The sequence below is a fragment of the Bacteroidota bacterium genome, assembly GCA_005882315.1.
In the GTDB taxonomy this organism is placed as follows: domain Bacteria; phylum Bacteroidota; class Bacteroidia; order Chitinophagales; family Chitinophagaceae; genus VBAR01.
Genome location: VBAR01000003.1, coordinates 57,672 through 115,342 on the forward strand (window position 1 = coordinate 57,672; position 57,671 = coordinate 115,342).

Genomic DNA, 57,671 nt, shown 5'->3' on the forward strand with positions numbered 1-57,671 from the left:
CCGGAATGCTGAGTGCTTTTCCAGCCTAACCCCCATATTTTCGACAAATAAAATAATACTACTTACGTGGTATTGGTAGCCAATGTTTAAATGTTTAATTTTTAGGCAGGAAAAGGCCCATGCCTCGCACCATTTATATATCATCAGTTTTCTCTGAGTTTAAAGAGATACGTAAAGTCATTCGCCAAAAACTGAATGAGAATAGGAAGCTTTACACGTTTATAGGCATGGAAGATTATGGAAGTGAAGACCGTGGAGCCCTTGATAAATGTGTGGAAGATGTAATGAGTGCTGACTTTTACATCCTTATCCTGGGTACATCTTACGGCAGTAAAGCCGAGATTGATGATGCAATGAAAGAGAGACTTCAGAAAGTACTTAGAGAAGATCTTAACCAGGAGTTGAAGGAACTGCGCTCATATACACATTGGGAGCATATTACCGCTATAAAAAGAAAGAAAACCGATAAACGGCTGGAGCGAAAAATTTATATAAAACAGCCAGAAGGTTGTGATGAATTTTGTGATGAAGTTAAACAGTGGCGGAATGATGCACTGGTAGATAAAATACTTTGTAAGTTCTTTAGTAAAGACGAAGAACTCCCCCAGTTATTGCTTGACGATCTGAATGAATACATTGATAGAAAATCCCGTGACACAAAAGACTTCGATCTGCGGTATAAATGTGATTGGGTGGAACCAGAAGATTTTTTTCTAAACAATCTATTGCCTCAACCAGTTCAATGTTTCCTTTTGCATAGCCATAACCGGAATATGCCCGCAAATTTTATTAAAAGAAAAAAACTGGATTTTGAAGCGAAGCAGAATCATGTTATGTTACTGGAGTTGCAATTGCCCCGTACTTTATCTGACGCCAAAGATGTAGAGTCCCTGGAAAAAAAATTTAAAACAGCCATTTTTAAAAAACTGGATGACGGACATAAGTTCATGAAGCCGGATGATATTACAATACCCGGTTTGCTGGGATTACTTGAACAAAAAAAGATGAAGTACCTTATTATTACCTGGGAAGTAGAACGAAACTTCTGGACAAAGGAGTTATTAAAACCCCTGATTGAGTCCTTTCATAAAAAATGCGTTTTATATAACGAACAGTTCAACTCAGATAAGCAGATCATTTTTTTTGCTATGGCAAAATATATTGATGATCCTACTATTGCCGAACAACTTTTCGATGAAAAAGTAAAAGGATTATCCTTTGGTTATGTAATGCCCAAACTCCCAAAAATAACCAAATACGATGTACTTGACTGGTTGGAGGATTTTAATATTGAACCTAATCCTGATAAAGCTGAAAAAATGATAGCCCAATTAATTGAGGGAGGTGATCAACCGGAATTTGAAAAATTTATGTCTGAACTGGATGGCCCTTTGAAAGAGATGATTGATAAATCTGAAAATTTAAAATAACATACTATGTATGAGTTAAAAAATATCCGGACAACAGAAGATAACAATCCGGCTGATTATGTAATTGCCGATGACGGTCTCTCCGAAGCTGTTAAGATGGCGATATGGTTACAGAAGCCTTTGTTATTAACCGGGGCACCCGGAACCGGTAAAACACAACTGGCCAGGAGGATTGCATTCGACTTATTTAACCTGGATGCAAAAGAGCTCGGCGGAGCCGCACCTTTTTCAAAAGAACCTTTGCAGTTTGATACAAAAACGACTTCAGCATCCTCTGATCTGTATTATACTTATGATGCAATAGGGCATTTTCAAAAACGACATGCAGGTGATGATGGAGGAAATCTTTCACCACATCCTTACATTAAACTGAATGCACTGGGCGAAGCCATTTTACAAACACATGGCAAAAAAGCCATACTTGCAAATGACAAGCTCAGCGATCTCCGGGGTTTACAAGGCTTTAATGACCTTGCCGATGAGCCGCAAAGCAGTGTTGTACTGATTGATGAAATTGATAAAGCTCCCCGTGATTTTCCTAATGATCTGCTTGCACAGATCGAGCATATGTTTTTTAGCATTCCTGAGTTAGGTAAAAAAATAAACCGTGCAGCTGATAAAGATTCGTCTGCCCGCATTGTTGTTTTTATGACAAGCAATTTTGAAAAAAATCTTCCGGATGCATTCTTACGTCGCTGTTTATTTTATCATATTGCCTCACCGGATGAAACACAACTATTACGGATCGTTTGTAGCAGGATGGCGCCATGGCTGGATAAAAGAAAGAATGGGAATAATGATCAAAATGGATTGAGTGATACACTTAAGGAAAAATTCAAAACAGTGATCAAAAAATTTGAGGAATATAAATTACAGATGGTTGATAAAAAGGCGGCCACTTCGGAGTTGCTGGAATGGATAAAAGTGCTGGAGGTGGAAGGCTTTTTTAAGAATGATCTTGACTTTACTAAGCTTTCTGATGATCAGAAAACGATTCTTAAATACTCTTTTCCCATCCTTGCAAAAAGTAAAGATGATTTACAAATGCTCGTCAATGATAAAATATTGTCTGCTATATAAACATTAAACTGTGCCGGTAACAAATGGTATACAGGTGCCTCTGAATGGGTTGATTTCAAAATTAAAAACCGAGGGGTTTGAGATCAGCACACGTACTGTTCTGGACATACAGAAAGTATTAACCGGTTTTAATGATGTTACAAATCCTGATACTGCCAGCCTCAAACTGGTATTGGGGCCACTGATCTGCCGCAACAAAGAAGAACAAGAAAAATTTTACAGGCTATTTGATGATTATGAAGCTTTATTAAAACCCCAGGTAGAACAATTGATGGAAGAGTATTCTGAGAAAAAAAATGACGATGAACAAAAAGCAAAGGAAGAGGAAGAAAAAAGTACGATAGAGGAAAAAAAAAGAAAGAGAAAGAAGAAAATTGTAAAATGGGGAATCGTCAGTTTATCTGGTTTACTGTTAATAGCTTTAAGCTATTACCTCATAGTAATTCGCTGTTTATTTTGTTCTGACCCTCCACCAGAAGTAAGAACAGCAACCTTGACTATTCTATATAATGGACAGGCTAAAAATTTTGTAGAAACCGACGAGACTGGAGTCGATATAGTAAAAGATAGTTTAGTTGAAATTTCAGCGGTCTTGTCAGATACTATTCCTGAAAAAAAATACAAGATAGTTTTTGTAATAGGAGATAGCTCATATTACCAGCGATCAGTAAATAAGCGTATCATACAAGCCGAGGAACTTAAAGTCGGAGCTTCGTTAATGGAAGGCGATTCCGTTATTTTTACTAATTCGGAAACAAGCGAAATATTTTGTGAGCCCAAACCTGTTTTGATCATTGAGAAGGATAGTTCATTATACAAATCAGCAAAAGCAGTTATATACAACGTAAGAAATAATCTCGACAGTAAGCATAATAAGTATACATACAAGTGGACACTGACTGGTAAGTCGGATACTCTTCCACCTTACACAAGTACAGATACTAGTTTTAAAATAAAACCTCCGGCATTGGCGGCATATAGTGTCACAGTGGAGGCAACAGGATCTGTTAATAAAAAATGCGAAAAAAAATCTTACACAAAGTCAATTGAAGAAAAGCCTCAACTGGTTTTGCAATTAACCGGAGTTAAAAAACTGGATCCTGGCACTGAATTTAATTTTATGTTTATCGTGATATTGTTAGTTGGTTCAGGGTTCATTCTTGGCCAGCTTAATTCAAGGTATTACGGAAAAAAATTAAAGGCCTTACGTAAGACATATTTTCCGGTTTATGAAACTGAGGTTCAGTTACCTGCAACAACAGATGAACTTACGGGGCCTTATAGTATAGACTTTAAACCACAGGAAAATAAGATCCCTGCTGAAACTTCCATCAATCAGTTAGCTGAGGTTATGAGAAAGCGGCATACAGGAGATAGCTATAGTCTCAATATTAATAAAACGATACGCAGCACAATTAAAAAAGCAGGTTTCCCGGTTTTTGAATTTACCGCATTATCCCAGCCAACCGATTTCCTGGTTTTTGTTGATAAAGAATATACTGACAGTCATCTTGTAAAACTGTATAACCACCTTATTGCAACACTCAGGAAAGAACAGGTACATCTCACTGCTTATAGTTATAATCAATATCCTTTATTACTAACAAACCCGGCATTAAATCATTTTTTTATTCCTATTGAAAAATTAGGGGGACTCTATCCCGGAACGATATTGTTTTTATTTGCTGATACTTCATCTTTTTTTAAGCCCTATGGTAATAATCTGCATGATTGGGCAATTGATAAGTTCAAGGACTGGAAAACAAAGATCATTTTTACATCAGTAGCTGTTAAGGACTGGGGTGAGCGGGAAACTATATTATACAGTGCAGGCTTTACGGTGATACCGGCTGACACCAATGCCAGCCAGGTAATAGAAGATGAGGTAAATAACCTGATAGATAAACAAAAGCTGAAAAAGACAATACCTTCTACCTATTCAACAAAACTCATCAATTTTAATGAGTGGGAAGAAGTTAAAAACTATCTCCGCGAGGTTAGCAAAGAAGGCAAAAAAACTTCCGACCCTGAATCATTGTATTTGTTGTTAAAAGAATGGCTGGCATCAACCGCAGTTTATCCTTATGTGAATTGGGAAGTAACGATCGCCATTGGTAAAGCATTTGAAGAAAAATATAATGTTCCGGGTAAACTATTAAACTACACTAATCTTCTTGCATTGAGTCGCATTCAATGGTTGAAAGATGGACAAATGCCCGATAACCTGCGGATAGCAATGCTAAAGGACCTGGATTACAAAAATGAAATAAATGCAAGGGAGGCACTCAAAGTATTATTAGATGAACTGAAGGATGATATTAAACCAGGTTCAGCTATGTATGAAGAATACAGGTTGCAAACAGTCACGAATGATTTTCTTCTTAAAAAATTTAATAAAGGAGATATTGCCCCGGGTGATAAGGACTTTATTGCGATGGATAAGTATATGCAGGAAGGAGAACTGGACTGGCATCTCGATGTCTTCTACAATTTAAAGGACGCTGATTCATCTATCCGCGATAAAAGCGGTGAGAAAAGCATACCTATCAATGATTTTTTAGTCCAACGTAAAGAGGAGCAGAGAATAATTGATGAGAAAAATAATAAAGAATTCCAGGTAAAGAAGAGAAATCTTAATACACGATTTGGATTTATGTCCGCGGCTGCTGTGCTTTTAGTGCTGGCCATCCAGTTATTGGGATTTAAGCAAATGCCATTTGAGCCTCCACGTACTACAGATCGTATTATCAAATTTGACAGTTTGATTACCCCGGCGGATAATATTTCTATCCTGGTAAATGACAAGACATATAAAACCGAACTATCAGGTGATACTGCTTTAATCGTTAAGGATTTACCAACTGACACCACGCAAAATGCGTTAGTGCAACTTTCTACTAATAACCCCACAGTGGGAAGACAGGATCTTAATGCATTAATGACTCCAGGTTTTGAAGAATATGTTATCAATATTACTCAGCCATTAGATAAACCAGATCTGAACATTTATTATAATGATGATTCGGCTTACGGGGTTATAGCAGATAAGCTAAATGCAATATTTAAAGATTTTAATATTTCGGTTTCATTATATGATGATGAAGTAACTAAGACAGGATTTTATCTCAGTTATTATGACAAAGCATTAGAAGGGAAAGTAAATACAATTGTAAGAATGTTTAAGCAGGAGTTTGATTCGCTGCTCACTACAACTTATAGCGATCTGTCTTATTATACCAATAGTCTTTATTTGTATTTTCCGGAGAAACCAAAACCAGGCATCTGCAATGAAACAAGTCTGCCTCCCGGTTTAACTGAGATATGGAAAGGAGGCACAAGTAACCGGCTTATTAATATTGATGTAGAAAAACAAACTATTTATTACTCAACTGGTGATAAAAAGACTTATGGAAGATACAGGATTGAGGAGGTTTGTAAATCTGAAGACGAGGATACATATCGTGTTATAACCCGTGCCGGCAATCAGTATAAGGTATTTTTTATAAAAGATATAAATCGTTCTTCAGGTTTCAGTTTGTCGGTTTGTCAAAATCCGTATAATACAGTTATTGAAGCCCGGAATGTATTGGAGGCGAATTGCGACCGGTTCAATAATATGCGATTGTATTATGAAAATGATCCGGGCAAAATCTTTTTACCTGCAGGTCTGAATATACTGGAAAGACAGAACCAACAAAAACTTAACAGTATCCAGGATAGTATGAACTCTTATAGGGCTCGCAAGCTTAATCCTCAACTTAGTGGTGATTTATATAAAAATTCAACATTTGATTGGGAAGTACCGGATAACCTGCCTTTTCAAAATATAAAAACTACACCGTTATTAAATGAAACACCTTTTGACAGGTCATATATGGTTTATAGAATTAAAAGAGATGAAGAACCAGGTGTATTTACCCCTCCTAATCCTTGTGATAAAATTTATACTTCGATGAAGGAAGCATTAAGCATGGATGCAAAATTGGTGTGCAGGCTAAATCTGAAAAGCCAGGGCTTAAGATCATTACCTTCAGGCTTAAGCACCTTAGTTTACCTGAAATATCTTGACATCAGCGATAATTATCTTAATTCTAAGGATAGTATTGAGTTGCATACTATGTTGCGGGGTGTACAAATTATATTTTACAGGCAAAAATCAACAGAGCCGCCTCCCGTTGCACAATGGAAGCTTTTGAAGCGGTTAAATACTGATTCGAAATATTATCCGGATAGTGAAGCAAGAACTTACCTGAAACAGCTATTGGATGCGATGTTGAAGAATCCTTCTGCAAAACTTCAGTTCACTTTTTATTCAGATGAGGTTAAGACAAGTATTGTAAATTTTCTCCAATCCAACAACTGGCGTACAATCATATCTTCCGGAAGATTGGAGACCTATATAACTGCTTCAGTAGGGGGCCGGGCCCCAACAACTCGATCAGGGTCAAAATTTATAATAAGTAAACGTACAGGCTATTATTTTGATGTCTCCGGAATTGGCATTGAACCCTTGCTCGAAGTTTATGATCCCCCAACAAAAAATTAGCCTGGTGGTTTTTGCAAATCTTTCATACAATTGCTGAAAATTAAAGTAAATGATGAAGCCTGATTTAAAATTTATAGTTGCAATATTTTGCTTCTTTGTTCTGCAATCTTTTTCAGATATAAATTTATTCTTTCGTAAAAAGCCCATTGTTGTCTGGCAGCCTTCTCATCAAACCGATACCGGCAAAGATTTTAGTGAAGCAGCTGTATGCAATGCTATAGCCGAAGCGGCGATGAATGAGAAGCCACACCTGAAAGAATATAAAGTATGGAGTTTAGGCAAAACGGAATATCATCATGCTGACTCCGGCAGTAATACCAAAATACTACACACGACTGATCTGATCGATGGGAAAATTTCCGGTTATGCTTATGAGTTACAGGAATCAAATAAATTAAAACCACAGGTATTTATAGCTGTGCATAATAACGGTGGTACAAAACGAAATGCAGTTTGGGGTTATATCCATTACGGCGATAAATATGAAAATGATAACCGTGAACTGGCAGCACAAATTATAAAAGCCATTAGCGAAGTAAGTGGCTTGGAAAACCGCGGTGTATTATTGGACAGCACCACAGGCCGGAATGATTACCGTTGCAAGGCAAGCGGCAAGCTGAGTTTTTATAGCCTTGATGAAAATATAAATACGGCACCTTACCGTGTATTACTGGAAATTGGTGATAATGCTGTAAGTCGTGAACTCCTGCTTAACCCTGATAGCCAGAAAAAAATCGGAGTTGCAATTAAGAAAGCATTGGTTGAATGGAGTAGGGGGAGGAAGTGGTGAGGCTTATACCAAGCTCATGTTAAGCACAGCTACCTGAGATATAGGTCATTGCTCCAAATAAAGTCTTGCGCTAACAACTTATCGTTGAGAATTTCATAGAAGTCTTTTTTAGAGTTCCAAGGATGCTCAATTAGCATAAAACCAAGTTTGAAAGATGTAGTTGTACTGTTCTTCCTGTGTAATTGAAGAATTACGTCCATTGAGGCTGAGCTGGCTAGTTTGTATACATGAGGAAAATTCCTCGTACACGTTTCCAGGCATAATGATTGGCTCACTTCTGAACTCACAAAACTATATGATCTTGAACAGTTCGTCATAGAAAACGAAAGCGTATCATGAGTGCAATTTGTAAGCTGGACTTTCAACAATACGGTAGTTGAAGAATCATAGCACTCGGTGAGAATATTAAGCTTGCTAGTGTCTTGTAAAATGGATACATGTACACTCATTTTTTTACCATCTTGGGCAGTAGACCGAATAAAAATAAATGAATAGAATAAAATAAGTATGAAACGGTGAAGTGCCATTTTTAAATGTTGTGCGTAACGTCCAGGGTTTTCTGCTGTGCTGATATTCTGTGTTTCGTCAGTCCGAACCGCTGTTGAGTAAAGTTAATACAGTTGATGTTAATATTCTGTTTCTCGATTTTATTCGTTTGTGTCTCGCATGGGTATTCGCAAGACAAGACTTCGATAAATAAAAAAATAGCTGCGAAACCTCAGCGTATGCGAGTTTGATTTTGCTACCTATCACGGGATCTGCCACAAATATATTCAGAATTGAAAATTTTTTCAGGCAAGACCCTGTGAGGAACGGTGTAAGCTCACATTAATGTGGAAGAATGCTACTTATTTTTCTAAAAGAAATAGCTCCAGTATAGTCGTCACGCCCCATTATTAGTTGAATTGCAAAAAGGTGAAAGGCAATCGTTTGGATCTGAGTATGGGAAATGGATTTGTCATGTTTTAGTTCGTACTCGTCTTTATTCCCAATTAGAAATTTATTAATAATTTCATTCACCCCTTTCGATCGAACAATGGCTGTTATTGAATCGTCTAATTTGAACGTGTTAAAAAAGAACGCATCATTAACATTCGTCGTATTCATAATTTTGATCTTTTGATTAATCGTTTGATAAAGGAAATCAGCAAATGTTTTGTATTGTTTTTTATATACTACATCATAGAGGATTGCCAGTCTTGCAAAACTTGTTTCAGCCACGCTGTCAATTCGGACCAACACAAATACTGGAGAATTAATTACGGGTGGCGGTGGTTCGATAGACCTTAAGCGATCAACTTCTTTCACAATAGTATGGTCAAAGTAGTTTCGTTTGTGTGAACAAGAAGCGAACACAAAGAACAGGGTCATTATGGCTAGACCAACACTTATAATTACTAAGTTTAGATATCTCATACCAAACATATTTAGAATTGAAATTTTTTACAGGACAAGACTCCGTGAGGACACAGTGCTGTATAATTTAGGCACTGGCTAATTATCAATTAATATAAAGTAATTGGCAATTCATATTGACGACTTCCATCCTTAGGACTGGATTCAAATAAAATAAGCGTTAATGTTGAATTCTTACGCTTTTTTTGAACATTAATTGTAAATTCAAATTTGCCCCATTCAGGTGCTCCAGCATCAGTCATCTGAAAACCTTTCTTTAGTTCTTCGTGCCCGTCTTCAACGATCCAATTAAAATTTGCTTCGAAGATCTGCCCCTTCCCACGTACTAAAAATGTGTCTTGACCGATTCTTTGCACGGTTACATCCTTAAAGCGTTTATTAGAATAAGTTTTGGGTAAAAGGGTTTCTGGCTCTGCCTCTTTTGTTACCAGAAGTGTTTCAGGAATATTTTTTAAGGTATCAACCTTTTCTGTCGTCTTTATGTGTTCGTTATTATTACATGCAACTAATATTATTAACAATAACAAAATTGTACATCTCATGTCTGAATTATTTTTTTTAAATCTTGTGTCCCAACGGGTTCTTCGCAAGATAAGACTTCGATAAATAAAAAAAAATAGCTGCGAAACCCCAGCGAATGAGAGTTTGATTTGCTTCCTATTAAGAGGTCTGCCACAAACATATTTAGAATTGCAATTTTTTTCAGGGCAAGACCCCCTGAGGACATAACTAAGCTAAAAGAATTATATCAATTATTTCTGGATTCTGGTAAAGTTCATCACTATCATACACCGTTATTGCATAATTCTGATGGTCTTGATCTGTGAAAGTAACAATATGCAAGTATTCTCCAAATCCCTTTTTGGGTAGTTGCTCAATACCCCTGACAGCTTTCAAATCATTCGCCTTAATTAAATTGAGAATATTAGCATAGGACTCTTTTTCGAAATAAAGGTTCTTAATAGTTGTAAAATTTCGAATTTGTGTAATACCTAAATTATTTGATGGTATCAATTGTTTAATAACAATAACATCCCAGTTTGTTATCTCTTCCATGATTTTTTGTAGTTATAAGCTCTTTAATTCGGGTTGCCGCTAACTCAAAAATATGCGAAAGTTTTCGGCCTTTCAATAGAAAACAATTTTTTAAATCTTTCGCAAATACAACTAATGTGTTGTTCAATTCATCGAAACTTCCATCTCTCCATAATCCTTCACCACATTATAAAGCGTATCCCTTTCCACCGGCTGGCGTTTTACCTGTTTTATCAATGCTACCAGTTCTTCAGTAGTCATTGAAGGGGTTTGTTCTTCAGAACCGGCCATGCTGTAAATTTTTGTAGTGTCATCTATTGTGCCGTCTATATCATCTACCCCAAAAGATAAACTCAGTTGTGCATTCTGCCGGCCCAGCATCGGCCAGTAAGCTTTCAGGTGAGGGAAATTATCCATATAGATACGGGCAATGGCATAGAGTTTCATATCCGTTGATACACTGCACTCGGCTATATTGCTCATATCATTATCCTTATTGCGGAACTTAAGCGGAATAAAAGTGTTGAAGCCTCCTGTTCTATCCTGCAACTCTCTTAATCTTCTCATATGATCAACAAGGTGTACCGGTTTTTCAATATGACCATATAACATTGTTGCATTGCTATGCATGCCGAGCCTATGTGCAGCTTCATGTATGGCCAGCCATCCATCGGCATTTACTTTATCTGCACATATCTTTTCACGTATGGCTGCATCAAAGATCTCTGCGCCACCACCGGGTATAGAATCAAGCCCGGCATCTTTTAAATACTGCATGCCTTGCTCATTACTCATCTTTGCCTTGCGGAACATATAATCAAGCTCTACAGCCGTAAAACCTTTTATATGTAATTCAGGACGATGTTCTTTTATTTTGCGTAGCAACTCAGCAAAGAATTCCAAATTCATTTTCGGATGTACACCACCAACAATATGTACTTCAGTTACCGGCTGGCCATCATATTTTTTTACCATCTCCAGCATTTGTTGCTGGCTCAGTTCCCAACCTTCATCACGATGGGCATAGAGGCGGCTATAACTACAAAAATTGCAGGTGAATACACATACATTGGTTGGCTCAATATGAAAATTGCGGTTGAAGAAAGTTTTATCGCCATGGAATCGTTCTCTTACGCTATTAGCAAGACTGCCGACAAAACCAAGGCTTGCTTTTTCAAATAACAATAAACAATCCTCATCTGTTATTCTTTCGCTGCGAGATACTTTTTCTGCTATTTGTTTAAGGTCGGCATTGAGTGTTTCATTTTGAAGTACAGCATTTGTGAGATTGGACATGATCAATGATTAAGATAAACGATACTGCAAATTTAGTGCATATCGAATATGTATTGAAGATAAAAATCACTGCTTCAAAGAACTCTGCAAATGAATTTTGAACCACATAGACACATAGGACACAATAGAAAGGCAGCACATAGGAAATCTATGTGAAAACCTATGTTTCTATGTGGTTCAAAAAGCTCAAAAAAAACCCCGGCAAATGTGTCGGGGTTTTGAATTTTTATTTTTTTATTGTATCAGGTTTTAAAGTGTCCGGCTTACTGCCCGGATTAATATCGATGGTTTTAGAACCTTCTGTTGTATTATCCTTTTTCAGGTTGGGTGCATAGCGTTGTTCTATTGCTTCCAACACTTCCAGGTAAGCACTATTGATGAGGTTCTCTATTTCTAATAAACTCATACCTTCTGGTTTTGAGTCACGCATATAATCATAATAGGTCTTTTGCTGCTCCAGGTCTTTGCGCAATGCCTTTCTTACCTTCTCTGCTACTTCTGTTTTACCAGCTTTATAACATGCTTCAAGGTATTGCAAACCGGATTGGTTATGATTTCCAAAGCGACTAACCATACCATAAGGAAGATTTTGTTCATTGATTCCCTTCTCAACTTTATCGATCAGTTGTTGAGCCTGTTCTTTTTTGCCTGCATCAGCAAGATTACCTGCTGCTTCCGCATAGATCTCACGAATGTTCAATAAATGCCTGCGGTTCTCTTCGTCAAAATAAACACCGGCTTTACCTGCATTACCAAAACCATATTTGTCAAGTAATGTTTTACCGATCGAATCAAGATTATTATCTCTTATTTGTGTACCCAATCCTACGCGGTATTTATTACTTACTTCACGCATTTTAGATTCAGCCACCCAATTCTGCTGCGGATATTTATTCTGTACAGGTACAAGACGATAGGCAAGTCCATCTTTTCTCAGGTATTGGCCGAAACCAAGTTCACCAATCGGCGAGGTAAAATAGATCGGTCTTTTCCACTGGTTAGCGGCAATAATGTTTAGAATGATCAGGTCATTTCTCATTAATCCGCCTCTTGCCTTGTTCTCTGTTATTTCAAAAAAGATATCGCTCAGTACACTGTCACTTGCATTTACTGTTCCATTGCTTCTTACAAAATTAACATCTACAGGCACTTTAAATTTCCTTACAGGGAATGATTTGCGACCAACATCACGACCTGTTTTGGGATCAACATTTACCTGGCCAAGGAAATTCTTCATTGCATCATACAGATCAAAGTAAGCATCCTGTGGAACTTTTACTGAGTTAGGATCATAAAACATGTATTCCCTGTTATGACCTTCTATTTGTTCGGGTGTCCATATCACATCCACTGAATCAGCTTTGTTAACCTTATAACGAAGCTGGTTGATATACCAATCGATACCTAATAAACTATTATTGATAAGACGGATGTCCTTACGTACACCTTCCACTTCCTGTGCATACCAGAGAGGATAAGTATCATTATCACCAAATGAAAACAGGATAGCATTTGGTGCACAGCTTTCTAAATAATCTTTTGCCAGGTCCGGCGCAAGAACTTTTTCACTGCGGTCATGATCATCCCATTCCTGCTGTGCCATCAGTAATGGAGCAACAGCACAAATAGCAAGGGATGCAATATTTACTAGTTTATTATTCTGACCTCCGGATGAAACAGCCCTGAGTAAATAACTGATCGCAAAAACAGCGGCTGCAAAAATTACTGCGGCAATGATAGCTGTAATAAATGCTTCACCCATACCAGATGGCGGACAACTCATCAGCGTAATGAGGAATGTAAGCCCCGAACCAAATGCAAGTGTGTTTTGGAAAAGCTGTTTATTATCTTTTTCTTTTACCAGTTTTAAAAATCCGATCACAGCCAATCCTATCCATACCGCAAATGCATAGTAGGAACTTACATAAGCATAATCCCTTTCACGGGGTTGGTTACCGGGTTGATTCAAATAAATTACAACGCCGACACCTGTTATAATAAAGAGGAGGAAGTTTACAACCCAATCTTTGCGGTTGCTGAGGAAATGAACTACACATCCCAACACACCGAGTATAAATGGAATTAAGAAAAGTTTGTTGTTGGCTTTATTATTCTGTAGACTATCAGGGAGTTTACTTTGATCGCCAAGCCGGCTATTATCTAAAAGTGAAATACCACTTATCCAGTTACCGTCACGTTTATTTCCCATGCCTTGTACATCATTTTGCTTGCCGGCAAAATTCCACATGAAGTAACGCCAGTACATAAATCCATTCTGCCATTCAAAGAACCAGCGGACATTATCACCATAGCTTGGTGGTTGATAAGGCTGATCCTGGCTGTAATTTTTTTCGAGTCCCAACCAGTTGGCATAAAATTCTGCATGGTCCTGGTCATTACTGCCATCCCATATCCGGGGAAAGAGTTGCTTATCACTGCTTTCATATTTAGCTTCCCTGTTTCTTCCAATCGGGATATATTTATTTTTCCCTTTTACAAACTGCATTTCTTTTTCTTCCAGGTCTACATATCCGTCGCCGTCTTTGTCTTCACGTACCTGGCGGGCAGAATAATGCGGTCCATATAATAGTGGAGCTGAACCATATTGCTCACGGCCGAGATAATAAACAAGGTTAATTGGATTGTCAACATTGTTCATGTCGATTGCCGGGTTGGCCGAAGAACGGATCATAGCTGTGAAATACAGAAAATAGGCGACCATCATAAACGCATAGCACCACAAACTGAGTTTTACAATTTTCAATGCAGATGGTTTAATAAAATAACCAATTACCACACCGGCACCGATCAATAAGATCAATTTTGCAACCTGGCCTCCATCACTTCCAACACCGATTGCAAATGGCAAAAATGATAATGCGATAAACAAACCAAACCAGATCATTAATTTAGTCTGGTTAATATTTTTTTCTTTGAACTGGATTGCAATGTAAATAAGGGCAGCTATTGCAATAAAATAAAAAGCAAAACCTGAAAAGAAAGGCATGCCTGCAGTGTTCACGAAGAACACATCAAAAATACCTGCGGCTTTCATGGAGTATTGAATAACTCCAACCAGCACGATACCTGTTATAAGACAACCTATTACAAATGCAATGAAAGCACCTTTAGTAGTGACCTGGTAACGGCGGTAATAATAGATCATTACGATGGCAGGAATGGTCAGCAAGTTCAACAAGTGTACACCGATTGATAAGCCCATCATGAAAAATATAAATACGATCCAGCGGTCGGCATAAGCCCTTGCCTGTGCATCGTCACCGGCTTTTTCATCTGCATGTTCCCATTTCAACATAGCCCAAAACACTAATGCAGTGAAGAATGATGATAAGGCGTATACCTCACCTTCTACAGCGCTGAACCAGAAAGAATCGCTGAATGTATAAGCTAATGCGCCAACAATACCGGCAGCCATTACTGAAAAAAGTTGGTCACCATTCAGTTGTTCACCCACTTTTACAAACATCTTACGGGCAAAATGCGTAATGGTCCAGAACAGGAAGAGAATGGTGAATGCACTGGCCAATGCACTCATGAAGTTCACAGCGTTGGCAGCCGTTTGTCCATCATCTCCAAATAAAATGATAAAGAAACGACCGAGCAGCACAAACATAGGTGCTCCGGGTGGGTGGGGGAGCTGTACTTTAAAAGCACAGGCAACAAACTCACCGCAGTCCCACAAACTGCCTCTTGCTTCACGGGTGAGAAAATAAGTTAAGAAGGCAATGGCAAACACGGCCCAGCCGGTAATGTTATTAATTCTTTTAAAGCTCATAAAAGGTTGATTTGTCCCTGTTAAAATTGGGATTGGCAAAAATAGGGTTTCAGATGCAGATTGGCTATGCCGTCTATTGAGTTTTAATATAGTTTTTAGAGAGTTAGACCCGGGTGGATTGTTCTGAATCAAAGAAGCAAGCTGGCAATTTCCTGCCATGAGTTTACCCTTGTATGCCGGCCCGGATCTGTTAGCTTGTTATGTGGTTGAGTAAAAAGATAAGTAACTCCGTGGAAGTGATCAAGGTTTTTGAAATGGTCATCGATCATAATATCGGCGGCGATAATTGTTTTGGAGCCACAAAAAACCATTTGTTGCCATTTAATAAAGCTGAAATGTTCATTCAACCATTCCTGTTTTTCACCCAGGCTATTGGGAAATTCCATGGCAGCAGAAACAATGAAGAGTTCATAAACTTCGTTCAAACGGGCCAGTATTTCCTGGCTATCTTTTATGATGGGAGCGTTGCGGAAAAAACCTTTGGTAAAAACATACTCCCTCGTTTTAGGGAACGCTTCTTCTTCACTCAATCCTGCTATTTCTTCCAATGTTTTTCGTTGGCCAAAATCCCGTTCGTGGTTAATGATGAATTGTTGAAACACATCGGCCAGCACACCATCCATATCAACTGTAAGTCTTTTTTTCATATTTACTTCGGGAAAAATTTATTTAGTCTTCAAAGAATACACGTACAGTTTGATAGTATAATTGATTTTGAATAATGCCGCTTATCTGTTGTTTTTCAGAAAAACCTTTGAGCCCGAAAAGCCCGGCAGCATTTCCTTTATTGATGGCGATCTCGAGATAACCTGCACTATTGAACAAAGCCAGTTTTTCGCCTTCATGAACATCAGCATAAGTTTCACTTATTTTATCGATCTGTTCATCCCGCTTAAAAATGATCTTAAAATTCCGGCCATTGCGCTGTTCTTCAAAATAGCTGCGGGTGATGTTTACAATAACGTTTTCGAAATTGTCGATAAAGATGATCTGCCCCTCAATACCATTATCGATAGGAAATGGTTTTAATGGATTCTTTTCAATATAGCTTACATCTGGAGTGCCGATCTGCTGAATGGAAATTCCGCCGACCAGTTTGTTTATTGTTTCTCCAAAAACTCTTGCGAGATAGAGGGTTGATTTTTCTTCATTATCATCTAACGGGATTCCCATTACCATTTCTGGTTTTTCTTCTAATATCATTGGAAGTAATCCATTATCTGCACAGAGGTAATATTGGTTATTATGAAAAGCCAACAGTAATTGCTTTGGTTTTTTCTCAAACAGGTTTACCAAAATGAGATGATAACAATAATCAGGAAAATGTTTTACTGCACTGCGGCAAACATAAGCTGCCTGCGGGTAATTGAATGGGGGTACCTGGTGTGAAATATCGATAATGCGGAAGTCTTCGTTTATTTTAAATAACTCTGCCTTGATTGCACTCACCAGGTAATCCCGGCTACCGATATCAGATGTAAGAGTTAATAAAGGCATTAGTTAAATGTAGAATAGAAAATGTAAAATGATAAATTTAAAATTACAATTTAGAAGCAATTTATTTTTTCATTTTACTAACTCACCGTTTTTAAAAAAGAAATTATGTGTAAGCTTATCCGCCAGCTTTGGGAAAAATTTATTGAGAAAAACGGTTTGTTTACCCTGGAAAGTAAGTACTAATGTCCGCTTTCTTCTTTCAATTGCTTTTAAAATATGTGTAGCACATTCCTCAGCTGTCATCAGTTTAGCTTCATCAAGCGGTGTGTCACCATGACTTTTTGCATCTTTATTTAGCGCAGCATTACGGATATTAGATGCCGTAAAGCCCGGGCAAACCCACATTACATTCACCCCATCATCCATCAATTCGGTACGCAAAGCTTCCAGCCAGCCCTGCAAGGCAAATTTGCTGGCACTATAACCGCTACGGCCGGGCAAACCACGATAGCCTGCAATAGATGAAACTCCGACAATTGTTCCCTTTCTTTCAATGATCGAATCAAGTGCATATTTAGTACAATACACAACGCCCATAAAATTAATATCAATGATTTTTCGGATAACATCGGTAGTAGCGTCTTTCATTAAAGCCCTCATACTGATACCAGCATTATTAATGATAATATCAATTCCGCCGAAAAATTTTATAGTGGTTTCAATAAAACGTTTGCAATCATGCTCAGCAGCAACATCGCAAACCATTGTATGCAGTGGGTAAGATGGAAACTGGCTTTGTAACCGGTATAGTTTATCATTGTCACGGCCACAGGTAGCAACTTTAGCACCTTTGGCAAGCAGATCTGAAACCAAAGCCTTGCCTATGCCATCTGTGCCTCCCGTTACTACCACAACTTTATCTTTAAAAAAACTCATTGCCTTAAAGTATTTGGTTCAGCTGCAAACCTAATGTAAAATTGAGATTATACTGCTTTGATAAATGAGAATCCTTAAGTTATATTCAAACAAAAGTCCCGCTGAAAAAGCGGGACTGAATATCGTTTTGAAAAATTGATCAACGGCTTGTTAGTTTTGATAGCAATCTCAATAGTTCGAAGTAGAGCCATACCAAAGTTATCAGTAAACCGACTGCGCTGAACCATTCCATATATTTTGGCAGTTTATGTTCAATTCCTTTTTCTATCATATCAAAATCGATCAACAGGAATAATGCCGCCAGGCAAACTACTACAACAGAAAAACCAATACCTAAAGGAGTAGATGCATTGGTGAAAGTAGCAAATGAACTGCCGGTGATAGCGAAATAGATCCATTTGGCTAAATAAAATAACATAAGACAGGAAACCGCAACAACCATGACTGTTTTAAACTTGTTGGTTACTTTAATTATACGATAGCGGTAGAGCAGAAACATAACGAAAGCTACAAGTAAAGTAAGAGCTACAGCCTGTGCTACAAGACCGGGATAACTAGTTTTATATGCTGCATCATAATAAGCGGAAACAGAACCTACAAATAAGCCTTCGAGTAAGGCATACGCAGGTGCGATATAAGGTGCCCATTGTTTTTTGAAACCCATTACCACGGCAAGTACTAAGCCGCCAAATACTCCAATCATCATAAATGGCATCGGGTTTACACCTTTATAAAATTGTCCCCATGAAAAGATGGTGCTGCAAAGCATCAGTACAAAAAGAAAACCGAATTTATTCACTGTTCCTTTTAATGTCATTTCCTGGCCGGTGCTTAGACCTTGAAAAATAGTACCCTCGTAAGTACTTTCTTTTAACATAGGATTACTTGAATTGAATATTGCCATAATGATTTTTTATTTAGAAAATAAAAATAACGATTTTTTGGAGTAGAATATAATTTGAATTGCACAAAAAATAAACCCCGATCACAATGTCGGGGTTTTGAATATTTATCCTTTTGATTTAGGTTTTACTGTTGATTTTGTTTTTACCGGTTTCGGATCTCCCTGCGTTCTTTCACCTTTCATAGTTGAAGCTAATTTGATTGCTTCGTATGCATTCAGCAGTCCGCCTGTTTTTGAGATCTCAGAAAGATCTACTGTTTCATCTGAACCTGGTTTTTTTACTTTATCACCTGGGTGCTGAGAAGATTTTTCAATTACTTCTTTTATTTGTTTTGCAGAAAGGTTAGGGTAGTAGCTTAAAATAAATGCTGCAGTTCCTGCTACCACTGGCGAGGCCATACTTGTTCCCTGTAAGTTGTTGTATGTATTTCCACCGGGAACACTTGAATAAATTCTAACGCCAGGAGCAAATACATCTACTTCATTTTTTCCATAGTTAGAAAAATTGGCTGTAAGTCCGCCTGCTTTCGGATCGCCGCTTGCGCCAACAGTGATCCAGGTGCCTGAACGTTTGCTGTCAGTTTGAAAAACGGGATTCGGATAATTATAATCAACATCTATATCTTTTGCATCATTACCGGCTGCATGTACCAGCAATACACCTTTGCTCTCTGCATAACGAACTGCATCATCCACCCATTTTTTCTCAGGTGAAAATGATTTTCCAAAACTCATATTGATTACTTGAGCACCATTGTCTACCGCATAGCGAATAGCCAATGCGATATCTTTATCATGCTCATCACCATCAGGAACAGCACGAACTGTCATAATGCGAACATTATCTGCAACGCCATCGCCACCTTTACCATTATTTCTTATACCGCCAATAATTCCAGAAACGTGTGTGCCATGTAAAGGAGTGTTTGCCATGATATCATTGTTGCCATAAAACTTATCGTTGAAATCATTGTAATTATCTTTCACCAGGTCATCACGGTAAGTTTTTGGTGGAGTATCTTTTGCTTCAGCTTTTTTAACTTCTCCATTTACAAACTCGGTAAAGCCTTCAAGGAAATCTTTGTTAGTACTTTCCAGCATATCATTTCCTTCCATGATGCCCAATACAGCCATTTTTGCTTTTTTTACATCTGCTTCCTGCGATGTAAATTCTTTCAGTTCTTTACCGGTGTATATTTCTTTGGCCATCGCTTTTTTCAGGATGCTATCGCTTTTGGTCATGCTCTTTAAAACATTCTGCATCATCATTACATCCAATCCGCCGGCATCGCCATCTGCACCGCCGCCGGCCACTTCTTCTTTCGAACGTTTCCACATTTTGTATTCAAACAAATCATCAGCTGATAATTTTGATTCGTCTATTTCTTTACCATCATATTTTGATTTGTATTTATGATAAACCCTTGCGGCTTCATAAGAATCTTCTTTTACATTACGTCCATCTTTGCCACCAATAAAATTCCAGCCATGTATATCGTCTACATACCCGTTCTTATCGTCATCAATACCATTGTCGGGAATTTCTTTCGGGTTGGTCCACAATACAGCTTTTAGATCTTCATGTGTAGTATCAATACCTGAATCGATAACTGCAACGATCACCGTATTACTTTTCAGATTTTTTGATTTTACAAAATCGTAAGCTTTGTCAATACTGATTCCATAATAGCCGGAAGTTTCTTTGTCCATCAGGTGCCAGCCTTTTGGCACTTCTTCTTTTTGAGCGGAAACAGTGGTGGCTGCAATCACACTCAGCATCCAGGCACAGGTACGTTTTAAATATTGGTTCATTTGTTTGAGTTTAAATACAAAATTTGATAAAGCCGCAAAATTAATGGTTACCATTCATACATTTTTACAAAAATAATCCCGCCAGAAGCGGGATTTGTTGAAGTATTATGACGGGATTAGTATGTTAATAGTTGCTCAATTTTAGTTCTACCCGGCGGTTCTGAGCTTTTGCTTCTTCAGATTTACCATTATTGATCGGTTGATCAGGACCAAATCCTTTGGCTGCCAGCCTTGAAGCATTAATACCTTTCGAAACGAAATAGGATCTTACCGTATTTGCCCTGTCATCAGATAGTTTCATATTTACAGCGAGGACTCCATCACTGCTTGTATGTCCCTCTATTGAAAGTTTTAACTCAGGGTTTTCTTTTAGAATTTTTATAACATTATCAAGTACTGTATAAGATGCAGGCAACAAATCTGCTTTTGCATAACTGAATTGTATTCGCTGTGCAGCATATTTAACTTTCTCAATGATCTCTTTTTTGATCTCGGGACATCCATTATTTTCTTTTATACCTGCTACGGTCGGGCATTTATCTTCATCATCGTTCACACCATCTTTATCAATGTCAGGAGTTGGGCAACCTTCATAACGGCCATAGCCAACTACATCGGGACATTTATCTTCTTCATCATTGATGCCGTCTTTATCTCTATCCGGAATAGGACAACCATTGTATTTTTTGCTACCTGCTATATCCGGACATTTATCATCTTTATCATTCACGCCGTCTTTATCTGTGTCAACAGAAGTAACAACTACAACTGGGCAACCATTATTTGCAACAGTTCCGGCTATATCCGGGCATTTATCATTTTTATCAGCAATACCATCTGCGTCTTTATCCGGGCAACCATTTAACAAAGCTATACCTGCAAGATCCGGGCATTCATCTTTATCATCTGTAACTCCATCTTTATCCTTGTCTTTCTGTTCAAGCATTACAGGTTTACCCAGGTATACACCAATCGTTAATCCCATCACTTCATGTTTCAGATCTCCTGTGTAGTTCGCTGGCTGATAAAAATTCGTTAGACCACGGCTGTAATTAGCTGTAAGGAAAACTCTACCGGATTCAAATCCTGCCAGGCCATTTACACCAAAATCCGATACTGCATATTTACCGGCACCCTCGCCAGTTTGAAGATTTTTATTTTCATTTTGTGAAAAGCTATTGCTTACATCTACAATTCTTTTTTCAGTTTGTTCCATTCCGCTTAAAAACAATCCTAGATAGGGGCCGCCACCAATTATGAATTTTGCTTTTTTGCCAAGGTTGAATTTTAAAACCAGGTTTAGTGGGGCTTCGATGTAATTGATGTATTGTTTTCCTTTTTCTATGTATTGTTTAGTCCCAAATGAATCAGGATTACTTCTTAGTTTAACAAGACTATCATAGGAACCAAGATAGCTTCTGCCTTTTGCAGTAAATAATACACCAGGCTGAAAGAAAAGTTTTGATGTTGAGCTTAAAGGTAGATCAGCAACAAATCCAAAATGACCTGTTGTTCTGCGTTCATAATTATTTTGTATTGAATCCCATCCTGGCAGATTATTAGTTTCAATAACACCAGACAAATGAGGGCCACCGGCAATTCCGATTCTCAACTGGGCATTTGAAAAAAATGAAGTGAAGACTAAAGCAGTTAAGAGAAAAAGTATTCTCATGGGTTTGAATTGATTTTTCAGAATATTGATTACAGGATGCAAAAATTGCAATTATTTCCCGGATAAGCAAGCAAATATGCCCTGTCTCAGGTATTGCATACCTAATAACGCTAAACATCGAATTTTATTCCCTGTGCAAGGGGTAATTTGTCTGAATAATTGATGGTATTTGTTTGCCTCCGCATATAGTTTTTCCAGGCATCGCTGCCGCTTTCACGGCCGCCACCCGTTTCTTTTTCTCCGCCAAAAGCACCGCCAATTTCAGCACCACTGGTTCCAATGTTTACATTGGCTATACCACAATCACTACCGGCAACTGATAAGAATTTTTCAGCCTCCCGCAAGTTTAGCGTCATAATGGAAGAGGATAAACCCTGCGGTACTCCGTTTTGAATGGTGATTGCTTCATCAATAGTTTTGAATTTGAGTAAATACAAAATAGGGGCGAAGGTTTCATGTTGCACAATTTTGAAACCAGGCTTTGCTTCAGCAATACAGGGTTTTACATAGCAACCACTTTCATAACCAACGCCTGAAAGAACTCCACCTTCAACAATAAATTTTCCACCTTCTGCTTTACATTTTTCAATTGAGTCCGAATACATTTTTACTGCATCTGTATCAATCAAGGGGCCCACATGATTTTTTTCATCCAACGGATTGCCGATTGAAAGCTGTTTGTAAGCAGTAACGAGTTTTTCTTTAATTATATCATAGGTATCTTCATGAATGATCAGCCTTCTTGTACTTGTGCAACGCTGACCGGCAGTACCAACAGCCCCAAACAAAGCACCACGTATGGCCATATCAATATCTGCATCTTTGGAAATGATGATTGCATTGTTGCCACCTAATTCTAATAAGGCTCTTCCTAATCTTGCACCTACAGCAGCACCAACAGCTTTACCCATTCTTGTAGAACCAGTGGCTGAAACTAATGGAACTCTTGAGTCATTACTCATCCATTCACCCACTTCACGACCGCCAATAATTAAACCACTCACACCTTCCGGTACATTATTTTTTGTAAATACATCAGCGATTATATTTTGACAGGCAACCCCACAGAGCGGTGCTTTTTCAGAAGGTTTCCAGATACACACATCGCCACATATCCATGCAAGCATACTGTTCCAACTCCATACTGCCACAGGAAAATTAAACGCAGAAATTATTCCAACAATACCCAGCGGATGCCATTGTTCATACATACGATGACCAGGACGTTCACTGTGCATGGTCAATCCATGTAGTTGCCTCGAAAGACCAACGGCAAAATCACAGATATCGATCATTTCCTGTACTTCACCATATCCTTCCTGTAAACTTTTTCCCATTTCATAGGAAACAAGTTTGCCTAATGATTCTTTATGTGTTCTTAATGCTTCACCAACCTGTCTTACTATTTCACCACGTTTAGGTGCAGGCCATTGTCTCCATTCTTTAAATGCTTCTTCGGCTTTTTTAATTACTGCTTCGTAGGCAGTTTTATCAGCAGCTGCAACTTTGCCAATCGTTTTTCCATCAACAGGTGAAGAGGAACTTATGATTTCTCCTTCTGATTTTAACCAAACAGTACCTGTGCTGACGCCAGCATTCATTTCTTTTACACCGAGAGCTTTTAAAAATTCCATTGAAATTTTTTTATGGATGCAAATTTACCTGAAATCATACAGATGGCAATTTTACTGAGATGTTGTGAGGTATCAATATTGTTCTAATTCGCTGGGAAAAGATTTTGATTTAACATCACTGATATATTTCTTTACTGCTTCGGAAGCTTGATCAGCAATATTTAAATATTGTCTTAAAAAACGTGGTTTAAATTCTGTGTTGATGCCAAGCATATCATGCATCACCAATACCTGTCCATCACAATGCATTCCGGCGCCGATACCAATTGTAGGAATCGATAAACTTTCTGAAACTTCTTTTGCTAATTGCGCAGGAATTTTTTCCAATACAATTCCAAAGCAACCAGCTTCTTCTAAAATTTTTGCATCTCGTTTAAGTTTTTCGGCTTCATCTTCATCCTTTGCTCTTACAGCATAGGTGCCAAATTTATAAATTGACTGTGGCGTCAATCCCAAATGCCCCATTACCGGTATACCGGCAGCACCTACTCTTTTTATTGAATCAACTATTTCTTCTCCGCCTTCCATTTTAACCGAATGTCCACCCGTCTCTTTCATAATGCGGATAGCAGATGCCAATGCGATATCGGGATTGGACTGATAAGAACCAAAGGGCATATCAACCACAACCAGGCAACGGTTTATTCCGCGAATAACAGAAGAGGCGTGGTAGATCATATGTTCCAATGTTATTGGAAGCGTTGTTTCGTGGCCTGCCATAACGTTGGAGGCAGAATCGCCAACAAGAATAATGTCAATACCAGCAGCATCTATTATTTTGGCAAAAGAAAAATCATATGCCGTGAGCATCGAGATCTTTTCTCCGGCCGCTTTCATCTTTTGCAGCGTATTGGTAGTAACACGTTTTACTTCTTTGTTGACTGACATAAAATCATTTTGAATTTCAATACTTAAATCTCTATTTCCTTTAATCGTACCTCTTCATACAAAGTGTGAACTAATCCATCGGCCAAACCAATTTTAGGAACAAAAATATCCTGCGCATCAGCCCAGCGCATTACATTGATATAAATCAGTAATGCAGGTACGATCACATCCGCACGGTCTTCACGCAATTTGTAAAGGCTGATACGTTGTGCAAGGCTCATATTGCTAAACTCTTTAAAATAATCTCTTAATAGATCCAATTGTAGTGGCTTGCCTTCTTTTCTTTTTGAAATAGAAAATATTTTATTAATATTTCCGCCGGAGCCAATAGCCGTTACATGATGATGACCTTTTATCTGGGATTTAATATACTCTTTCATTTCATCCCAATGCCCTTCAGTTACCTGGTTCTTCAACAAACGGATCGTACCGATATTAAATGATTTTTTAAATACCAGTTTACCATCACTGAAAAATGTAAGCTCAGTACTACCACCACCCACATCAGTATACAAATAGGATTCTTCACGGGTCATATTTTCTGCTACGTGATTTTCATAGATCAACGAAGCTTCCATATCGCCGCTGATGATCTGTATCTCTATCCCGGTCTCTGCTTTTACTTTTTTAATGATGTCTTTTGAATTTATAGCATCACGCATAGCTGAAGTAGCACATGCTTTCAGATGTTTTACTTCATAGACATCGAGTAATAATTTGTAAGCTTTAATTGTCTTGATGATTTTTTCAACTTTACCGGGAGATATCTCAGCTTTATCAAAAACATCAAAACCCAAACGAAGGGGAACACGGATGAGTGCTACTTTAATAAAATCAGGAATATTTTGCGGGCCGGGTAGTACATCGGTTATTAAAAGCCTTGCTGCGTTACTTCCGATATCAATTGCTGCCAGTCTCAATAGGTTTTAATTTTTGGTAAAGATATTGATAGGTTTCCACCTGCGAACGGATTTTCTTCTTACCGTTTTGCACATAGTCATTTGACAGATCATTGGTGAACCATCTCGCCTTTACATTATCGTGCAACTGGATATTGAGAATGTCAATCAATTCTTTTTTCAATTCTTCATGATAGATGGGGCATGTTACTTCCACCCGGTGATCAAGATTGCGGGTCATAAAATCAGCAGATGATATAAATACTTTTGGATTATGCTTATTATTAAACACCCAAATTCTTGCATGTTCAAGATATTCATCAACGATACTTATAGCCGTTACCCTGTTCTCAAATTTTGCATTTTGCGTAAGCATAGAACAGACACCACGAATAATAAGTTTGATCTCTACACCCGCTTTAGCTGCTTCATACAATTTATTGATCAGTTCTTCATCGCTTAGTGAATTCATTTTTAAGATTATGCCGGCATGATTTTTTTTCTTATGGGCAAATTTGATTTCATTATCAATAAGACGAAGCAATTCTTTACGAACATACCATGGGCTTGGTATAATAGTGGTACAATCTTTTAACAATTGTGTATTTCGGGGGTCATCAATAAATCCAAACACACGATTTACATCTGCCATTATTTTTTGATTAGAGGTAAGCAAAAAATGATCAGCATATACTCTCGCTGTTTTTTCATTTAGGTTTCCTGTGCCTACAAAACCGTAAAGAATATTTTGTTCGGCTGTTCGTTTTCTTATCACACAGATCTTGCTATGCACTTTCATGTTCTGGATACCAATCAGCACTTTCACCCCCTCATCTTCCAGTCTTTCTTTCCATTCCAGGTTGGCTTCTTCATCAAATCGTGCAGTAAGCTCAAGCATTACCGTAACATTTTTACCATTTCTTACCGCATTTATCAATGCATTGATGATCTTTGATTGTGAGGCTAAACGATAACAGGTAATTTTTATTGAAGTCACATCGGGATCGATTGCTGCTTCACGCAGCAGATCAATGATCGGGTTAAAAGAATGATAGGGAACATGGATAAGTATATCTTTTTCCATGATCACATCCGATACTCTTCTTTCTGTGAGCAGCGGATGATCAAATGCTTTACGTCTTCTGCTTTTATTTTTAAAAACGTCTTCGGGAAAATCCATGAAGTTTCTGAAGTTATGTATACGTCCGCCGGGTATCAGGTTATCTTTTTTAGAAAGGTTCAAACGGCGGATCAGGAATTCAAGCAGGCCCGGGTCCATTTCACGGTCATAAACAAAACGAACTGTTTTTCCTTTTTTCCGGTTCTTTAATCCTTTTTCTATTTTCTGAATGATGCTCGTTGAGATATCATTATCGATATCGATCTCGGCGTCACGGGTTACTTTAAATATTGCGGCATTGTATTGATCGTAGCCGAAATATGAAAATATCTCAGGAAGATTAAACCGGATCGCATCTTCCAGCAACATAATATTATGCTCATCTGCTTTTGATGATGGCAGTTTAATAAAACGATCAATTACTCTCGGCACTTCAATGATGGCATATTTCTTTTTTAGCGGTGATTCCCGTTTCCACATTACTACGCCCAGGTAAATTGAACGGTCATTCAGGTTGGGGAAATTAGGAATGCTTTCGATCATTAAAGGAATAACATTCGGACTTATTTCTTCATCATAATAGTTTCTTACAAATTCTTTCTGTTCCTCATTCAATTCATTTTCTGTTGTAAGATGAATTTTTTGTTTTTGGAGTTCTTCAGTTACGCCTGCCCAGATGCGATTAAATTCACTTTGCTGGTTTAATACAGTCAACTGGATCTGGTCGAGTATTCCATCAGCATCCGATTCAAGATGCATATTGGCTTTATTGCCAAGTTCAACCATTCTTTTTAATGTAGCGACACGTACACGGAAGAATTCATCCATGTTATTAGAGAAAATGCCTAGGAAACGAACCCTTTCTCTCAATGGTACAGTGTGATCAGCTGCTTCCTGCAATACTCTTTCATTAAATGAAAGCCAGCTTATATCTCTTGGGTTAAGTTTCTTTTTTTCAGGTTGCATATAACTTCAGGGTGGTTAATATATAAAGATAAAAAAGGGTAGGAAAGGAGAGTATTAATTTTTGAAACTAATCTTCTTTCATTTTATCAATGATGGAAGTAGTGGAAAAACCCTGGAGAATAGGATTAATAACAACTCTGCCGCCATTTTCAATCACTTCTTTGGCGCCGGCAATTTCATCTACTTTATAATCACCTCCTTTTACAAGTACATCGGGGAGGAGGGATTTGATCAAGTCAAGCGGTGTATCCTCTTTAAAAATAATAACTGCATCAACCAGCATCAATGAAGCTAATAACCTGGAACGGCTATGTTCATTATTAATAGGTCTCGATTTGCCTTTCAATTTTTTTACAGAGGCATCTGCATTTACACCTACAATTAAATAATCAGCTTCACTTGCTGCCTGGCTGAGGGAATAAATATGCCCTTCATGTAAAATGTCAAAGCAACCGTTGGTGAATGCAATTGTTTTTCCCAACTGCCTCCATTGGTTGATCCTGCTTAGTAGATCGGGCAGGGTGAAAATTTTAGTATCAATTTCCGGGAGGTTTTTCAATGTCTGTTCTTTTTTTATTGTAGCGTGAAATTAATGCAAAGCAAGCTACTCCTCCTACAAGTATGATGAATGTTTGCGCTGACCATAAAAGCCAGCCTGATGCTGTGCCGGTTGTTTTTTCATCAAGCCCATAGAGTACCATAAGTTTTGCAATCAAAAGCTGGTAGGCGCCAATACCTCCCGGGGTAATGATCATTCCTACACTACCTACCGCAAGCACCGTAACCGCCCCGGCCAATCCAAGATGTTGTGTTTCTTTTAATGCATATAATCCGGCATAGGTAGAAAGAAAATAAAAGCCCCACAAGAGAATAGTATGTACAATAAAGAGTCCTTTGTGTTGCAGATATCGTATGCTTGACAATCCATGTATAATATTTTTGATCACTACTTTGATCTTTGCTACTATATCAATATGGCCGAATCTTTTTAATATGAAATAAAAAACAAGCAACAGGAAAATAAAGACCGAACCTGCAATAATGAGCTTGGTGTAGGAAAGCTGTCCCGCTTTATTATGGAAAAATATTCTTAATCTTTCCATCATAAAGTCGCCGAAGATCTCACCTTGCAGAAGAATTGCTATTAGAAAAATTATCAATAAACAAATAACATCGACGGCTCTTTCAACGAGAATGGTGCCAATAAGCTTATCAACTTTGAATTTTTCATAGCGGGCCAGTAGTGTACACTTAAATACTTCTCCCAGGCGGGGCACACCACCATTAACAAGATAACCAATCATTACTCCGGCAAAAGCATTAAAAGTTGTTGGCTTATATCCGAGGGGCTCCATCAGTAGCTTCCATCGTAATGCCCGGACATAATGCGCAAGGAACAGCATAATAATTACTGGTATGATCACCCATTTACGGCCATGGGTAACTGCCTGCTTTATTTTCTTCCAACTTTCCCCGTCAATATCTTTTACAGAAAGCCAGACAAAGAATATTCCCAGCCCAAAGAAGAAAAGGTATTTTGCTAATGATTTGAAATTAATTTTCATATATGAAATACAAGGTGCCAGCCTGAAAGAATTGCAATCTATTAAAGATTATCCAAATAAAATTTAATTCAGTAACATGTTGTCTATAAGTCTTACTTCATTTAGGTAAGCAGCAACCAACGCTACAGCTTTTTCATTTCCGTCCCAATCACTGATTGGATTTAGATTTTCTGCGTGGGCAATCGCAACATAATCTATTTTGAATCCTTTTTCTTTTAGTAACGAAACAGCTTTGTTTTTTATTTGTTCGGTATTTCCCTGGTGAAAATTATTTTTAATAAATAAAAGGGAATTATAAATAGTGAGGGCTGTTTTTCTTTCCTCAGCATTCAATCGCATATTACGGCTGCTCATAGCGAGTCCATCGGCTTCCCGCATGGTCGGGCAAATATTTATATGAATCATTTTGTCAAGCCCGATCAACTCAACCAGTTTAGAGATTACCATACATTGCTGGAAATCTTTTTGCCCGAGATAAAGATTATGCGGTAATACGATCTTCAATAGTATTTCCATTACTGCACAAACACCCTGGTAATGCCCGGGCCGATACTCACCTTCGAGTATCGTTTCCAAAAAACCAAGTTCATAATGTTTATTTACTTTAAAACCCTTCGGATAAATTTCGTCTACGGATGGAATAAATAAAATATCGCATCCGGCTTCTTCCAGCATATCAATATCCTTTTCGATGGTGATGGGGTATTTTTCAAAATCTTTCGGATCGTTGAATTGTGCAGGGTTCACAAAAATGCTGGAGATGGTTGTGTCATTCTCTTTCTTTGAAGATTTGATCAATGATATATGCCCCGCATGCAGGGCTCCCATTGTAGGACAAAATCCTGTTTTAAATCCCTTTGATCTTTGGCCTTCAAGATATTGGGCTAATTGATTCGAATTCTTAAATAAAATCATTTGATAAGGGATAATTTGAACAATTCTAATGAGTCAGAGGCTATTAAGTATAAAATGGCTACCTTTGCCACCTTTAAAAAACTGCCCTGATTAAACCAGTCTTACATGTCAGCAAAGAAAAGAATTTTATTTATAGCTAACGAAATGTCGCCCTACCTGGAGCTGACAGAGTTTTCGGAAATAGTGAATAAACTAGCCATCAAATCTAATGATTCCGGGTATGAGATCCGTTGCATCATGCCACGGTTTGGTACTATCAATGAACGCAGGCACAGATTACATGAGGTGGTAAGACTTTCCGGAATCAATGTTTCGGTGGATAATGAAGATATGCCGCTGCAGATCAAAGTGGCTTCTTTGCCGAATGCAAGACTGCAGGTTTATTTTCTCGATAATGAAGAACTATTCAGAAGAAAATTTGTTTTTCATGATGAAAATGAAAAATGGTTTGATGACAATGGCCTCCGTACCGTATTTTTCTGCAAAGGCGCATTGGAAACAGTAAAAAAATTCGGATGGCCGCCAGATATCATTCATTGCAGTGGCTGGATGACAGGATTGATTCCCTGTTATGTAAAAACGGTTTACAAAAAAGAACCCGTATTCGGGCACAGTAAGATCCTTTTCACGATCGGGCAAAATACATTCAAAGAAAAACTCGGAAGTGATTTTATTAAGAAGGCATTGATACATCCTTCTATTAAAGAAGCTGATCTTGCTCCTTTTAAAGAAGCGAATAATACAGCTATGTTCCGCGGTGGTGCCAGCTATGCTGATGCCATCAGTTTTGGCAGCGATAAAATAGAAAAGAAACTGGTTGATGAATTCACCAAGGTGAGAGGAAAGAAAACTTTGTTGTATAACCAGGAGTCTGATTTAACAGACTATTTGCAACTGTATAGCGACCTTGCAAAATAAAATTTCTAACCCCCGATAAAACTTATTTGTGACTAATAGAATCACTGCTTTTTTTCTTTCATTATTTATTATTTCTGCCTTACTTGTTTCATCCTGTAAGAATATTCATGATTCTATAGAGCTCGGTGGCGACCTGGTGCCGGCAGTAGATTATGTAAATACATTTGATACGATCATTACCGTTGATACATATAATGATTCTTTTACGATCGGTAATGCGAATCATCTTATTAATGATTCTACCCGCATGTCTAAATCAGGCATTCATTATGTTGGAAAAATTACCAATGATCCTTTGTTCGGCCAGACAGAAGCTCAGCTTTTCTTGGAGCTGAAACCGCCGAGTTATAAATACTTTTTTGAAAATCATAGCGACAGTTTGTTTATCGATTCAGTAGTACTGGTGCTTGATTACAAGGAAACATTTGGCGATACAAATGCTGTGCAGACAGTAAATGTTTATGAGTTGGCTAATACTCCTTCAAATCTAATGGATGCCGATTCTAACTATTTGGTCAGGGTTCCGGCTTTCTTTAAAACCGGGGGAACATTGCTTGGCAGCAAAATCTTTGCACCAAATATTTTAAATGATTCGATAAAAGCTTTTAAGGATACTACACGGAATCAGCTCCGGATAAAACTTGATCCTGCATTCGGAACCCGTTTATTGCAATACGATTCATCTGCGACTGGGGCCTATGCAAATGATTCAGCATTCAAAAGTAAGTTCAAAGGTTTTGCTATTCTTTCCGAAGGAGGTGGTAATGCTATAATGGGCTTTGCACTTGCAAGCACTAACACGAAACTTGCTTTGTATTACAGGTATAAAAATGTGCCACGCCAGGATACAACTGTAAAGTATTTTCCATTTAACCCGATCACTTGCGGGAACGCAAATTATATTAAACGCAATTATTCTGGTTCCCCGGCAGGGTTTTCTTTTGCTGGTGGCACTACTATCCAGGATGATCTCGTATTCCTGCAAAACACACCAGGTACATTCGCAAGAGTTAAGATACCCGGACTTGCAGGTGTTCCTAACCGGGTTGTTCACCGGGCTGAGTTGATCATTGAACAGGTGTATGATCCTTCGGATGAAATATTCTTTAAACCGGAATACCTGTTATTGGATGTGCTGGATACAGCATTAAAGAACTACCGGTATATGCCTTATGATTTTACAATTGACCAAACAAATACTCCCAATTTAATAAGCTTTGGTTGCGTTGGCAGGATTACCGATGATGGACTAGGTCACAGGGTCACAACGTGGAAGTTTAATATTTCCAGGTATATACAGAATTATTTTACTGGCAATGAGCCCTTGCATGAGATGCGGTTGTTCTCCCCTTATGTTGTTTATGATATTTATAAACCCAACCAAAATGTTGTAGGTTATTATTTTGGTATGGGTTTAAATTCTGCTGTTGCCCGTGGCAGAGTAAGAGTAGCAGGTGGTAGCTATAGCGATCCTAATAAAAGGATGCGTCTGCGAATCGTTTACTCCAAGATCTGATAGTTATTAATTAGAATATGTGTAAAAAGTCCCGCTTTACGGGGCTTTTTCTATTTATAGCATCCTTATCTTTGCGGCCTGAAAAATAAATCTTAAACAAACATGCCTTATTTATTCACTTCCGAAAGCGTATCCGAAGGACATCCGGATAAAGTAGCTGACCAGATCAGCGATGCCTTAATTGATAATTTTCTTGCTTATGACCCGCAAAGTAAAGTGGCTTGCGAAACACTCGTTACAACAGGCCAGGTAGTACTAGCAGGAGAAGTAAAATCAAAAAGCTATCTCGATGTACAGGATATTGCCCGTGAAGTAATTCGTGGTATCGGTTATACCAAATCTGAATACATGTTTGAGGCAAATAGTTGCGGTATTTTCTCTGCTATTCATGAACAAAGTGCAGATATCAACCGCGGTGTTGATAGGGGAGTGAAGAATTTAAGTTTTGATGCAAAAGCAAATGCACAGGGCGCCGGTGACCAGGGTATGATGTTTGGTTATGCAACCAGGGAAACAGATAACTACATGCCGCTGGCATTAGATCTTGCGCATAAAATTTTACAGGAGCTTTCCAGAACACGCCGTGCAGGAAAAGAACTTACTTATCTCCGTCCTGATGCAAAAAGCCAGGTAACGATCGAGTACGATGATAACAACGTTCCTATCCGTATCGATACAATTGTTGTTTCTACACAGCATGATGACTTTGACAGTGATAAGAAAATGCTGGCTAAGATCCGTGAGGATATCATCAATGTCGTTATTCCAAGAGTGATGAAACAGTGCAAATCTACAATTCAGAAATTATTCAATGATAAGATCACTTATCATATTAATCCTACAGGAAAATTTGTGATCGGCGGACCACATGGTGATACAGGTCTTACAGGTCGTAAGATCATTGTTGACACTTATGGTGGTAAAGGTGCACATGGTGGTGGCGCATTCAGCGGAAAAGATCCAAGCAAGGTTGACCGTAGTGCAGCTTATGCAACACGTCATATCGCAAAAAATCTTGTAGCTGCCGGTGTATGTGATGAAGTACTGGTACAGGTTTCTTATGCTATCGGTGTTGCAAAACCTTGCGGATTATTCATTGATACAAACGGAACAGCCAGAGTGAAAATGAGTGATGGCGACATCGCAAAAAAAGTTGAGAAGATATTTGATATGCGTCCGTATGCAATTGAGCAGCGTTTAAAATTGCGTAACCCTATCTATTCTGAAACTGCAGCTTATGGTCATATGGGCCGTGAACCAAAAACAGTTACAAAAATCTTCAACAAAGGCAAAGACAATGAAAAGAAAGTACAGGTGGAATTATTTACCTGGGAAAAACTGGACATGGTTGCTGATGTGAAGAAAGCATTTGGACTTTAAACGCCCCTATCCCCTAAAGGGGTATACGGAAGACCCTGAAAGAGGAAAACTCTTTCAGGGTTTTTTATTCTCTTTTTCTCTTTTAAACTCTTAGCATACATTTGAAACGTGAAAAATTTCAGACAACAACACCGGCCGAAAAAGAATTCAATGGTTATTGGAAAGCAGGCTGTACTGGATGCTTTTCAAGCAGGAACACAGTTAGACAGGATTTATATTACCAAGGATGTAAGAGGAATGGTGGCTGAAGAAATTCTTTCGCTTGCATTGCAGCATAATGTTCCTGTAAATAAAGTGCCAGTTGAAAAGCTGAATGGTTTTAACGTAACTGATCATGAGGGCTGCCTGGCTATAATTGCAAAAGTGCAGTATCACGATCTGCAGGATGTTATCTCGCATGTGGTAGAAAATGGAAAAGTTCCTTTGCTTTTGATACTTGATGGCATAACTGATATAAGAAATATCGGCGGCATAGCCCGTACGGCTTATTGCTGCGGAGTAGATGCAATCATCATTCCTGATAAAGGAGTAGGGGCATTGAATGAGGATGCAATATCTACTTCTGCCGGGGCTCTCGAGAAAATGGCGATCTGTCGGGTAAATAGTTTAATGAAGACTGTAGATGACTTGCACATGAACGGCATAAAAGTGTATGCAAGTGAAATGACAGCATCAAAGACAATTGCTGAAACCGATCTTAAAGAACCTTGTGCAATAATTATGGGTAGTGAGGATAAAGGAATTTATCCGGCACTGATGAAGATATGTGATGAGAGCATAAAGATCCCGATGGCGGGTGATTTTGAGTCATTGAATGTTTCGGTTGCTACAGGGATCATATTGTATGAAGCGATGAAGCAAAGGATGAAACTATGAATTCAAATCTAAAACTTATTGAATGTCCCCGTGATGCTATGCAGGGTTGGAAACATTTTATTCCAACTGAAAAAAAGATTCAGTACATCAATTCATTACTGAAAGTTGGATTTGATACAATTGATTTCGGAAGTTTTGTTTCCCCCAAAGCTATTCCGCAGATGGCAGATACCAGTGAGGTTGTGAGGAGTCTGGAGTTAGGAGTTGGGAGTACAAAGCTGCTTGCGATTGTTGCAAATTATCGTGGAGCAGAAGAAGCAAGTGTGTTTGATCAAATTAATTATCTCGGGTTTCCGTTTTCCGTTTCAGAAACATTTCAGCAGCGAAATACCAATTCATCTATTGCTCAATCTTTAGAAAGGGTAGAGGAAATACAAAACCTTTGTATCAAGACAGGTAAAAGATTGGTAGTTTATATTTCAATGGGTTTTGGAAATCCCTATGGTGATTTATATGATGAGGAAATTGTTTTTAACTGGATTGAAAAATTAATTGAGCTTGAAATCGGGGTTATTTCATTGGCCGATACAGTTGGCCTAGCCACCCCTGAACAGGTTTATGATATGACAAGTTATCTTGTTGAAGCGTTGCCCGGAACAGAAATAGGTGTTCACCTGCATTCAACTCCGGCAAACTGGAAAGAAAAACTGGAAGCAGCAGTTAAAGCCGGGTGCAAACGTTTTGATGGAGCTTTAAAAGGAATCGGTGGTTGTCCGATGGCAAATGATGAACTGGTAGGCAATATGAACAGCGAGTTAATGATTGAATATTTTAAAGAAAAGAAGCTGATTGAAGGATTAAATGAAGATGCGCTGAGAGAAAGCCTGCGCATCGCAGAAGAAATTTTTATTTGATTGTTATGGATTACATGCTAAAGATCGATATTAAAAAGCCTGCTGAGCAAATCAGCTATAAAGATAAAATCCTGCTGATGGGTTCATGTTTTACGGAACATATCGGGAGTGCTTTAGGTGATTTAAAATTTCCGGTACTTCAAAACCCTAATGGAATTTTATTTGATCCGAACAGTGTTTGTAAAAGTCTTCAGTCTTATATCAGTAACACCAAATACAAAGAAGACGATCTCTTTCAACTGAATGAAGTTTGGAATAGCTGGACCCATCATTCTCGTTTTTCGCATATTGACAAGGAAGGATGCCTGAAGGGAATTAATGAATCACAACAGACCGCACATGAGTTTTTAAAACAAGCAGATTGGTTGATAATTACTCTTGGATCTTCTTTTTCTTATCGATTGACCGAAGCTGCTGACCGAAGCAGTTTGCAAACAGGCAATGGCGTTGCTAATTGTCACAGGGCACCTGGCCAATGGTTCAATAAACACCTGCAAGGAATAGATGAAACAGTTTCGATGCTGGATAATGTATATCACCAGTTAAAATTATTCAATCCAAAACTAAAAATCATTTTTACTATCAGCCCGGTACGACATGTTCGTGATGGAGTGATGGAGAATAACCGAAGCAAGGCAAGATTGATCGAAGCAGTCCATCATATGGTAAATAAATTTGAAGGACTTTATTATTTCCCCGCTTATGAACTTGTGATTGACGTACTACGGGACTATCGATTTTATGATGTGGATATGGTACATCCCAATTATCCCGCTACAGAATTTGTTATGGAAAAGTTCAAAGAGAATTTTATTGACAGCGGTTCTCAATCATTGATGGAAGAAATAAGACAGATTGTGATTTCAAGAAAACACAAGCCATTTCAGCCGGGAACAAATGCACATAAAACATTTTTGAAAGCACATCTTGAAAAGGCAAAAGAGCTACAGTCGAAATTTCCTTTTCTTGATTTTGCAGATGAGATCAATTATTTCGGTACAGCCTGAATGATCTTATACACATTCCTTTGGTAATATTTTTTTCCTGGTCTTAAAACAGTATTTGGAAAATCCGGGATATTTATTGCATTAGGATGTTTATGAGCCTCCAGACAAAAACCTGAAAAAGGTTTGTATTCAATTCCTTTCTTTCCTTTTAAGCTGTTTAGTCCGGCTCCCGTATAAAATTGTACAGCCGGTTCTGTGGAGAAAATCTGCAATGTCAATCCAGATTGTAACGATCTTGCTTCTGCAACTAAACTTAAGTCTTCAGTTTTATTATCAATTATAAAGCATTGGTCATATCCATTCGCCTTATTCCAGTCTTTATTAATGGCTTTAAAACTCCTGAAATCATAAATTGTGTTTTCAACTGGAATCAAATCGCCGTTGCATACTAATCCTTCGTCTTGCGCAAGAATATTTGAGCTATTGATCTTTACCTCATGTTCTTCAATTGTTCCTGTTCCGTTATTTAAATTAAAATAACTGTGATGAGTAAGGTTAACAGGAGTAGGTTTATCAGTTGTTGCATAAAACTCATAAACCAGTTCGTCATTATCATTCAACTCAAAACGAATTACTGTTTCAAGATCACCGGGAAAACCTTCTTCGCCATCTTTGCACAGATAGCTTAGTTCAATTGAATTATCGGTTGAAGATTTTAGCTTCCATACTTTTTTATCAAAACCTTCATGTCCGCCGTGTAATTGGTCGTTGCCCATATTCTGACTTAACTGGTACTCTTTTCCATCTAAACTAAATTTTCCGTTCTTAATCCGGTTCGCATATCGTCCACAGGCAGCGCCGAGATAAGCATAATGAGTAAGATAATTTTCAGAGAGATAATCTTTCACATCTTCAAATCCCAAAACAATATCATTGAAATAGCCATCCGGCATTTTTATTTTGAAAGATGTTATGATCGCTCCGTAGTTGGTAATAGAGACAGATGTTCCTTTTGCATTACTTATTGTAAACAAGTAAACATCTTCATCCTTGTGTTTAAAACAAAATAGTTGGTGAATGGCCATATACAGATCGATAAAGATACAATGATAAAGGAATTTTGTTTATCGGATTACTTGTTCCAGGACTTTTAATAATGTCAATTGATTCTTTGCCCTGTCAAAATTCTGTTCGGGGTAAGCTATTTTGTAATAAATATCCCCATTCAGGTAATCAGTCATAAAACGCAAAGCCTGCATATAGATAATGATGATCCCTGCGTAATGAATATTCTTTTTCTCTGATGCTGTAAGGTATTTATCCATTACCGATAAATATCCGTCAACAATTGCATCATAGAATTCTTTTCTGATAGTTATGTTTTCAAAGTCTGTACTGGTTTCATCGTGGGAGCAAGCCATACTTCGTATCATATCACCCAGGTCAGAAAAGAAATAACCGGGCATCGTGGTATCAAAATCTATGGGGCAGATCACATTGCCTGTTGTTTTGCTGAAAAGTATATTGGCGATCTTTGCATCATGATGCATTACCCGTTTAGGAAATTCTGCTGATTCAGTTATTACTTCATAAAAATTTACATAGCGGATCCTAGATTTTAATTCTTCAATCAACGGAGCAGCTTTTTGAATCCGCTCATATTGTTCGCCTTTCAGGGAGTCTTCAAATTGTTTGTAACGAAAACTGAGATTATGAAAATCCGGAATTGTTTCCTTTAGCAAGTCGACATCGAAGTTCTGAAAAGCACCTGTGAATAATGCAAAAGTTTTAGCCGTTTCTCTTGCCTGTTCCGGCGTTTCTGCATTCGAAAGCATTTTACCATCATCAATAAATTCCAAAACCCGCCAGTAGTTGCGATTGTTGTCCCAATACAAGTCGGCTTCACCAAGGAAATATTTTGGTTCAGGCATATAAACGTCAACAGATCCTGATTCAAGATGCTTCCATAGCAACTGATAATTCAACTGAACATCTTCCGGTTTTTTGAAAACATGATGATTGATTCGTTGCAGTAAAAAGGAATAGGGGAGAGTAGTGCAGGTAATTTTAAATGATGAGTTGATCAAACCACCATCAAGGACCTCTACAGTAAATTCATGAAGAGGATTCGCATACGCATCAAGAGCTTCTTTATAAATTGTTTCAGCCATTCAGTATAGTTTAATGCACTCTTTCTCCACGAACAGGCATCTTCTTTATCAGATCTGCTTCAAACTCGAGCCATTCTTTCCAGCGTTTACGAACCTTATCTTTTTTAATGTAGAGTTCTGCAAGATTGATGAATAAAGTGTAATGTCCCGCTTCACTTTCCATGAACTTACGATAGAATTTTCTTAAGTATGCATCGTCCAGTCCTTCGCTTAATCTTTTAAATCGTTCGCAACTTCGGGCTTCGATCAAAGCCATTGTAAGTAACTTGTCCAGAAAGCTATCTTCAGCACTTCCACCTTTTACCTGGAAGGCAATCAATGCATTTACATATTCATCTTTTCGTTGCTTGCCCAGTTTCAGATTTCTTTTTTCCAATTCAGCCAGCACAGCTCTGAAATGTCCCCATTCTTCGGTTACGATTGGCGCTAATTCTTTTACCAATTCTTCACGGTCGCTGAATCTTTGAATAAGAGATATGCAGGTAGTCGCAGCTTTCTGCTCGCAGTATGCATGGTCAGTAAGAATTTCTTCGAGACTTATTTCAGCAAGATTGACCCAGCGTGGATCAGTTGGTAGTTGAAGACCCAGAATATTTTTTGTGTCCTGTGATAATTGCATGAGACAAAAATAGGAGTAAGTGATTTAAATTTGCCGGATGCAAATCGAAGTACTGAAATCAAAAGTTCACCGTGCGGTGATAACAGAAGCTAATCTGAATTATGTGGGTAGTCTTACCCTTGATGAGAACCTGATGGAAGCAGCCAATATGATTGAAAACGAAAAAGTGCAGGTAGTGAATATAAACAACGGCGAAAGATTAGAAACCTATCTTATAAAAGGAAAACGTGATTCAGGTATCTGCTGCCTGAATGGCCCCGCTGCCCGGCGTGGAATGGTGGGAGATGTGGTTGTGATCATTTCTTATGCTACTATGGATTTTGAAGCAGCAAAGAAATTCAAGCCGTCGGTTGTGTTCCCAAAAGATGGAAATAAGCTATAATATCGCCTGTTAAATGTGTCTTTCTCTAGGGTAAAATAAGCCTGAAAAGCTTTGCCAAAATGCCTCATTCCCTTACCTTTGCCGCCAAAATAATCGGATACAAACAATCGGATGACCCAAAAAAATTAAAAGATGTCTCTTACAAAAGAAAAAAAACAACAGATTTTCAACGAGTTCGGTGGTAAAGCCGCTAACACAGGCTCCATCGAAGGACAGATTGCCCTCCTGACTGAGCGCATCAGCCAGATCAGTAATCACCTCCAGGCTAACAAAAAAGATTTCTCAACTCACCGCGGACTGATGCAGCTGGTAGGTAAGCGTAAGCGTTTATTGAACTACTTGCAAAAGCATAACCTGACCGGTTACCGCCAATTGATTGAGAAACTCGGATTGAGAAAATAAGATCCTGAATCCTCCAAAAGAGGACTTGGGAAAGTCTTTAGGTCCGAAGTTTAATGCAAAAATTGAATTTCACTATAAGCTATTCCCAATGTTCCGAAAGGAGGTTGGGAATAACTGTTTTCAGGCTGTCTTATTTTCATCTAAAAGTTTCTTCCATCTCTTGCCGCATAGCGATATGAAAGTACAAGAGTGCGACGCAACAGACGATGATAGCAGCAATCAAGCCGACCACATAAAAATTCTTCAAACCAGTTTGGTGTTTGAAAACCTCACACATCGAACTTAAATATCTAACGATATGTTACAACAACCAATTCGTAAAACATTTGATATAGGTGGTGGCCGTATGGTTACTATCGAAACCGGGCGTCTTGCCCGCCAGGCCGATGGCGCAGTTACTGTAAGCATTGGCAATTGTATGATACTTGCAACTGTGGTTGCTAATAAAGAACCAAAAGAAGGCCAGAGCTTTTTTCCATTGTCTGTTGACTACATGGAAAAGTTTGCATCTGCTGGCCGTATCCCAGGTTCATTTTTTAAACGTGAAGCCAAGATGAACGATTATGAAGTGCTTACTTCACGTTTGATCGACCGTGCATTGCGTCCTTTATTTCCTGAAGATTATCTCTGCGAAGTGCAGGTGTTGGTTACATTGATCTCAAGTGATAATCAAATTATGCCGGATTCAATGGCTTGTCTTGCTGCATCTGCTGCTCTTGCCATTTCTGATATTCCGATCAAAGAAATTATTTCTGAGGTTCGTATCAGTCGTTTGGATGGACAATATATTGTAAACCCAACCCGTGATGAACTGGAAAGATCAGATCTTGAATTCATGATTGCTGCTACTGATAAAAACCTGATGATGGTGGAAGGCGAAGCGCAGGAATGCAGTGAAGCTGATTTGGTAAAAGCTTTGGAAATTGCACATGAAGCGATCAAAATACAAGTGAAAGCTCAGGAAGAACTGCGTGATATGGTTGGTGCAAAACCAAAAAGAGATTATAAAAAACCAGAACAGGATGAGGTGTTGCGTGAAAAAGTAAATGCTTATGCAAAATCTAAGGTTTATGAAATTGCAAAAGGTAAATTAAGCAAGCATGAACGCAGCGATAAGTTTTCTGCATTGCATGATGAACTGCAGGAGCACATAAAAGCAGGATTGGAATTGAAAGAAGGCGAAGCTGTTCCTTCACTTACTAAAAAACTTACAACGACTTACTATAGCGATCTACAGTATTATGTAGTTCGTGATATGATACTCGATGAGAAAGTTCGTTTGGATGGTCGTGGCCTTGAAGATATCCGTCCGCTGGATATGGAAGTAGATGCATTGCCTTCACCGCATGGTGCTGCTTTATTTACAAGAGGCGAAACACAATCAATCACAACCGTTACATTAGGTACGGCATTGGATGAACTGCTGATTGAAAGTGCAGCTCACTCTTACGATTCAAAATTCTTTTTGCACTATAATTTCCCACCATTTTCAACCGGTGAAATAAAAATGATGAGAGCCCCTGCCCGTCGTGAGGTAGGCCATGGTAATCTCGCCATGCGTTCATTAAAGCAGATGATGCCAACAGAGAATTTTGCTTATACTGTTCGTATTGTGAGTGATATTCTGGAATCAAATGGTTCATCTTCTATGGCTACTGTTTGTGCCGGTTCACTGGCATTAATGGATGCAGGTGTTGCTATTCCGAAACACGTTAGCGGTGTTGCAATGGGATTAATTTCAAAAGATGATAAATATGCGATCTTAAGTGATATCCTCGGTGATGAAGATCATTTGGGTGATATGGACTTTAAAGTAACCGGTACAAGGGATGGAATTTGCGGTGTGCAGATGGATATCAAAGTGGATGGTTTGAAAATGGAAGTGATGTCAAAGGCATTGGACCAGGCACGTCATGGACGTTTGCATATACTTGATGCGATGTATAAATGTATTCCTGAAGCAAGAAGCGAAGTGAAACCTCATGCACCGCGGATGGTGAAAATGTTTATCGACCGTGAGTTCATTGGCGCTGTGATCGGGCCCGGTGGTAAAGTCATCCAGGAAATGCAGCGTGTAACAGGAACTACTATCAATATTGAAGAAGTAAACAATATGGGTGAAGTGAGTGTGTTTGGTGTGAATAAGGAAGGTGTTGCGAAAGCCGAAGCATGGATAAAAGGCATTGTTGCAGTTCCGGTTGTAGGTGATGTGTACGAAGCAACGGTGAAATCAATTGTTCCTTTCGGTGCATTTGTTGAATTCCTGCCCGGTAAGCAAGGGTTGGTTCACATCAGCGAAGTAAGTTGGAAGAGACTGGAAACACTTGATGGAGTACTGAATGAAGGCGATGTAATTAAAGTGAAGTTGATCGGTACAGATCCTAAGAGTGGTAAATTTAAATTATCAAGAAAAGTGTTGTTGCCAAAACCTGAGTTCAAACCAAGAGCAGAAGGTCAGACGCCGCAGGAAAACAATTAATATTTTAAAACCCTCAATGAAGATTGGGGGTTTGTTTTGTAACAAACTTCGGTACTACTATCGTTGCCTGTTGTAAGTTTATCCTGAGTTTGTCGAAGGGCACACTTGTACGTTTAGTAATTCTATTCAGCATTTCATGAGTAAATATATACAAATCGAATTTCAAAACATAAGCAAAGAACAATCAGAAATACTGATTGCAGACCTGGCTGAATCAGGTTTTGAAGGATTTGAAGAAGAAGAAACTTTTTTAAAAGCCTTTATACCTGAAAATCTTTTTGATGAAAACCTCATAAGCAAGATAACAACTCAACAAAATATTTCATACGACAAAACAGTAATTGAAGAAATTAACTGGAATGAGGTGTGGGAATCTAATTTTCAGCCGGTAATTGTTGATGACTTCGTTGCTATCCGTGCACATTTTCACGAACCTATCCAGTCGATGCAATTTGAAATAGTCATTACTCCTAAAATGAGTTTTGGAACTGGTCATCATGCAACCACTTATATGATGATGCAGCAAATGCGGGATATTGATTTCAATGATAAATCTGTTTTTGATTTTGGAACAGGCACGGGTGTTCTTGCAATACTTGCCGAAAAGTTGGGAGCAAGAGAAATCCTGGGCACTGACAACGATGAATGGAGCATCACCAACGCAACAGAAAATACTCAGCGAAACAATTGTAGTAAGATCGAACTGAAACTTTCATCAGTTGTTCCGGAAGAAAATAAATTTGATATCATTCTTGCTAACATTAATAAAAATGTGATTCTTGCTAATGTTCACCTTTTGAAGAAGCAACTTAAACAAAATGGGGTTTTGCTTTTAAGTGGGTTATTAATCGAAGATAAAAGCGACATTTTATCAGCAACTGATAAACTGGATTTAAAACTTATTAACAGTATTGAGAGAAATAACTGGCTAAGCATCAGGCTTTCAAATTAATTGCTGATTTCCCACATGTTAATTTACTATTACCAATAGTTCATTTTGCCTTAAATTTGTTTTCTCTTGTTATTCCAATAGATTAATGAACGAACTCCTACTTATAGTATTAGCTTACCTGATTGGCAGTGTTCCTACAGCGGTTTGGGTTAGTCAGCATTTCTTTGATATTGATATCAGGGAATATGGCAGTGGTAATGCCGGTGCAACTAATGTGTTCCGGGTATTAGGTCCAAAATGGGGTACATGGGTAATGATCGTGGATATGTTGAAAGGCTTTATCGCAGTCAAACTTGCTTTACTTCTTCCTCAATATGCAGATTCAGAAACCCAATTGCAAAACCTGCAGTTAGGTTTGGGAATGGCTGCTGTGCTGGGGCATATTTACCCCATATGGGCAGATTTTAAGGGAGGTAAAGGAGTAGCAACTTTATTTGGAATAGTGTTAGGCATTTCTCCATGGACTGCTATTTCCTGTGTGGGAATTTTTGGCCTGGTGCTATATCTCACTCGTTTTGTTTCGCTAAGCTCAATGCTGGCGAGTATTGCTTTTCCCGTTTTTATCCTTGTAATATTTAATGTAGATAATCCTACTTATAGAATATTTGCTGTCGCTATCGCATTATTGGTTTTGCTTACTCATCAAAAGAATATTGGCAGGTTGTTCAAAGGAGTTGAAAGCAAAATCCCCATTCTTAAACACCGCGACAAAAGAAAGCAAAGGAGAAGAGACAGACATTCTTCATGACTCCTTCATTTTCAAAAGTCTTAACATTCTGAACATAAAAAGTTCGAACTTCAATTCCATTTGGTATAATCATTGGTTTATTGATGAAAACATTATCAAATGATAAAGAAAGTATTTGTATCGTTTCTTATTGCGGCATCAGTTATTAGCTGTTCTAAGAACCCGATTTCAGGACGGAGTCAATTGCACCTTGTACCCGAACAGGAATTGCAAACAATGGCAGCAACTCAGTACAGGGATTTTTTATCTCAGAATAGAGTAGTTAGTAGTTCTTCTAACAGGGATGCTGAAATGGTAGTTCGTGTTGGAAGAAGGATTACCCAGGCAGTACAGGGTTATCTTAATACCCATGGAAAGGAAAACTTGATTCAAGGGTGGAATTGGGAATATAATCTCATAGAAGATAAAGCGGCAAACGCATGGTGTATGCCAGGTGGTAAAATTGTAGTTTACACAGGGTTGTTGCCAATTTCTCAGAATGAAGCAGCACTTGCCGCAGTAATGGGTCATGAAGTTTCTCATGCAATTTTACAGCATGCAAACGAAAGAGTGAGCCAGGGATTAGTGCAAGAATTAGGTGGAGTAGCCCTATCGATTGCTCTTTCAAACAGTAGTGCGCAAACACAGAACATGGCAATGGCGGCGTATGGAGCCGGCTCTACAGTCGGGGTATTATTGCCTTTTTCCCGTAACCATGAACTCGAAGCGGATAGGTTTGGTTTGATCTGGATGGCTATTGCAGGTTATAACCCTCGTGAAGCAATAGGTTTATGGGAAAGAATGGAAAGGGCTTCAGGTGGCCAGGCTCCACCAGAGTTTCTTAGTACTCACCCATCAAGTGGAAGAAGAATTGACCAATTGAACAAATACATGGATGAGGCCTTGACATACTATAAACCTATGAGTGGTTCAAAATAATTGATGATTTTACGCAAAAAATGCCCGTTTTTCTCATAGAAGCGGGTATTTTATTTTTAAATGCTTTGCCCGGAGGGTAAATCGGCTTACCTTTGCAGTCCCTTGCTTTGAAAACTACCTAAACCAAAACAAACTGATTTAGGGGAACTTTAAAACCTGTTTCGAAGTATGTCACAAACACTGTTCGAAAAACTCGATCTTTTAGAAGAAAAGAATCTTTTAATCCAGGGTTTACCCTCATCAATCGAAAAGCAGTTCAGCAAGCTTTCCTTTGCAAAAAACGTAACTCCTTTGCTCAAGAGCAGGAAAATCGACTTCGCTTTAGTCTTTGCAGTAAGTGAAAATCAGCTGAATGGCATTTTGAGAGAAGTAATGCCTGCACTAAAAGAAGAGACAAAATTATGGGTAGCGTATCCGAAATCTACTTCCAAAATTGTAACAGATTTAAACCGCGAAAGCAGCTGGATCAAGCTGACTTGTGAGGGTTATGAATGTGCTTGCAAAGTGGAATTGGACCATGTATGGAGCGCTGCAAGATTTTCTAAATGCGAACTGGTTAAGGGCGGCATTATGGTTGACAGCCGTGCAGCTATCGCTGTTTAGTAATCAAAATTCTAATTGAAAAGGTTTGTTGTATTTTACAGCAAACCTTTTTTTATTTATGACTTATTTGAATGTGGAGATAAAGGCAAAATGCAATAATGCCGGAAAAGTGAGGGACTACCTACTTAATAATAATGCTGATTTCAGGGGTACCGATCTCCAAACCGATACTTATTTTAATGTAAAGAATGGCCGCCTAAAGCTGCGGGAAGGGAATATTGAAAACAACCTGATCTATTACGAACGAAATAACCAGGCAGGGCCAAAAAGTTCCTCATTTATACTAACTAAAATACTTGATGCTGAAAAACTCAAAGAAAGTCTTGCCTCTGCCGACGGAATAAAAGTGGTGGTAAAAAAGAAAAGAGAGATCTATTATATTAAAAATGTAAAGTTTCATATTGATGAGGTAGATGGGTTGGGAGCCTTTGTAGAAATAGAAGCGGGGAATATTGGTGCAGACTTATCCAAAGATGAATTACAAGAACAATGTGAGTTTTATATGCAGCAATTTGGTATTGAGGAAAAAGATTTAATAGAAGTATCCTACAGTGATATGCTGATGTAAAAGATCAATGAACAATAACTGATCCCAACTTTTGAGTGATCTCCATTTCCATTTGTTTAAGATGACGATGTGTACTGTTTAACACCTGGCGCTCCTTATCTGTATGCGGTTTTTCAAGGTCAGCCTGGTTTTCATGTATCATCCTTTTTATTTTTCGAAGCTTGAGGTAGTTTAATGCCGAATCAACCTCGATATGTGTTTTGTCTTCTTCAGTTTTGAGAAAGTTCATTAACTCATTTTCATTTTCAGGTTTGATAGCTTTTGAAAAATCTTCGTAACTCAATTTAAACAGGCCTTTCTGGTAGCCGGTTGCCTGGCTGAATTCCCGTTTCCAATGTTCACTTTCTTCATAAGGTACATTCAGCAGGGATACTGCAAGAGTGCTCAGTTTTGTGTCATTGTGGTAAATAAAATAGTTTTTATCAGCGCTGGATCTGTCGGCCTGTAATAACGTTTTAAAAGTGTTTAAAAGATTTATTACATCCGTGTTATCGATCAATGATTCATCCACCATTTCTTCAAACAGGTGTTCTGCGATGAGTTTTGAACCATCATAGGTTTTTAATCCATGCTCAAGTAATATTCTTGCAATTTCTTTTTCTTGCAACTCATCTTTAAATAGCAATGAAAAAGTTCTGTCATCGTAATCTGTTTCTGCACCCTGCTTTGCATTATCTTCAAACTGTTTTGCTTCTTCAAAAGGCAGTTTCTTTTCCTGCGTAGAGATCTTATTCCGGATAAATTTATTCACCAGCGAATGCAAACCTTCTTCATCAATCTTTAATATCTCAGCGCATTGCTTGATGTAATCCTGCTGTTTAGTAAAATCTTCAGCCTTATTGATCCGTGAAATGGTTTCGGCAATAGTATTTACAACTTCTGATTTCTTCACAGAGTCGCCACCTGCATCTTTCAGCGCTACCTGTAACTGGAAGATGATAAAGTCTTTTTTATTTTTTTCAACAAACTCTTTGAATGCCGCAGAGCCAACTTTATTTACATAACTATCAGGATCGTCGCCGTCAGGTATTAGTACCAGTTTTACATTCAGTCCTTCTTCTAAAGCCATGTCCAATCCACGCAAAGCAGCTTTTACACCGGCAGCATCACCATCATAAACTATTGTAAGGTTACTGGTATATTTCTTTATCAGCCTGAGTTGGTCAATAGTTAATGAAGTGCCGCCACTTGCCACAGCATTTTCAATTCCTGCCTGGTGTAATGAGATTACATCCGTATATCCTTCTACAAGTAAACATTCATTGGCTTTATCAATTGCCTGCCGGGCAAAATAAGAACCGTAAAGGATTTTACTTTTTACATAGATCTCATTTTCCGGGGTATTGATATACTTCGGTGCTTTATCATTCGTTTTTAAAATCCTTGCACCAAATCCTAATACTTTACCACTGCTGTTATGTATAGGAAAAATTACACGGCCACGATAGTTGTCAACTAATTGCTCATTGCGATTAGCAACCAGGCCGGCTTTTAATAGTAACTCCTCATTGTATTGTGCAGTCTTTGCTGCTTTTGTAAATGCATCCCGTTGTTCAGGTGAATAGCCTAATTGAAATTTTCGGATGATATCTTCTCTGAATCCTCTTTCTTTAAAATAAGCCAAAGCGATATCCTGGCCTTCCTCTGTTTCAAAAAGTTGTTTGGTGAAGAACTGCTGGGCAAAATTGTTGATGATATAGAGACTGTCTGCAGTAAGCTTTAACTCTTTTTGTTCATTAGATACATTGATCTCCTCAATCTCTACTCCATATTTACTGGCCAGCCATCTTAAAGCTTCAACATAGGAATATTTTTCATGCTCCATAATGAAGCTGATCGTATTGCCACTGCGGCCGCAACCAAAACATTTATAGATTTCTTTTGCCGGTGAAACAGTAAAGGATGGCGTTTTTTCATTGTGAAAGGGGCAGAGGCCAAGATAGTTGGTACCTCTTTTTTTCAGTTTTATAAAGCCGCCGATCACATCAATAATATCGATGCGGCCGAGTATTTGCTGTATGGTTGCCGGGGAGATCAAGGGTATGCAATTTAATCCTAAATCTCATGCTTTGTTTGAGTCCTGTATTATAAATTCCGGAGCAGGTTTTAGGTAACATTGATCAGGGGTAAAGGTGGGAAAAATCATCTAAAAAATATTTGATTTCCCGGAAACTTGCCTTAACTTACTTATAGCATTTAACCCACCTATCGATCTACTCAATCCAGCACCCGAGAGAAACACAAAAGCTCTTTATTTGTTCACCACTTAAATTTTAAACCCATGGTAACAGTAGACATCTCACAGCTCTCTGCGGAATGCAATGCCTGGAGAGAAGCATTACGTTCCGGTAAAGAAGTTCTTAACAACGACAAAAATCAATTGCAATCGGCAGCCTCGCAAAGCCTCTCCAAAGAAAAGTTAGAACAAGTAGAACATCTCCACAATCAGTTTCACATTCAGCTTATCAACATTCACGATCTTAAGCAATCCATCAAAACACACGACAGGAAAGTACAGTTTGAAGCTTCGGCTAATGGTGGCCAGGTGTATGAAGAAACACTGGAAGAGCATGAAAACCTGAATGATGAATATGAAAATCTGCAACAGACATTAAAAGAATTGCAGGAGGAGTTCAGTGAATTTTTAAAACAAGCGAATTAATAATTTAAAGCTTGATGTCTGATGTAATGTTTCTGATTGTAGCAACAATGCAGAATAGGAAGTCGTCTCAATGCTGAATAATGATAAGAACGTACAAGAGTGCGACGCAACGATAGCTTAATAGTAGCAATTTAGTTTGGCCATAAAATAATTAGAACCTCGATCTCGCAACAATCTCAAAGCTCAGATATCAAATCTCAAACACAACAGATTGCTTACAACTAAAAACATTTTTTATGCCTGAATTTGATACCTCACACGTAAAAAATATTGTCTTGCTCGGCCATGCCGGCTGCGGTAAGACATCATTAGCGGAATGCATGCTATATGAAGCAGGCCTGATTACCCGCAAAGGAAATATTGCTGAACGCAATACAACAGGAGATTACCACGAACTGGAACAGGAACGTGGTAATTCTATTTTTAGTAAACTGATGCATACCAAATGGCGTGGTTATAAAATCAATATCATTGATACGCCAGGCTTCAGTGATTTTATCGGTGAAGTGATCTCAGCACTTCGTGTCGCCGATACTGGTGTAATGATCATTAACGGAGCTGCCGGTGTTGAAGTTGGTACAGATATCATGTGGGAATATACCGAGCGGTTTAAAACGCCGATGATCTTTGCTGTGAATAAGCTTGATGATGATAATGCTGATTTTGATAAAACGGTTGCAGACGCCAAAAATCATTTTGGAGCTAAAGTCGTGGTTGTGCAATATCCCCGTCAACAGGGCTCCGGTTTCCATGAGATAATTGATGTACTGAGGATGACAATGTATCATTTTAAAGATGCAGGTGGCAAACCGGAAAAAATGCCAATACCGGATGAAGAAAAAGGAAAAGCAGAAACATTGCACAAAGAATTGGTAGAAGCTGTAGCCAGTAATGACGAAGGCCTGATGGAAAAATACTTTGATAAAGGGGAACTGGATGAAGATGAAATGAAAGAGGGAATGAAGAAAGCGATGATCAATCATGACCTGTTTCCTCTATTTTGTTTATCAGCCGAACGGAATATGGGTAGCGGCCGCCTGATGGGTTTTATTGATAATGTATGCCCTAGTGCTAACGAAATGCCCCCGCAAAAAACAAAATCGGGTGATACACTTGCATGCGATGCAAATGGCCCGGCCTGCATTTTTATTTATAAAACGGTAAGTGAACCGCATGTTGGTGAACTTTCCTTCTTTAAAGTGTATAGCGGTACAATAAAAAGCGGAATGGAACTGGAGAATGAAACAACAGGTGTTTCAGAAAAGATAAACCAGTTGTTTTTGGTGGAAGGTAACAAACGTACTCCTGTAAATGAGTTGGTGGCGGGTGATATCGGTGCTACATTGAAGTTAAAAAATACGCATACCAATAATACACTGCATTCCCGTGGTAAAAATTATGAACTGCCTTCGATTGAATTCCCTCCATCGAATATGACGGTGGCTATTGAGTCAACCAAAAAAGGAGAGGAGGAAAAGCTTTCAATAGCACTGCATCAGTTACGTGAAGAAGACCCAACATTATTAGTTGAGGTTTCATCGGAACTGAAACAAACATTGATACATTGCCAGGGAGATATGCATTTGGCAGTTGCTAAATGGAAGATCGGGCATAATCATAAACTGGATGTGAAGTTTGAAAAACCGAAGATAGCTTATCGTGAAACGATCCGTAAAATGGCTGATGCAAATTATCGACATAAAAAGCAAAGTGGTGGTGCCGGGCAGTTTGGTGAAGTGTATCTGAGGATAGAACCGTGGCATGAAGGATTGGCCGAACCAAAAGACTTCAACGTTCGTGGTCGTGATACCTATGATCTTGACTGGGGTGGTAAACTGGTTTTCTACAATTGCATTGTGGGTGGCGCAATTGATGCCAGGTTCCTTCCATCTGTTTTAAAAGGGGTGATGGAGAAAATGCATAATGGCCCGTTGACAGGCTCGTATGCCCGTGATATACGTGTATGTGTGTATGATGGTAAGATGCACCCGGTTGACAGCAATGATATCTCTTTCAAGATCGCAGGCTTGCAGGCATTCCGCCAGGCGTTCCAGCAGGCAGATCCGCAGATACTAGAGCCGATATATCACCTGGAAGTATTATGCCCCGATGATCTGACCGGTGCAGTAATGGGTGATCTGCAAAGCCGCAGGGCAATTGTAGAAGGCATCGACAGTGAAGGACATTTCCAGAAGATAATAGCTAAGGTTCCTTTAGCAGAAATGGAAGGATATTCATCATCATTGCGGAGCATTACCCAAGGCAAGGCAAGATTTACTATGAGGCAGAGTGGTTATGAAGCTGTGCCGTTTGATATTCAACGCAGGTTGATCGATGATTATGCTAAACATGCGAAGGAAGAGTTGGTATAATTTATTATGGTCTGATCAAAATAAAAACCGTTCCGATTTACCGGGACGGTTTTTTATTTAAAGCATTTTATAGTTCTTAGAAATCCGAATACTCAGCCGGCTGTAAAAAGTAAATATCAATATGCGAAACGTTATGCTGGTATTCTTCCATTGATGAAAGCTTTTTCCAATAGGGGTCGGCGCTAAAGTTTTTCCAATGTGCATCCCGGTCAGCTTTATTTTCAAATGTTGTCATATACATCAGGTTAGGCATTTTAGATCCTGATAACACACGGCTATAAAACACTGCATTAAAGTTGAGTCGTTTGAACAAACCGATCTCATCTCCTTCGTTAAACATCTTTACTTTATTCTCAAAGATCTTTTCTGTAGCACTTTCATAGCTTCTCAGTTCATACACTCTTTCTTTTTTGGGACCATTCAGTTTGGGCAATTCCATTTTTGGTGCAAGCGGAAATGCTTCAGTCAATATTACTTCAATTCTTGTATAAGGCGGTGCTGTATAAACTGCCTTTAAATATTCCGAGCCGGCTTTAGAGTAAGTTGAGTCTTTTTCTAATTTGGCTTTAAATTTTATTGGTTCATCAATGCTTTTGAGTGGTATAAAAAGATAAACTGTTTTATCAGTTACCGTATCATTTGCCAGCGATTTGAATACCCCAATGTTTTTATAACCATAACGATGCAATGCCGGCAATAATGCATTTTGAAAATAGTTATCCAATACCTGTTCCTGTTGAGCCGAGGTAAAATGATAAACTGTTATCTGGTAATATTCTTTTGAAGGTTTATTATTGGCAGATGCAGTAAAACAACAAATGCAAATAATATAAGTGAGGACATTTTTCATATCTATGCCTTTTTCTCAAAGCTTACACACTCCTTCAACTCTTTCTCAGTATAAGCAACATTATATTGTTTCAGTACTTCATCTGGTACACCATTCCATGTGCCGGGTTTATTGCCTTTGTAGCCAACATCGTTTACGCCAATTTCAGAAGTATAAAAACCACTTGCGGTAAGATTGCGCATTAAGCTAAAAAAGGCAACACCCTGCTGCATACCGGGTTTTACTTTTCCCTTGGTCACTTTGTTTCCTTTTTCGTCCTTGTAAGTTATTTCGGGATAAGCAATATCATCTACAACTTCCAGTTGTTGTGCAGAAGAGCAATCTTTGAATGCTTTTTCAAAACGTTTCATGCAATGCATATCTAACCAACGCAGGCCGCCCTTCATCGGCACCTGGTTTTCCGGCATGTCTTTTACAATAAACTCAATGAACTCCGGCACTTTGGCTTCACTGGCACTACCACTCACTTCATCTTTTGGTATAATGATGTCGGCGAGAATAGTGATCGTTGCCATTTCATGGTCGGTAAAAAACTTATCCATTGCCAGCAAACGTTTTTCATTCTTCAGTTCATCCGGGTTGCGGTCAATGGTAAATTTTGGATCAACACCAAGAGCTTCAGGTGTTTTCTTGTCATCAGTATTGCAACCTGCAGCAATAGCACCCCCGGCAATGGCGCCGGTAGCGATTAGTCTGAGTGATTCACGTCTTTTCATTTATTAAAACTTAAGAGTTTAAATTATCTGTTTTCATTTATGTCTTTCGCATTTTGAATCAACACAAAAACTACTGTAATTACGCTAAAAAATAGCCCGAGGAAAAACCATACCCAGGGATTATTTCCCCTATTCTGTGCCCATAATGCGCAGAAACAACCAAATAAAAATAAAACCAGTCCCATGGGAGCATAATCATTGGTTTTAAAATTATTGTTGAAATTGTCGAGTTGGATTTTTAATGATGAGTTATCCGATTCCAATGAAACGACTTTTCGTTTGAGTTCATTGAACTCTTCCGGGTTTACCTGCGCACAGGCTGAAGTATTCAAGCCAAGAGCTAATACAATCACAGGAAGAATCTTCGATAATAGTTTAGCAAACATAACTCCGTATTTAAAGATTATTCTTTTTCATTTCATCAATGATGTATTCTGAAGCTCTCATGCTTAATGCAAGAATAGTCCATGTAATATTCTTATCCGCCTGACTTACAAATGCCCCGCCATCAACAACAAATAAGTTTTTGCAATCATGCGCCTGGTTCCATTTGTTCAGTGCAGATTTTTTTGGATCATTACCCATCCGTACTGTTCCTGCTTCATGAATAATTTCACCGGGCTTTGCTAATCCGTATTGATTACTTGCATCATCATCACCGCCCCATGTTATAACGGCACCCATATTATGCATCACTTCTTTAAAAGTTTCTTTCATATGCTTCGCCTGGTTTATTTCATGGTCACTCCATTTCACATTGAACTTTAAAACGGGGATACCATATTTGTCCACTACATTCGGATCGATAGCACAGAAATTATCTTCTCTTGGTATCGCCTCACCACGACCCGCCATTCCTATCCCGCAACCATAGAAGAAACGATAATCTTCTTTCAATGATTTGCCATAACCACCGGGTTGCTTCTCTTGTCCTTTCACTACATATTTTCCATTCAGGTTTTCAATGCCCCAGCTAAAACCATAAGATGGCTGGCCCATGCCACCCCAATATTCAATATGATATCCTCTTGGGAAATCGAGCTTCTTATTATCCAACCACCATGGCGAATAAATATGCAAACCACCTACACCATCTTCATTATATCTTTTCCGATCGAACAATTGCGGCAATAAACCACCAAGTGCTGCACCGGTTGAATCATGCAAGTATTTACCAACTACATTACTGTTATTCGCCAATCCATTCGGATGACGTTGTGATTTTGAATTCAACAATAATCTTGCACTTTCACATGCACTGGCAGCCAGTATCACCACTTTCCCTTCTACCTGGTATTCCTGCATATCATCTTTACTGATATAAGAAACCCCGGTTGCCAGCCCTTCGCTATTTGTCAACACTTCTCTTACCATCGCATTTGCAGTTACATCTACATTACCGGTCTTTATAGCCGGATAGATCAAAACGTTAGGAGAGGAGAAGTCTGCTTTCCAGTAACTACAGTTGCGGTTACACTGTCCGCAGAACTGGCATGCAGTACGTCCATCTTTATTATCGGGCAATGGTTCAGTAAGAATAGAAAGTCGTGAAGGAATTACTTTTACTCCGGCCTGTGTTGCTGCATTCTTAATAAACAGTTCATGCAATCTTGGCTTGGGTGGTTTCAGAAAAAATCCATCGGGATCATTTTCCAAACCTTCATTGGTGCCGAAGATGCCGATCATTTTATCAATACGATCATAAAATGGTTTTACATCTTCATAACCGATCGGCCAGTCATCACCAAGCCCATCAATACTTCTTCTTTTAAAATCTTTCGGACCGAAACGCAATGAAATCCTCCCCCAGTGATTAGTACGTCCACCCAACATTCTTGCACGCCACCATTTCCAATCCGTGCCGGCTTCATGTGTATAAGGTTCTTCGTCTATATCCCAACCATAATAGCTTGCATCAAAATCACCAAAGGGACGGAACTTGGTGCTGGCACCGCGTCGCGGACTTTCCCATGGATTTTTTAATTGAGTAACATTTTTCTGGGGGTCATACATAAACCCTGCTTCCAGCAGGCATACTTTTAGCCCTGCATTGGCAAGTATATAGGCAGCCATACCGCCTCCTGCACCTGAACCTACGATCACTGCATCATACTTTTTTGTTTGCTTCTTGATTTGAAAATCTCCCATTGTTGAAATTTATTTTTTTGGGTTATCAGCATCATTGCTACTATAATCATCTGTTGCGTCGCACTCTTCTACGTTCTGCAATTCTATTCAGCAACAGGTATCGGCGTTCAAATTAACTGATTTAAACATAACTGCTCTTCCATCAGTAACATTTTTATTCACACAATTTATTGTTGGGCTAAAGCCCATTTAATCAAAGAGCATGAGTAGCCCCAGCCTTAAGGCTGGGGCTAGAAAATATCGAACATAAACGACCGGGCTTTAGCCCTCATATCTAAATGCTATTTCAGTATTATCAACTCGGCTTGTCTTGAAACCATAAATCCTTTTGTCAACACATCATTTAGTTCAGCAGAACTTTCATCAAGCAACGGGTTAGTATGATTGAAATGAATAAAACTGATTTTCTTTTTTTCAGTCGCAGGCATATCAGCAAAGTATTGAATACTTTCTTCAATGAACGGATGCGGTACTTCATTCATTGCACGGCCGATCAGTTCGCCATCTTTATAAAATGTTCCATCCAATAAAGCCAGGTTAGATTTTTTCACCAGTTCCTTTATATCTCTGTCAAACTTATTCCACTTATCAATATCAGGAATAAAAAGTGTTTGGTATGCATTCACTTTTATATTGAACCCGACTGTTTCAGTGAATTCATCACGATGCGGGACAGTAAATGCAGTAACAAATATTTCATTAGTAATTCCGATTGCAGAATCAGCATTTAGATCAATCAATGAAATATTATTCAATGAAACCAGTTGGCTCCATGGCCCATTTAATGAAAGATGCGTTTTCATCCGAGGCATTACATACACAGGAACTTTATTGGTGTTCATTACTTCGCGGCCCAATTGCATCAAACCTGTGTAATGCCCGATATGTCCATGTGTAAGAAATATGCCATCGGGTAAAAAATTATAAGCAGAGTCAGTCATTTTTCTAAATAACTGTAACTGTTCTTTTATATCAGGAGTTGCTTCAAACAGCCACCATTTTTTATTTACTGGGTCAATCAATGCCAATGATGTAACAAATCTTTTTAATTCAGGATTAGCCAATACTTTTTTGCAGCAGTCTTTTAAGCAGCCCATTTGTGGATACCCGGCATCCTGTGCTACACCTAATACAATCAGGGCAGGAGAGTTGAGTTGAGGAGCTGTGTTTTTACTATTATCACAACCGGTCGATAAATAAACCAGGCCAATTAAAAGAAACGAGTAGAATCTCACGATAAATTTTTCTAAATTTAGGCTTCATTAGTGAAAAAACTCATCGCCATATCTTTTTTACTTGTCTTTACTATGCTGCAATATGGCAAAGTAGTCTCTTATATTTATTGTGAGTTAAGAATTGAGATTTCTGCCAATGGCGTTCCCAGTTGTGATTGCGAAAAGATCCTTACTGAGAAGAAAGTAGATACCCCATTTGCCCCTTTATCTCATTCACACAATCATAAAGAAAAACTGAACGAGCCTTATACTTCATATACAACAGATAATTCTTCTGAAACACCAGAAATAAATACCGGTTGCTTTTCTTATTATTTAACTGATCTGCACAACGGATATTCTCAACCTCCTTATCATCCGCCTGCTGTTATTTACTAATACCCCTTGCCCCTAAAGGGGTATATCAATCATTTGAAATCTGAATCTTCGGTTTTGGCCGAACAGATAAAATTTTAATAACCATACTCCCCTTTAGGGGATGGGGGTACTTAAAAACTATTACTATGCGTAATGCAATTTATATATTCATTACAGCCATTTTGCTGAGTGGTTGTGGTGTTGCCGAAAACTTAATTTCTACTCCTGTATCAAATGCGGTGGTGAAAAATGCCAATGGCACTGAAATGCTGTTAGGGCATTGTACTCGCAGTTGCCTCATGCAAAAACCATTTTCAGATTGGTTTACTCCAAACTACGATAACTATAAAGTAGATTCATCACTGACCAAAGAGATCGGAAAACTGATGAAGAATAAAAATATGACCATTTTTCTCGGTACCTGGTGTGGGGATAGCAAGAGGGAAGTACCTCGTATGCTGAAAATACTGGATGCAGCAGGCATCAAAGAAAAACAGTACGATATCATTTTTGTAAGTAATGAAGCTGAGCTATACAAACAAAGTCCGCAACATGAAGAAAAAGAAAGGAATATCAAACGGGTACCGACATTTATTATTCCCGAAGGAAAAAATGAGCAGGCAAGAATAATTGAATCTCCAAAAGAAAGTCTTGAAAAAGATCTGATGAAGATTTTACAGGGCAAGGAGTATGTACCAAACTATGCGAACCTGTAAACTGAATTAAAGGAACTGGTATTTATTTTAATGCTTCCATTTTGGTTGCCAATAATTTTCGTTGGGCTGGCGAAGAAGTAAGATTTGATGCCTCGGATAAAAATTGAAATGCTTTTTCTTTGTCATTTAGTCTTGCATACAGCTC

At 38.4% G+C, this 57,671-nt stretch carries 51 protein-coding genes (2 of these 51 cut by a window edge); 23 read left to right on the top strand and 28 right to left on the bottom strand.

What is annotated here, in order from left to right; translation table 11 throughout:
- The 5 genes from E6H07_13640 to E6H07_13660 form a co-directional block, all read left to right on the top strand.
- Positions 1–12: the 3' end of an L-serine ammonia-lyase gene (locus E6H07_13640; GenBank protein ID TMI62456.1), read on the top strand. Its footprint begins 1,416 nt before the window's first position; only the last 12 of its 1,428 coding nucleotides appear in the window; the start codon falls outside the window, past its left edge; it ends in the stop codon at positions 10–12.
- Positions 13–119: 107 nt separating this feature from the next.
- Positions 120–1,430 (top strand): DUF4062 domain-containing protein, encoded by a 1,311-nt coding sequence (locus tag E6H07_13645; protein ID TMI62457.1) that lies wholly within the window; start codon positions 120–122, stop codon positions 1,428–1,430.
- Between the two features lie 6 nt (positions 1,431–1,436).
- Positions 1,437–2,510: an AAA family ATPase gene (locus tag E6H07_13650; GenBank protein ID TMI62458.1), complete on the top strand. Its 1,074-nt coding sequence runs from the start codon at positions 1,437–1,439 to the stop codon at positions 2,508–2,510.
- A 10-nt stretch (positions 2,511–2,520) separates the two neighbouring features.
- Positions 2,521–7,056 carry a hypothetical protein gene (locus E6H07_13655; protein ID TMI62459.1) on the top strand — a complete coding sequence of 1,512 codons (4,536 nt, stop codon included), beginning with the start codon at positions 2,521–2,523 and terminating at the stop codon, positions 7,054–7,056.
- Between the two features lie 49 nt (positions 7,057–7,105).
- Positions 7,106–7,846: a hypothetical protein gene (locus tag E6H07_13660; GenBank protein TMI62460.1), complete on the top strand. Its 741-nt coding sequence runs from the start codon at positions 7,106–7,108 to the stop codon at positions 7,844–7,846.
- A gap of 828 nt (positions 7,847–8,674) precedes the next feature.
- On the opposite strand, the gene E6H07_13665 is transcribed toward E6H07_13660, so the two are convergent.
- The 18 genes from E6H07_13665 to E6H07_13750 all read right to left on the bottom strand — a co-directional run bounded on the left by E6H07_13665 (position 8,675) and on the right by E6H07_13750 (position 30,137).
- On the bottom strand, positions 8,675–9,262 hold the full coding sequence (locus tag E6H07_13665) for a hypothetical protein (GenBank protein ID TMI62461.1): 588 nt from the start codon (positions 9,260–9,262) through the stop codon (positions 8,675–8,677).
- An 89-nt stretch (positions 9,263–9,351) separates the two neighbouring features.
- Positions 9,352–9,804, bottom strand: a complete 453-nt coding sequence (locus E6H07_13670) for a sporulation protein (protein ID TMI62462.1) — start codon at positions 9,802–9,804, stop codon at positions 9,352–9,354.
- Positions 9,805–9,991: 187 nt separating this feature from the next.
- Positions 9,992–10,318 (bottom strand): hypothetical protein, encoded by a 327-nt coding sequence (locus E6H07_13675; protein ID TMI62463.1) that lies wholly within the window; start codon positions 10,316–10,318, stop codon positions 9,992–9,994.
- 123 nt (positions 10,319–10,441) lie between these two features.
- The gene (gene mqnE / locus E6H07_13680; protein TMI62464.1) at positions 10,442–11,593 is read right to left on the bottom strand and encodes an aminofutalosine synthase MqnE; all 1,152 of its coding nucleotides are present in this window, start codon (positions 11,591–11,593) and stop codon (positions 10,442–10,444) included.
- Positions 11,594–11,819: 226 nt separating this feature from the next.
- The gene (locus E6H07_13685; GenBank protein TMI62465.1) at positions 11,820–15,389 is read right to left on the bottom strand and encodes a DUF2723 domain-containing protein; all 3,570 of its coding nucleotides are present in this window, start codon (positions 15,387–15,389) and stop codon (positions 11,820–11,822) included.
- Positions 15,390–15,517: 128 nt separating this feature from the next.
- Positions 15,518–16,036: a 5'(3')-deoxyribonucleotidase gene (locus E6H07_13690; protein ID TMI62466.1), complete on the bottom strand. Its 519-nt coding sequence runs from the start codon at positions 16,034–16,036 to the stop codon at positions 15,518–15,520.
- A 22-nt stretch (positions 16,037–16,058) separates the two neighbouring features.
- A complete protein-coding gene (locus E6H07_13695; protein ID TMI62467.1) occupies positions 16,059–16,886 on the bottom strand; it encodes an SAM-dependent chlorinase/fluorinase in 828 nt (275 codons plus the stop codon).
- A 69-nt stretch (positions 16,887–16,955) separates the two neighbouring features.
- On the bottom strand, positions 16,956–17,762 hold the full coding sequence (locus tag E6H07_13700) for an SDR family oxidoreductase (GenBank protein ID TMI62468.1): 807 nt from the start codon (positions 17,760–17,762) through the stop codon (positions 16,956–16,958).
- A 139-nt stretch (positions 17,763–17,901) separates the two neighbouring features.
- Positions 17,902–18,666: a Bax inhibitor-1/YccA family protein gene (locus E6H07_13705; GenBank protein ID TMI62469.1), complete on the bottom strand. Its 765-nt coding sequence runs from the start codon at positions 18,664–18,666 to the stop codon at positions 17,902–17,904.
- A gap of 105 nt (positions 18,667–18,771) precedes the next feature.
- Positions 18,772–20,478: a peptidase S8 gene (locus tag E6H07_13710; GenBank protein TMI62470.1), complete on the bottom strand. Its 1,707-nt coding sequence runs from the start codon at positions 20,476–20,478 to the stop codon at positions 18,772–18,774.
- 124 nt (positions 20,479–20,602) lie between these two features.
- Positions 20,603–22,150, bottom strand: a complete 1,548-nt coding sequence (locus E6H07_13715) for an OmpA family protein (protein ID TMI62471.1) — start codon at positions 22,148–22,150, stop codon at positions 20,603–20,605.
- A 110-nt stretch (positions 22,151–22,260) separates the two neighbouring features.
- A complete protein-coding gene (locus tag E6H07_13720) occupies positions 22,261–23,784 on the bottom strand; it encodes an aldehyde dehydrogenase family protein (GenBank protein ID TMI62472.1) in 1,524 nt (507 codons plus the stop codon).
- Between the two features lie 72 nt (positions 23,785–23,856).
- Complete coding sequence (panB, locus tag E6H07_13725) at positions 23,857–24,672, bottom strand: 3-methyl-2-oxobutanoate hydroxymethyltransferase (GenBank protein ID TMI62473.1); 816 nt, start codon at positions 24,670–24,672, stop codon at positions 23,857–23,859.
- A 23-nt stretch (positions 24,673–24,695) separates the two neighbouring features.
- Positions 24,696–25,592, bottom strand: a complete 897-nt coding sequence (locus E6H07_13730; protein TMI62474.1) for an exopolyphosphatase — start codon at positions 25,590–25,592, stop codon at positions 24,696–24,698.
- Positions 25,573–27,657: a polyphosphate kinase 1 gene (ppk1, locus tag E6H07_13735; GenBank protein ID TMI62475.1), complete on the bottom strand. Its 2,085-nt coding sequence runs from the start codon at positions 27,655–27,657 to the stop codon at positions 25,573–25,575. The genes E6H07_13730 and ppk1 overlap by 20 nt, the downstream gene beginning before the upstream one ends.
- 67 nt (positions 27,658–27,724) lie before the next feature.
- The gene (gene rfaE2 / locus E6H07_13740) at positions 27,725–28,216 is read right to left on the bottom strand and encodes a D-glycero-beta-D-manno-heptose 1-phosphate adenylyltransferase (GenBank protein TMI62476.1); all 492 of its coding nucleotides are present in this window, start codon (positions 28,214–28,216) and stop codon (positions 27,725–27,727) included.
- A complete protein-coding gene (locus E6H07_13745) occupies positions 28,194–29,222 on the bottom strand; it encodes a flippase-like domain-containing protein (protein ID TMI62477.1) in 1,029 nt (342 codons plus the stop codon). The genes rfaE2 and E6H07_13745 overlap by 23 nt, the downstream gene beginning before the upstream one ends.
- Before the next feature lie 63 nt (positions 29,223–29,285).
- Complete coding sequence (locus tag E6H07_13750) at positions 29,286–30,137, bottom strand: pantoate--beta-alanine ligase (protein TMI62478.1); 852 nt, start codon at positions 30,135–30,137, stop codon at positions 29,286–29,288.
- Between the two features lie 105 nt (positions 30,138–30,242).
- On the opposite strand from E6H07_13750, the gene E6H07_13755 reads away from it, so the two are divergent.
- The 6 genes from E6H07_13755 to E6H07_13780 all read left to right on the top strand — a co-directional run bounded on the left by E6H07_13755 (position 30,243) and on the right by E6H07_13780 (position 36,688).
- Complete coding sequence (locus tag E6H07_13755; GenBank protein ID TMI62479.1) at positions 30,243–31,055, top strand: starch synthase; 813 nt, start codon at positions 30,243–30,245, stop codon at positions 31,053–31,055.
- A 28-nt stretch (positions 31,056–31,083) separates the two neighbouring features.
- Positions 31,084–32,571, top strand: coding sequence for a DUF4270 domain-containing protein (locus tag E6H07_13760; protein TMI62480.1), 1,488 nt, complete (start codon positions 31,084–31,086; stop codon positions 32,569–32,571).
- 102 nt (positions 32,572–32,673) lie between these two features.
- Entirely contained in the window at positions 32,674–33,951 is a 1,278-nt protein-coding gene (locus E6H07_13765) for a methionine adenosyltransferase (GenBank protein TMI62481.1), read from the top strand.
- 150 nt (positions 33,952–34,101) lie between these two features.
- Positions 34,102–34,827, top strand: a complete 726-nt coding sequence (rlmB, locus tag E6H07_13770) for a 23S rRNA (guanosine(2251)-2'-O)-methyltransferase RlmB (GenBank protein TMI62482.1) — start codon at positions 34,102–34,104, stop codon at positions 34,825–34,827.
- Positions 34,824–35,681: a hydroxymethylglutaryl-CoA lyase gene (locus E6H07_13775; GenBank protein ID TMI62483.1), complete on the top strand. Its 858-nt coding sequence runs from the start codon at positions 34,824–34,826 to the stop codon at positions 35,679–35,681. The genes rlmB and E6H07_13775 overlap by 4 nt, the downstream gene beginning before the upstream one ends.
- 5 nt (positions 35,682–35,686) lie before the next feature.
- Positions 35,687–36,688: a GSCFA domain-containing protein gene (locus tag E6H07_13780; protein TMI62484.1), complete on the top strand. Its 1,002-nt coding sequence runs from the start codon at positions 35,687–35,689 to the stop codon at positions 36,686–36,688.
- Here the strand turns inward: E6H07_13780 and E6H07_13785 are convergent.
- The 3 genes from E6H07_13785 to E6H07_13795 are packed head-to-tail and all read right to left on the bottom strand — an operon-like array spanning position 36,670 to position 39,418.
- Positions 36,670–37,713, bottom strand: a complete 1,044-nt coding sequence (locus E6H07_13785; GenBank protein ID TMI62485.1) for a galactose mutarotase — start codon at positions 37,711–37,713, stop codon at positions 36,670–36,672. The genes E6H07_13780 and E6H07_13785 overlap by 19 nt on opposite strands.
- A gap of 39 nt (positions 37,714–37,752) precedes the next feature.
- Positions 37,753–38,799: an aminoglycoside phosphotransferase family protein gene (locus tag E6H07_13790; GenBank protein ID TMI62486.1), complete on the bottom strand. Its 1,047-nt coding sequence runs from the start codon at positions 38,797–38,799 to the stop codon at positions 37,753–37,755.
- 10 nt (positions 38,800–38,809) lie between these two features.
- A complete protein-coding gene (locus E6H07_13795; protein ID TMI62487.1) occupies positions 38,810–39,418 on the bottom strand; it encodes a tRNA-(ms[2]io[6]A)-hydroxylase in 609 nt (202 codons plus the stop codon).
- A gap of 37 nt (positions 39,419–39,455) precedes the next feature.
- Between E6H07_13795 and E6H07_13800 the strand changes: the two genes are divergently transcribed.
- The 8 genes from E6H07_13800 (at position 39,456) to cyaB (ending at position 46,470) form a co-directional block, all read left to right on the top strand.
- The gene (locus tag E6H07_13800; GenBank protein TMI62488.1) at positions 39,456–39,800 is read left to right on the top strand and encodes an aspartate 1-decarboxylase; all 345 of its coding nucleotides are present in this window, start codon (positions 39,456–39,458) and stop codon (positions 39,798–39,800) included.
- A 132-nt stretch (positions 39,801–39,932) separates the two neighbouring features.
- A complete protein-coding gene (rpsO, locus tag E6H07_13805) occupies positions 39,933–40,202 on the top strand; it encodes a 30S ribosomal protein S15 (GenBank protein ID TMI62489.1) in 270 nt (89 codons plus the stop codon).
- A gap of 298 nt (positions 40,203–40,500) precedes the next feature.
- Positions 40,501–42,681: a polyribonucleotide nucleotidyltransferase gene (gene pnp, locus E6H07_13810; GenBank protein TMI62490.1), complete on the top strand. Its 2,181-nt coding sequence runs from the start codon at positions 40,501–40,503 to the stop codon at positions 42,679–42,681.
- Between the two features lie 136 nt (positions 42,682–42,817).
- Entirely contained in the window at positions 42,818–43,633 is an 816-nt protein-coding gene (locus tag E6H07_13815) for a 50S ribosomal protein L11 methyltransferase (protein TMI62491.1), read from the top strand.
- Between the two features lie 85 nt (positions 43,634–43,718).
- A complete protein-coding gene (gene plsY / locus E6H07_13820) occupies positions 43,719–44,381 on the top strand; it encodes a glycerol-3-phosphate 1-O-acyltransferase PlsY (protein TMI62492.1) in 663 nt (220 codons plus the stop codon).
- A gap of 99 nt (positions 44,382–44,480) precedes the next feature.
- Positions 44,481–45,299, top strand: a complete 819-nt coding sequence (locus tag E6H07_13825) for a M48 family metallopeptidase (GenBank protein TMI62493.1) — start codon at positions 44,481–44,483, stop codon at positions 45,297–45,299.
- 168 nt (positions 45,300–45,467) lie between these two features.
- Complete coding sequence (locus E6H07_13830; GenBank protein TMI62494.1) at positions 45,468–45,902, top strand: hypothetical protein; 435 nt, start codon at positions 45,468–45,470, stop codon at positions 45,900–45,902.
- Between the two features lie 58 nt (positions 45,903–45,960).
- Positions 45,961–46,470, top strand: a complete 510-nt coding sequence (gene cyaB / locus E6H07_13835) for a class IV adenylate cyclase (GenBank protein ID TMI62495.1) — start codon at positions 45,961–45,963, stop codon at positions 46,468–46,470.
- 4 nt (positions 46,471–46,474) lie between these two features.
- Here the strand turns inward: cyaB and dnaG are convergent, their stop codons facing one another.
- Positions 46,475–48,508, bottom strand: coding sequence for a DNA primase (dnaG, locus tag E6H07_13840; GenBank protein ID TMI62496.1), 2,034 nt, complete (start codon positions 48,506–48,508; stop codon positions 46,475–46,477).
- Between the two features lie 243 nt (positions 48,509–48,751).
- Here dnaG and E6H07_13845 point away from each other — a divergent pair, with 243 nt between their 5' ends.
- Positions 48,752–49,132 (top strand): DUF342 domain-containing protein, encoded by a 381-nt coding sequence (locus E6H07_13845; protein TMI62497.1) that lies wholly within the window; start codon positions 48,752–48,754, stop codon positions 49,130–49,132.
- Between the two features lie 236 nt (positions 49,133–49,368).
- Complete coding sequence (locus tag E6H07_13850) at positions 49,369–51,504, top strand: elongation factor G (GenBank protein ID TMI62498.1); 2,136 nt, start codon at positions 49,369–49,371, stop codon at positions 51,502–51,504.
- Between the two features lie 76 nt (positions 51,505–51,580).
- Here the strand turns inward: E6H07_13850 and E6H07_13855 are convergent, their stop codons facing one another.
- The 5 genes from E6H07_13855 to E6H07_13875 all read right to left on the bottom strand — a co-directional run bounded on the left by E6H07_13855 (position 51,581) and on the right by E6H07_13875 (position 56,315).
- Complete coding sequence (locus tag E6H07_13855; GenBank protein TMI62499.1) at positions 51,581–52,354, bottom strand: NIPSNAP family containing protein; 774 nt, start codon at positions 52,352–52,354, stop codon at positions 51,581–51,583.
- 2 nt (positions 52,355–52,356) lie between these two features.
- The gene (locus tag E6H07_13860; protein ID TMI62500.1) at positions 52,357–53,070 is read right to left on the bottom strand and encodes a gluconate 2-dehydrogenase subunit 3 family protein; all 714 of its coding nucleotides are present in this window, start codon (positions 53,068–53,070) and stop codon (positions 52,357–52,359) included.
- Between the two features lie 23 nt (positions 53,071–53,093).
- On the bottom strand, positions 53,094–53,456 hold the full coding sequence (locus E6H07_13865) for a hypothetical protein (protein ID TMI62501.1): 363 nt from the start codon (positions 53,454–53,456) through the stop codon (positions 53,094–53,096).
- A 10-nt stretch (positions 53,457–53,466) separates the two neighbouring features.
- Positions 53,467–55,218, bottom strand: coding sequence for a GMC family oxidoreductase (locus E6H07_13870; GenBank protein ID TMI62502.1), 1,752 nt, complete (start codon positions 55,216–55,218; stop codon positions 53,467–53,469).
- Positions 55,219–55,499: 281 nt separating this feature from the next.
- Positions 55,500–56,315 (bottom strand): pyrroloquinoline quinone biosynthesis protein PqqB, encoded by an 816-nt coding sequence (locus E6H07_13875; GenBank protein TMI63072.1) that lies wholly within the window; start codon positions 56,313–56,315, stop codon positions 55,500–55,502.
- A 168-nt stretch (positions 56,316–56,483) separates the two neighbouring features.
- On the opposite strand from E6H07_13875, the gene E6H07_13880 reads away from it, so the two are divergent.
- The gene (locus tag E6H07_13880) at positions 56,484–56,831 is read left to right on the top strand and encodes a hypothetical protein (GenBank protein ID TMI62503.1); all 348 of its coding nucleotides are present in this window, start codon (positions 56,484–56,486) and stop codon (positions 56,829–56,831) included.
- Between the two features lie 125 nt (positions 56,832–56,956).
- A complete protein-coding gene (locus E6H07_13885) occupies positions 56,957–57,526 on the top strand; it encodes a thiol reductase thioredoxin (GenBank protein ID TMI62504.1) in 570 nt (189 codons plus the stop codon).
- A 22-nt stretch (positions 57,527–57,548) separates the two neighbouring features.
- Here E6H07_13885 and E6H07_13890 read toward each other — a convergent pair whose 3' ends face one another.
- A protein-coding gene (locus E6H07_13890) for a sigma-70 family RNA polymerase sigma factor (GenBank protein TMI62505.1) crosses the window boundary here: on the bottom strand, positions 57,549–57,671 show its 3' portion. Its footprint extends 1,146 nt past the window's final position; the window shows 123 of its 1,269 coding nt (coding positions 1,147–1,269); its start codon lies beyond the right edge, outside the window; it ends in the stop codon at positions 57,549–57,551.

Excerpts from the sequence above, each read along its gene's own strand:
- pnp (TMI62490.1), top strand. The coding sequence starts at position 40,501 with ATGTTACAACAACCAATTCGTAAAACATTTGATATAGGTGGTGGCCGT.
- E6H07_13720 (TMI62472.1), bottom strand. The coding sequence starts at position 23,784 with ATGGAATTTTTAAAAGCTCTCGGTGTAAAAGAAATGAATGCTGGCGTC.
- E6H07_13870 (TMI62502.1), bottom strand. The coding sequence starts at position 55,218 with ATGGGAGATTTTCAAATCAAGAAGCAAACAAAAAAGTATGATGCAGTG.
- E6H07_13660 (TMI62460.1), top strand. The coding sequence starts at position 7,106 with ATGATGAAGCCTGATTTAAAATTTATAGTTGCAATATTTTGCTTCTTT.
- E6H07_13800 (TMI62488.1), top strand. The coding sequence starts at position 39,456 with ATGCAAATCGAAGTACTGAAATCAAAAGTTCACCGTGCGGTGATAACA.
- mqnE (TMI62464.1), bottom strand. The coding sequence starts at position 11,593 with ATGTCCAATCTCACAAATGCTGTACTTCAAAATGAAACACTCAATGCC.
- E6H07_13885 (TMI62504.1), top strand. The coding sequence starts at position 56,957 with ATGCGTAATGCAATTTATATATTCATTACAGCCATTTTGCTGAGTGGT.
- E6H07_13865 (TMI62501.1), bottom strand. The coding sequence starts at position 53,456 with ATGTTTGCTAAACTATTATCGAAGATTCTTCCTGTGATTGTATTAGCT.
- E6H07_13645 (TMI62457.1), top strand. The coding sequence starts at position 120 with ATGCCTCGCACCATTTATATATCATCAGTTTTCTCTGAGTTTAAAGAG.
- E6H07_13815 (TMI62491.1), top strand. The coding sequence starts at position 42,818 with ATGAGTAAATATATACAAATCGAATTTCAAAACATAAGCAAAGAACAA.
- E6H07_13705 (TMI62469.1), bottom strand. The coding sequence starts at position 18,666 with ATGGCAATATTCAATTCAAGTAATCCTATGTTAAAAGAAAGTACTTAC.
- plsY (TMI62492.1), top strand. The coding sequence starts at position 43,719 with ATGAACGAACTCCTACTTATAGTATTAGCTTACCTGATTGGCAGTGTT.
- E6H07_13685 (TMI62465.1), bottom strand. The coding sequence starts at position 15,389 with ATGAGCTTTAAAAGAATTAATAACATTACCGGCTGGGCCGTGTTTGCC.
- ppk1 (TMI62475.1), bottom strand. The coding sequence starts at position 27,657 with ATGCAACCTGAAAAAAAGAAACTTAACCCAAGAGATATAAGCTGGCTT.
- E6H07_13745 (TMI62477.1), bottom strand. The coding sequence starts at position 29,222 with ATGAAAATTAATTTCAAATCATTAGCAAAATACCTTTTCTTCTTTGGG.
- E6H07_13695 (TMI62467.1), bottom strand. The coding sequence starts at position 16,886 with ATGCCTTTATTAACTCTTACATCTGATATCGGTAGCCGGGATTACCTG.
- panB (TMI62473.1), bottom strand. The coding sequence starts at position 24,672 with ATGTCAGTCAACAAAGAAGTAAAACGTGTTACTACCAATACGCTGCAA.
- E6H07_13855 (TMI62499.1), bottom strand. The coding sequence starts at position 52,354 with ATGAAAAATGTCCTCACTTATATTATTTGCATTTGTTGTTTTACTGCA.
- E6H07_13775 (TMI62483.1), top strand. The coding sequence starts at position 34,824 with ATGAATTCAAATCTAAAACTTATTGAATGTCCCCGTGATGCTATGCAG.
- E6H07_13860 (TMI62500.1), bottom strand. The coding sequence starts at position 53,070 with ATGAAAAGACGTGAATCACTCAGACTAATCGCTACCGGCGCCATTGCC.
- E6H07_13825 (TMI62493.1), top strand. The coding sequence starts at position 44,481 with ATGATAAAGAAAGTATTTGTATCGTTTCTTATTGCGGCATCAGTTATT.
- rpsO (TMI62489.1), top strand. The coding sequence starts at position 39,933 with ATGTCTCTTACAAAAGAAAAAAAACAACAGATTTTCAACGAGTTCGGT.
- E6H07_13790 (TMI62486.1), bottom strand. The coding sequence starts at position 38,799 with ATGGCTGAAACAATTTATAAAGAAGCTCTTGATGCGTATGCGAATCCT.
- E6H07_13710 (TMI62470.1), bottom strand. The coding sequence starts at position 20,478 with ATGAACCAATATTTAAAACGTACCTGTGCCTGGATGCTGAGTGTGATT.
- E6H07_13675 (TMI62463.1), bottom strand. The coding sequence starts at position 10,318 with ATGGAAGAGATAACAAACTGGGATGTTATTGTTATTAAACAATTGATA.
- E6H07_13665 (TMI62461.1), bottom strand. The coding sequence starts at position 9,262 with ATGAGATATCTAAACTTAGTAATTATAAGTGTTGGTCTAGCCATAATG.
- E6H07_13690 (TMI62466.1), bottom strand. The coding sequence starts at position 16,036 with ATGAAAAAAAGACTTACAGTTGATATGGATGGTGTGCTGGCCGATGTG.
- E6H07_13765 (TMI62481.1), top strand. The coding sequence starts at position 32,674 with ATGCCTTATTTATTCACTTCCGAAAGCGTATCCGAAGGACATCCGGAT.
- E6H07_13780 (TMI62484.1), top strand. The coding sequence starts at position 35,687 with ATGGATTACATGCTAAAGATCGATATTAAAAAGCCTGCTGAGCAAATC.
- E6H07_13750 (TMI62478.1), bottom strand. The coding sequence starts at position 30,137 with ATGATTTTATTTAAGAATTCGAATCAATTAGCCCAATATCTTGAAGGC.
- E6H07_13875 (TMI63072.1), bottom strand. The coding sequence starts at position 56,315 with ATGGGCTGCTTAAAAGACTGCTGCAAAAAAGTATTGGCTAATCCTGAA.
- cyaB (TMI62495.1), top strand. The coding sequence starts at position 45,961 with ATGACTTATTTGAATGTGGAGATAAAGGCAAAATGCAATAATGCCGGA.
- E6H07_13700 (TMI62468.1), bottom strand. The coding sequence starts at position 17,762 with ATGAGTTTTTTTAAAGATAAAGTTGTGGTAGTAACGGGAGGCACAGAT.
- E6H07_13795 (TMI62487.1), bottom strand. The coding sequence starts at position 39,418 with ATGCAATTATCACAGGACACAAAAAATATTCTGGGTCTTCAACTACCA.
- E6H07_13785 (TMI62485.1), bottom strand. The coding sequence starts at position 37,713 with ATGGCCATTCACCAACTATTTTGTTTTAAACACAAGGATGAAGATGTT.
- E6H07_13845 (TMI62497.1), top strand. The coding sequence starts at position 48,752 with ATGGTAACAGTAGACATCTCACAGCTCTCTGCGGAATGCAATGCCTGG.
- E6H07_13650 (TMI62458.1), top strand. The coding sequence starts at position 1,437 with ATGTATGAGTTAAAAAATATCCGGACAACAGAAGATAACAATCCGGCT.
- E6H07_13715 (TMI62471.1), bottom strand. The coding sequence starts at position 22,150 with ATGAGAATACTTTTTCTCTTAACTGCTTTAGTCTTCACTTCATTTTTT.
- E6H07_13755 (TMI62479.1), top strand. The coding sequence starts at position 30,243 with ATGTCAGCAAAGAAAAGAATTTTATTTATAGCTAACGAAATGTCGCCC.
- rlmB (TMI62482.1), top strand. The coding sequence starts at position 34,102 with ATGGTTATTGGAAAGCAGGCTGTACTGGATGCTTTTCAAGCAGGAACA.
- E6H07_13850 (TMI62498.1), top strand. The coding sequence starts at position 49,369 with ATGCCTGAATTTGATACCTCACACGTAAAAAATATTGTCTTGCTCGGC.
- E6H07_13830 (TMI62494.1), top strand. The coding sequence starts at position 45,468 with ATGTCACAAACACTGTTCGAAAAACTCGATCTTTTAGAAGAAAAGAAT.
- E6H07_13670 (TMI62462.1), bottom strand. The coding sequence starts at position 9,804 with ATGAGATGTACAATTTTGTTATTGTTAATAATATTAGTTGCATGTAAT.